Consider the following 54224-nt stretch of genomic DNA (forward strand, 5'->3'; position numbering starts at 1 on the left):
GCCCCCCAATTTATCGGGGGGTTGGGGGGATCAATAAGTGCCTAAAATCACAGCCAACCACTTTTCAAACAACCTCTAAACAAGAACTTAGGGAAAGTGAATTTAGATTTATGAAAAAGGTTTAACCCAACGAAGTTTAATAGCAATATTAAGAGCGATCGCAGCCAACGCAAACCACAATAAACTTTCTGCCGCCAACACCAAAAAAGGCCAAATTGTGCTATTAAAATTCCACCCAAGTTCTATCTGAGTTAATCCGCGCACCAAGCCAAAGGCTAACACGCCACCAGTTTTGAGTTGGGGATTTTGATCGGAGCGGATGATATAACGGTAGGTGACACCAAATAAAAAACCAGTAAAAGTTGCAACTGCACCACTTACTAACAAATGCCAGTTAAGATCGCTTTGCAGACATACGAGTATCTGAAAATACTTTGCCAATACTAAAGTATTCAACAGACTGGCGATCGCCGAAGCAAAACACACAGATAATCCCCCAATTATTCCAGCTTTTAGGGATTCTAGGCGTTCTGCCATCAGTTGAGGATCTAAAGTTACGTTCACTCTATATAGAAATTAGGGATTGGATATTGGGAAAATTTTTCCCTAGTCTTCAGTATGATAAATGCTAGAGTGGTTTTCTAATTAATTCAATACTGCTCTTAAGTGGGAATTTTGATGATAAACTCGGTTCCCATACCTGGTTGAGAATTCACATCTAATACACCTTTGTGTTTTTCTACAACTATTTCATAGGCGATCGACAAACCAAGCCCAGTGCCTTTTCCCACGGTTTTTGTGGTAAATAACGGCTCAAACAAGCGTTGTTTTAGGCGTTCAGGAATACCAAGCCCATTGTCAGCAATGCAAATTACGACTAATTGTTCAGAATTTATTTCTGTTGTAATTTTAATCTGAGGCATTAGATTGTTAATTTTGCCTTGGGTTATAGCTTCATCAAGAGCATCAATTGCATTTGCCAAAATGTTCATAAATACTTGATTCATCTGCCCTAGATAGCAGTTTACCTCAGGTAATATTCCATAATTTTTAATAACTTCAATGCCGGGACGATCGCCATTAGCCTTGAGGCGATGTTGCAAAATCATCAGTGTACTATCTAGTCCTTGGTGCAAATCAGCAAGTATTTTTGTATCACTATCCGAGCGAGAGAAGTTGCGGAGTGAATTAGAAAGGTTTTGAATTCGTTCGCTTCCTAGCTGGAGTGAGTTCAAAATTTTTCCTATATCTTCGAGAACGAAGTTCAAATCCAATTCCTTAATAGCAGTGGTAATTTTGGTTGTTGGGTTTGGATACTCTTGTTCATACAGTAGAAGCAACTTGGTTACTCCTGCAATATATTCTTCTAAGGGGGGAATATTGCTAGAAATAAAGTTGATGGGGTTGTTGATTTCATGGCCAATACCAGCAATTAACTCTCCGAGTGTTGATAGTTTCTCTTGCTGCACTAGTTTGACTTGGGCTTGTTGCAAAGCTTTAGTGCGATCGCTAACTTTTTGTTCCAAAGATTCAGTCAATTGTTTGAGTTGTAAATGCACACGCACTCTAGCAATGACTTCCTCTTGTGCAAACGGTTTAGGGATATAATCTACTGCACCAAGGGAGAATCCCTTAGTTTTGCTTTCCGTATCCGCTAAGGCAGTGGTGAAAATAATCGGAATGTTTTGGGTAACAGGATTGGCTTTAAGGCGGCGACAAGTTTCAAATCCGTCAATACCGGGCATTTGTACATCGAGCAAAATCAACTCTGGTTGATTGCGTTCAGCTTGAGCGATCGCAGTTTCTCCATCGACTGCAACACGGAAACGAAAACCCTCACTATTGAGCGCTTCACACAGGACAGATAAGTTTGTCGGATTATCATCCACAATCAAAATAAATCCGTTATTTGCAGTTTTACCCATGATGAATTTTAAATTGAAAATTAACTTAAATTAATTGATGTATTGTTGAATAAAAGAATTCAAGAGTCAGAATGGGCTAAACGCCCCGCTCCCGCTAACAGAATATAATTAGCATAGCTAGTTAGTAACTAGTCTTGAAATGCTTTTATAAGTTGTCTCATTTATTTTGACTCCTGAACACTTACAATAAAACTTTCCAAACGTTTGATTTGGAAATTACTAGCAAGCTGGACAATTTGCTGGGAAAAAGTGCTTAATTTTTCATCAGATTTGGAAAGTTCCTCGGCAAGTTCTAAAACTTTTTGAATGTCGCCGTCTTGCGTCAGTTCGAGTAATTCTTGCAAAACCTCTTTTGCAGGATAAATCATCTCATTTGGTTGTTCCCAACTAACTGCATAGGTTTTTTTGATTGCGTCTACCTTAAGGTCAAAAATCCATTCCAGTTTCAAAAATTGTCGGAGGATGTCTAGTAGCGTTTCAGCTTCTACAGGCTTTGGTAGAAATGCATCTGCACCTACATCAATACTTTTGTGCTGGTCGATTGCAAACACACTCGCTGACGAAGCGATGATCGCAATCTCTTTAAATGGCTCAGACTGACGCAAACGTTCAATCAAATCAAATCCATTCAATATAGGCATTACTAGGTCAGTGATAATTATATCTGGTTTGTAGAGTAGAGCCTGTTCCCATGCTTCCTGACCATGACTAGCTTCTACAACAGTAAACCCAACAGGCTCTAGTAAATTTACAATTACTGATCTGTTTTCCCACTTGTCATCCGCAATCAAAATGGTGCGCCTTTCTCCTTGATAACCAATAATGGTTCCCTGCTCAATCACTCTAGAAACCTTGGCCCAGTCTTTAGATTCTGAGAATTTTGCCTCAAACCAGAAAGTGCTACCTTTCCCAAATTTACTTTCCACCTGAATTTGACCACCCATCAACAAAACAATTTTTTGGCTAATTGCTAACCCCAAGCCTGTACCTTCAGATTGTCGTTTCTGATTTCCCACTTGCTCAAAGGGCTGAAAGATTTTCTCGGCTTGTTCAGAGATTATACCCGTGCCGGTATCTATTACCTGAAAGCGAATTTTATAGTTAGTTTTTCCATTGGCGTTTGATTCTTGACCAATCACTTGAACTTTGAAGGTGACACTACCTTGATTAGTAAATTTGATCGCATTACTAAGCAAGTTAATCAGTACTTGTCGCAAGCGTTTTTCATCAGCATGAAGGCCGATTGGCAAATCAGGATCGAGTTCGACATGAAATGCAATGACCTTTTGTTCTGCCCGGATACGGCAAATTTCAACCACGCTATCTATAAAAGCAGGCAAGTAGAAATCAACAGGATACAATTCTAGTTTTCGGGCTTCGATTTTGGAGAGATCCAGGACATCATTAATTAGGGTTAAAAGATGAGAACCACATTGATAAATGATACTGACTCCTTTGCGTCCTTTCTCACTCAAAGATTCTGTGCGTTGGAGGATTTGTGTATACCCCAGAATCCCATTCAGAGGTGTGCGTAACTCATGACTCATATTGGCAAGAAATTCACTCTTGGCTTGGCTGGAGTTTTGAGTGACTTCCTGTGCTTGGCGTAGTTCTTTTTCGATGCGTTTACGCTCTACAATTTCCGTTGAAAGCGCTCGATTCATAACTTCTAGCTGGGCTGGGCTGGGTAGTGTTAGAGCTTGAGGCATGAGACAAAATAGCGCAAATGCCGTATATATCGAAATAATGGCAGTTAGAGCTTTTAAACCACCTGCAATCCAATAGTCTGGATACCAAAGCGTCCAAATATCCATCAAATGTCCAGTACCGCAGGCAATGATAAAAGCACCAAATAACAAAAAGACTCCATTGAAAGGAACATCTTTGCGCTTGGAGATAAAGTAAATCAGTAGGAAGGGGATAGAATAATAGGCGATCGCGATTGTGGCATCAGAAATAATGTGGAGCCAAACTAAACCAGTTTGCCAGAGATAACAATGTCCGTGGGGAATAAAACCATTAGAGTGGAAAGGATAGTTGAAAAATGTCGGCATGATACTAGGGGTTGGTAAATTGTAAATCTTTACGCATAACCCTAGTATTCCCAAAGCATCAAGTGGACAAGCGCGATCGCTACTTTTTTACATTCGTCTTTATCATTACTTAAAGTACTAGCGTAGCAATAAAATATGGTATCTTTTTGGCGACTGTCCACAAACTTACAATGTGATTGATAAAAAAATCTGAGCCTGCCCAATCCCTGTATGATAAATATTAGAAACCTTTTGTAATTATTTGAAAACTGGGACTATGGAGATTTTGACACTAGGTTGGGTATCGCTGTTAGTTGTGTTCACTTGGTCAATTGCAATGGTAGTGTGGGGACGTAACGGACTGTAGAGGCATTGTGGAAAGTCCATTTTTGAGTATTTTAACAATAGTAGCCGTAGTGCTGCTCGTAGTAGTCACTGGTGGTATTGGTTATTTGACCGTGGCAGATTGGCGCGATCGCCGTCGCCAAGAAGAAGAAAAACGCACCACCCGCAGCGCCACTCCTAAGCGGCGGTAATTTGCTTGTGGTTGAACAATCTTTTTGTAGGGACACGATACTATCGTGTCCCTACATTGTTTTTTTGGCATTCCCAGAAAATAACTGTTACCTTTGCGATTGCAACGGGAATCATGAAATAGAAGACTTTCAATATTTAAAGTCCCACTGGGAATGGAAAACTCCTTTACTACTCAACCCATAGAACCAAATTCAGAAAAGCAAGAATCTCATTTAGATGTGACATCCCCCTTACGTCAGAATGAGCAACAAAAAGCCTTATCTGGAGTTATTGCCCGCATTCGCCAGTCTCTAGACATAGACGCGATCTTCAAAATTACAGTCATTGAAGTACGTCAGCTTCTGAAAAGCGATCGGGTTGGCGTGTTTCGTTTCTATCCTGATTTGGCATGGGAAGGGGAATTTATTTATGAAGATGTAGCAACAGAATGGGATTCGGCACTAGCAGCCAAGTTGCGCGACCATTGCTTTGCTGAAGATTTTGCAGAACTTTATCAGCAAGGTCGGATTAAAGCAATAGCTGATATTTATCAAGTTAATGCTAGTGATTGCTACATCCAGATTTTAGAAAAATTCCAAGTACGTGCTAATATAACTGCCCCCTTGATCAAAGGTAAAGATTTATGGGGATTGCTGTGTATTCATCAGTGTAGTAGCCCTCGCGAATGGGAAGCATCAGAAATTGAGTTTGTGCAATTAATCGCTGAACATCTGGGAGTTGCCTTGCAGCAAGCAGATTACGTCGAACAAGTAAAACTACAATCAGCAGAACTAGCACAAGCAAAAGCCAGAGAAAAAGCAGCCCAATGGCAGAAAACCATCGCCATAACTATTGAGAAAATTCGTCAGTCTCTAGACTTGGAAAACATTTTCCACACAACCACCGCAGAACTTAGGCGGCTGCTAAATGCTGACCGCGTGGCTATTTATCGCTTCAATCCCGATTGGAGTGGTGAATTCGTGTTTGAATCAGTGACAGAGGGTTGGGTTTCCCTAATAGATGAACAGTCGCAACGGCCGGAATTGAAAGAGAACGTCAGCGAATGTAGCGCCAAAGATTTAGCTAAACCTCCAGTCGCTGATACCTACTTACAAGATACAGAGGGTGGTAGCTTCAGTCAGTGTGAAGTGTATCGTGTTTGTAATGATATTTACAATTCAGGCTTTAGCGATTGCTACATTAAAATCTTAGAGATATATCAGGCAAGAGCTTATGCGATCATTGCCATTTACCACGGTCAGAAGCTTTGGGGATTGCTAGCAGCTTACCAAAATGCTGGAATCCGTGATTGGCAGAAAGATGAGGTTTACTTGCTTACCCAAGTGGGTACTCAACTAGGCGTGGCTTTGCAACAAGCGGAATTTATCCAACAAATACAGATCCAAGCAGCAGATATCAGCAAAGCTGCTGAAAGGCAAAGGGCGTTGGCGAACACCGTAGAAAAAATTCGTCAGTCTCTGGAAATTGAAACCATATTTAAAACCACTACTCAAGAAGTCAGACGGCTATTAGAAGTGGAACGAGTAGCAATTTACCGTTTCTATCCTGATTGGAGTGGCGAATTTGTCGCTGATTCTATTGTTGATGGCTGGACACCAATGGTTAAACCGCAGCCAGTAACAGAACGCGTTCTTGTGCAAGGAAAGGAAGCGGGTAAGTATGCACGTAATGAAGTTTTTGTCCCCATTTCTCAGGGCGAGAAGCTGTGGGGATTGCTAGTAGCTTATCAAAATTCCCAGCCCCGTTATTGGCAAGATGAGGAAATCAACTTATTGGCACAAGTTGGCGTTCAATTGGGGGTAGCATTACAGCAAGCTGAGTCCTTGAAACAGATGCAAGTGCAAGCCCAAAAACTGGCTAAAGCCGCCGAACGAGAACGAAAAGCAGCCGAAAGGCAGAAGGCCTTAGCCGCAACAGTAGAGAAAATTCGCCAGTCTCTTGATATTGGCACCATCTTTGCCACTACTACAGAAGAAGTCCGGGGGCTATTGGAAGTTGAGAGAGTGACAATCTATCGATTTCGGACGGATTGGAGTGGCGAATTTGTTGCTGAGTCTTTAGCCCCAGGTTGGACACCAATAAGGGAAATTATACCTGTAGTTACAGATGATTACTTGCAACAAACCCAAGGGAAAAACTTTGCTAATGGTAAAAGTATTGTCATTAAAGATATTTACGGCGCTAATTATTCTATCTGTCATATTGCCTTGCTTGAGCTAATGCAGGCTAGGGCATATATAATCGTGCCAATTTTTCAGGGCGAGAAACTCTGGGGATTACTGGCAGCTTATCAAAATATCAAACCCCGTGATTGGCAAGAAGATGAAGTAGATTTGCTAATGCAGATTGGTACTCAGTTAGGGGTAGGGCTTCAGCAAGCAGAATTACTAGAACAAACTCAATGTCAAAAAGAAGAGCTGACCCAGACTCTTAAAGAATTACAAAACACTCAAAGCCAGTTGATTCAAAGTGAAAAAATGGCAGGCTTAGGGCAGTTAGTTGCTGGTGTAGCACATGAAATTAACAACCCGATTAGTTTCATTTACGGCAACATCACTTATGTTACAGAACATGCCGAAAATTTATTTAAATTATTGCGCCTTTATCAAAAACAGTATCCTAAGACAACAGACGAAATTAAAAAACAAGTAGCAGCATTGGATTTAGATTTCATTAGTGATGACTTGCCGAAAATTCTGACTTCAATGAAGATGGGAGCAGAGCGGATCTCGCAATTAGTCTTGTCATTGCGAACCTTTTCTCGGCTTGACGAAACAGGAATGAAGCCAGTAGATATTCATGAAGGCATCGACAGTACTTTGCTAATTCTACAACATCGACTGCAACCAGAGACTAATTCTTTTGCTGTTGAGGTACTTAAGCAATATGGTGAATTGCCCCCAGTAGTCTGCTATCCAGCGCAAATGAATCAGGTGTTTATGAATATTCTTAACAATGCGATCGATGCACTGGAAAACTCAACAACTAGTAGAAAAAAAATTGATAATCCTAAAATTTGGATTCGTACAGAAGTAACAGAAGAGAATAGTATTCTGATTTGGATTGCTGACAATGGTTGTGGGATTCCAGAGATGATGCGATCGCGCATTTTTGAACCTTTCTTTACCACCAAACAACCTGGCCAAGGTATTGGTTTGGGGTTATCAATTAGCTACCAAATTATTGTGAAAAAACACGGTGGTAATATCAAGTGTGTTTCTGAAGCTGGTAATGGCTGTGAGTTCTGGATAGAAATCCCGATAAAACTGACAATATAGGGGTTAGCGATGCCTTTTGTTGCATCCACTATGCGTAGCTTGTTTCTCCATAGGAATACCGCCTACGATATTTTAAATAACTTCTTGCAGAAGTCGGGAAAAGTGGTAAAGGTTTTCTACTTTACCCTTTTCTCACAAGAGTGTAATCTTGACAAGATGCTATGCCTACCCTACGCTTAGTGGAATAGATATCTTATTGCTGCCTATTGTGTTCCATAAAAATTTAATTGTCAAACACACAAATAATAATTAATTATTTCTCAGTAAAACGCCAAACTCCATCCCATTTATCTAAAATATTATCCGATTCTAAAAGATAATTCACTCTCACACGATATAAATCAGCAGTTTTATCAGCAGGATTGATCATTAAAACTTTTTCAAAAAAAACTTTAGCTTGTTCAAAATTTCCTTGACGATAATATTCTAATCCTTGCTCAAAATCAGGCTGAGATTTGAGCTTTGAGAATTTTATTTCATCAATTTCTGCATCCAGAATTTCATAAACAGAAATAGGCTCATTTCGCCCTTTTACAACTGCCCGATCTAAAAACCGAATTTGATATTTTGCCGAATTACTTAAATGCTCTAAAGTTTGCTCAGAAATGAGCAAAGATACACCATAAAACTTAGTTAATCCTTCTAGTCTAGCGGTTAAATTAACATTGTCAGAAAAAGCATCTCCCTGCATCCGGTTTTCTTCTCCTACCATCCCTAACATCATGTGTCCAACATGAATCCCAATACCAACTTGTAGAGGTAAGTAACCTTTTTCTAGACGTTGCTCGTTGTATTCATGAACCCGTTTTTGTTTAGCAACACCAGCCGCTACTGCATCATCAGCGCCTTCAGGAAAAACTGCCATCATTCCATCACCTAAGAATTTGACGATAATACCGTAATGAGAGCGAATTTCTGGGCTGACGCGCTTCAGATAGGCATTAACAAAGTTAAAATTATCTTGAGGAGTCATATTTTCAGAGATGGTTGTGAAAGAACGAATATCACTAAACATCACTGCCATAACTTTGCTAACATGGTCGCCTAACTGAACATCTGTAATTTTTTCTTTTCGTAAAAATCGTAAATATTCGTGAGGGACAAATCGCCCGTAAGCTTTGAGAAGAGATTCTAATTGAGTATTAGCAGTTATTAATTCTTTCTCCCGTGATTTAACGGTTTTAACCATATTAGTAAAAACTCGTGCTAGTTGTCCTAACTCGTCGCTACGTTTAGCAACTTCTGCTAATTTATCAGGTTGAAAGGCATCGCGTTCTACATCAGAAGCCGCAGATGTTACCCGATCTACCTCCTCAATATATGCTGCTTGACGCATAATTTCCTGCTTAAACAGAGCTTCTGCTTCCTGCCGTTTGAGAAAATTTATATACGCTTTGGAATGATAGCGAATACGGGCAATTAGCTCCATGCTGTTAGGCAACTTTACCAGATAGTCATTTGCCCCTAATTCAAATGCTTTCGCTTTGATGACTGGTTCTTCTTTACTGGATAGGACAATTAGCGGAATGTTGCATGTAGGTGAATCTTGGGAGCGGAAATAACGTACTAACAGTAATCCTTCCATTTGTGGCATCACAAGGTCTTGCAAAATAACGGTTGGATTACAATCTTTAGCTACCTTGAGAGCAAGTGTGGGGTCACTACAATAGTGAAATACAATATCTTGTTCGACAGCTAAAATTCGAGAAATGGCTTCACCGATTATTGATTGGTCGTCAATTAGTAAAACAGTTATTTTTTCGTCTATTGTAGATGTCATACAAGTTAGGGATTTCCCAGAAATAATTTATTTAAGAAAACGAACCATAGAGGCGCAGAGGTTACGGAGAAAGAAGAGATATGAGATTTTTGGATGTTTTTTAATTTGGAAGTCGCTTACATATCGGCGATGGAGAGAAATTTAAATTTTTTTCAGCAAGGTTGTAGCAATATCATTTAGTGGTAGTATCTCCATAGCAGCATCTAACTCAACAGCCGCTTTCGGCATACCATACACCACACAACTTGCTTTATCTTGGGCGATTGTCTGCCAACCTCGCAGTCGTAAAGCACTTAATCCCTCAGCACCATCTCGTCCCATACCAGTAAGCAAGATTGCTGTTCCCTGACGCTTCCAGTGTTGAGACACACTTTTGAAAAATACATCAACCGATGGACGGTAAGGATAGTCAACTGGGTCTTTAGTGTAAGCCAGAGTTAAGTCTGGCTTTAAATATAGATGATCGTTAGTACCTGCTACTATTACAGTTCCCGTTCTGAAGCGATCGCCCTTTTGGGCCAATCTGACCGATAATGGAGTTTGCTGGTCTAACCATTCCACAAAACCAGTCGAAAACTGGGCATCAACGTGTTGGACGATGGCGATCGCTGCATTAAAATTAGCAGGTAGCTTTGATAAAATAGTTGCTAGAGCTTTTGGCCCTCCCGTCGATGACCCAATAACTACTAAAGGAACTGTCAAAGATAAATCACTTTGTCGTTCATAATTCACAGATGGAGTCGGTAACTTTGTCTTTGTGCTGACGGGAGATTTTTTTAGCGTTTTGCCAATCCGAGCGATTTTAGCTAACAATTGACTCTCGCTCTGTGCTTTATCTGAGCCAGCTACAACAGGTGTATTCACTGCATCTACTGCGCCGTAACCCATTGCTTCATACACCTTGGCGACATTCTGCTCGGTATTAGCTGTGACTACAACAATGGCGCAGGGAGAATTTTGCATAATCTGTTTCGTTGCTTCTACCCCATCCATTACGGGCATCAACAAATCCATTAAGATTAAATCGGGTGTATCCTGAATGCATTTAGTAACCGCTTCTGCACCATTACGGGCAATCCAAACTACTTGATACTCAGGATGTGTCTGCAATACCTGGCGTAATGCTGTGACTGCAATTGTTAAGTCGTTAACGATCGCGATTCTCATAAATTAACGACCAATTAAATCGACTACAGCATCAAGCAAGGTCGAGTCATGAAAACTACTTTTTGTCAAGTAGTAATCAGCACCAGCTTCCAAACCCTGAATGCGGTCTTCGGTGCGATCGCGGTAGGAGACAATAATCACAGGCAGCGAGTGTAGGCGGGGATGACTTTTGATTTGCCGCACCAGTTCAATACCATTCATCCGGGGCATATCAATATCGCTAATCACTAAATCGTAGTGGTTGGTACGTACAGCGTTCCACCCCTCTACGCCATTGACAGCAATATCGACGTTGTAACCACGATTTTCCAACAGCTTACGTTCCATTTCCCGCACCGTAATTGAATCATCTACCACCAAAATTTTCTGACGCTTATCTAAAACTGCTGCTGCTGTTTCTACCCTAACTTTATTTAATTGTCCGATATTGAGAATGTTATCTATTGTCCTCACCATATCTGAGACATCTACAATTAAAACAGGTGAGCCATCTCCCAATAAAGATGTTGCACTAATATCTCGCACTTTACCTAAGCGGGAGTCAAGGGGTCTAACAACTAAATCGCGTTCACCGAGAAACTTGTCTACTACCAATCCATAGGTACTAGCTTGGTCACTAATTATAACTACTGAAAGCGAGCCAGAAGAATCTGGAAATTTGGGTAACTCTAATACCTGATGGGCAGCGATCAATCCAATATTTTGTTGATTCATTGTAAAATATTGACGATTTTCTACCTCCGCAATTTCCGATTGTTCGACTGTCACAATTTGCTCAATTCTGGCTAAGGGAACAGCGTAGGGGTTGCCAGAAATTTCTACCAACAGCGTTCGCACAACCGATAGCGTTAGCGGCAGTTGAAAGTGAAAACTCGTTCCTTTTCCAGCGTGGGATACAGCACGTACCGTTCCTCCTACCTCCTGCGCCATACTCTTAGCAATATCTAACCCGACACCTCGTCCAGAAATCTCTGTTACTTGCTTGGCAGTGGAAAAACCCGGTAAAAATAGAAACTCCATTAATTCTGCATCTGTAAATTGAGCCGCCATTTCTGAAGTTGCAAGGTTTTTATTAATAATTTTTTGACGTAAGTTTTCTAGATTAATACCTCGTCCATCATCAGATATAGTAATTGCTAGCATCCCTCCACGATGAAATGCCTCTAAGCGGATTGTGCCTTCAGACGGCTTTCCGACTGCTATTCGTTCTTGGGGTAACTCAATTCCGTGATCGGTAGCATTTCGCAAGATGTGCGTCAAAGGTGCTTCTAACTTCTTAAGAATGTCCCTGTCTACAGATGTTGCTTTGCCGACAATTTCTAACTTGACTTCCTTGTTTAACTTGCGTGCTAAATCACGAATCATCCGAGGAAAACCTTGGATACCATCTGCAAACGGACGCATATTGGAAGTAATCACTTCCCGGTAAAGACGGTCAGATAAATTTGCCGTTCGTTGAGCGTATAATTCTAATTCATTCAGGCGATCGCTCAACAAGTTAACACACTCCTCTTCTTTGTGCCTTGCTTCCTCTAGATACTGTTTTCCATCTTGTTCATAATTGCCCTGATCAAGAGTATTCTGTAATCTTTCTAAAGTTCTCGACAACTCTACCAAACGCCATTTTAAGGACATCATCGAGTCTGCATGGGGTTGTAACCAGTTAGCTTCGATTAAAGATTCTCCAGCTAAACCCATAATCCGGTTCAAGTTTTCTGCACTTACTCGGACTACCCGATCTTGTGCTGGGGTTTGTTCTGATGCAGATGTTGCTGATGATGGCAGATTCTTTTCCTGGGAAGAATATGATACCTGTTGATGATTAGAAAACTCTGTTGATGAAGGAGACTGATTTAAGGATGCAGCAGCTAATGGAATTAGTTCTGGAGTAACTTGGCTCAAACTTGGCAATACAAATGCAGATATTTCTGTTTTCGCCTCTTTCTGACTCACCTCGCCTGCTGGTAAAGGTGCAGCTTGCGGATTCAAAATTGCAGTCACTGCTAATTGTGTCTCCATAAAAACTGCATTCTGATTAGCCAACCAATTAGGCAACTCTGCATTACTTACTTGACTGATACCTTGTAATAAATCTACTCCTGACAAGAGAATATCAACGTGGTCAGAATTCAGCGTAATTTTTTTATTTTGGGCTGCAACAAAACAATCCTCCATAACGTGAGCTAAATTGACTACTGCATCAAGGGCAACAATTCTAGCAGACCCTTTTATTGAGTGAGCTGCTCGCATTAAAGTTTCTAATGCTTGGGCAGATTTAGGATTGTTTTCCAATGCCAGTAATCCCTGATTCATGAGATTAACCTGCGTCTCTAGTTCCAAGCGAAACAAATCCATCATGGAACCGTCATCGCTCACTCTAGTAGTTAACTTCTCGGATGCAGCAACAGTGATAGGAGCGATTTCTTGAGCCGAAGTGTTAGGGATAAATATACTCTGTGCTTCTTCCCAAGTATTAAGTGAAAAATTTATTTTCGGCTCCTCTGGCTCTTGCAGAGAACTAATAGATGATTGACTGACTGTCTCTGTTGCAATTGCTGCTAACTCCAAAGATGAGGAAGTGGCAGGAGATGATACAGGGGAGAGAATGCTTGTTATTCCCTCTTGATTTTCTGGCTTTTGGAAAGATATATTTGTTGTTCCAGATGCCAAAAAAATTGAGAGAGCTTTTTGAGTTGTTGAGAGTTCCCAAGAATGTTCTGACATCCAACGTGCAAATTCTACTTCTGCTGCTTTGCCAATACTCAAGAGTAAATGGCAGCTATGAAGTAAAAGATCAATTTGTTCATCACCGAGGGTAATAGTACTATTTTGTGCGGCAATAAAGCACTCCTTCATAATTTGTGCTAAATTAGCACCCGCTTCCCTTTCGACAAGCTTGGCACTTCCCCAAATAGAATGTACTGCTTGAGTTGCTTGTTCTAGATCAGTTAGGGAAGATGGTTGCGTTCTAAGTGCAGTTAGAGATTCTTTCAGGATAGATACCTGAGTCTCGATTTCTTGGCAAAATAAATCTAATAGATTGTAATTATTCATCTCATCTGCACCCACTACAAGATTTTACTATTGAGGGTGTAAAACAATAATTCCGAGTCAAGACAATTGACTTTCTTGCCTTGCCAGTTAATGATGCCTTGGGTGTAGGATTGAGCAGCTTTGGCTATGACAACAGGTGCATCTCGTAACTCGTTGAGGTGAAAGCGGTAAATCCCATAAACCTCATCAACTGGAAACACCCACTTATCATTTTGGTTTCCTGCTACCATCATTCGCTGGGTGTTTACAGATTTGGTAGTTGAGGAATTTTCTTCTGTTGATTCTAAGTCTAAGTTCAATAAATGGCTCAGGGATGCACAAAGCAAAGTTTCTCCCCGAATATTTACTAATCCCAAAAATAACTCGTTGCTCCGGTGGGGTAGAGGTTGAATGACACAGGGATGAGTAACTTCTTGCAAAACTTTAGCACTTAAAGCTAATTGCTCATTCCCCAGCCGAAAAATCATCACAGAAATAGCTTCTGCTGTCTTGATGATGGTTTCATTATTTTGGGTTTCTTCATCAATGGGTGTTTCTGCTAATACACTAATCCACTCGTCTACATAATTAACTGGTGGTTCGCGTTCTAACAAACTATCCCCAACCGCAGCAAAAACTTGACATTCATGACAATGAATGACATTTTTAAGCTCTGTACAGGAGCGATCGCCCATTACACCAATTTGATTCCAGCAATCATTTAAGACGGGACGATCAATTATTTGGCTCAAGCCAGCAGATGAATTATCTAAATCGTTACTCATTAGTCATTTGCTCTATTAATTCCTAGAGGAAATTGAATTCCGCAATCCTCTAGCAGCGTCATCTAATTGCTCTAAGGCGTTATTAGTCTCACGCAAAGCATCTACTGTTTGCTCGGAGGCTTGGCTCAATTGTCCCATTGCCTCACTAATTTGGTGTGCGCCCTCAGATTGCTCCTCTATACTATGGCTCACCTGCTCGAACCTGGGAGGTAGACTCTGTACTTTATTAATTACTTCGGCAACTTGATAACTAATCTTGCTGACGCGCTCAACACTATCGCTCACCGATTTGTTGAATTTATCCATTTCCATCACGCCCACTGTCACTGCTGATTGCATATCTTTAACAATTTGCTCAATTTCCAGTGTGGCGACAGCAGTCTGATTAGCCAACCGCCGAATTTCTCTAGCAACGACGGCAAAACCTGCGCCATACTCTCCGGCTTTTTCGGCTTCAATTGCGGCGTTTAACGACAGGATGCTAGTCTGATCCGCAACTTTGGTAATTGTTACCACCACATTGTTAATATTGCTGGCTTTATTATTCATCACACCAAGCTTGGAAGAGATGGAAATAGTAGCCTCAGTGAGTTGTCGCATCACGGTTTCCATCTTTCCTAATTCATCTTGGCTATGGTTTGCTGAAGTCGCTGTAGCTTTAGCCATTCCTGCCACCTGATCCATCGTTTTTACCAGTTCTTTAGAGGTGGCGGCAATTTCTAAAGCAGTCGCTGTGACTTCATTGGTGGAAGCAACCTGTTCTGCAACCGTAGCCTCTAATTCCTTACCGGATGCGGCAATCTGAGTGGTAGAGGTGGTAATTTGGACGACAGACCTTTGAATCTGGCGAATTAAAGATTTGCTAAGAAACTGTCCTAAGACAATGGCAACTGTAGGCCCTAGTAGCATTGCAACGATAGACCACAATTTTGACTGATTAACGTCTTGTTCTGCGTCTTTTTCAGCTTGGGTAGCAACATTTTCATTGATTTTTAAGTCTTCTAAGATTGAGCCAGTTGCAGCTTCAAATGTAACGCGATTTGTTTTGGCGCGATCGCGCAGTTGAGTTAAAGCATTTGCCGCTTTTTTAACAACCGCCATTTCTGGAGAAGCTGCTTGGTTCTGGCTCAGAAGTTCTACTTCCCTGCTAAATGGATGAAAAATTCCGTAACTCTCAAATTGCTGATTGAGTTTGAGAAGTTCTTCATGATCGTTTTTCCACCTACTCCAATTTTCTTGGAGTTTTTTATAGACTTTCTCTTCATCGGCACTTCGGGGAGCGGTATCGTATTGCTTAAATCCATCGTCAATTTGATCCCAAGCATTCTTAATTCGCGCTAATTCAGCTTGTCGTTCTTGTAGGCTCAATCCCGCGATTAATAAAGCCCGTTCTGAGGATTCAATTTGGGTTTGTCCTTCATTAACTTTCCACAACCCTATCATACTTGGCAAACTATTATTACTTAAAGTATCAATATTGCTACTCAAGCGAAAAGTCGCACCTAAACCAACTAGTGCCACAATCAGAACCAATGCCCCCATAAACAAAAAGGCAGTCATGATCCGACCTTGTAAGGAATGATCTTTAAACACGTTGTTCACCATCATTGTTTGTCTGTCTTGTCATTTTGATAGTTAAAAGTTTTACTGTAGCTTCTGAATTCGCTCTCTTAGGATGGATGCACCTACAAAATCGCCACGATGTTCTTTTAAAAGGGCAAGGTGCGTCAATGCTTCGTAATCACTGGGATTTAAATAAAGCGCTTTTCGGAAAAATTCTTCAGCTTGAACATAGTTAGTTTTTGCCTGATACAGTGTTCCCAGCAAGGTATAAGCTTGGGCATTAGTCGAAGATACGCATTCCAAATATTCATTACAATGTTTGATTGCAGCTTCTAGATGCCCTCCATCAGCCAATTGTTTAGCAAGTTCTAAACTTAAACTATTTTCTTGGATAGATTGAGTTTCTTTCAAAGAAGCTTCAGAAACAGAATCGCTGGGGATGGTTGCCAAAAATGAGGTATTTTCTAGCAGGTTTTCTGAGTAAGAAATAGAAGGAATAAAAAAACTTTCAGGTTGTACCTTTCTAGCTTGATTATTCTGTTGATTGCCTAATTCGATATTTTCAGCTTGGTAGTTTTCAATTGGTAAATGATACAAATTCTTACTGTTCATTCCTTCTGCCTTCTTCTTATAGACTGTGAAAGGTTGGCGAATCGAGGCAAAGAGATTACTAGGAACTTTTGCGGTTTCAGCAGCACCAACAAAGAGTAATCCATTTGGCAACAATAGACGATTCAGAGTCTTTAAGACCTCAGTACAGGCAGAATCTTCCAGATAAATCAACAAGTTACGGCAAAAGATTACATCATACTTTAGTTGCACATTAAAAAACGAATTTATCAGATTTCCCTGCTTAAAATTCACTGCATTTCGCACTGACAAGGAAATTTCATATTTTTCTGCTGTTTGCTGAAAATAGCGGTTTCGATCAACCAACACTTCACCCCGAAATGAATTTTTACTATAAACTCCTTGCTGTGCTTTAGCGATCGCCTGTTTGCTAATATCAATTGCATCAATACAAAACTGTGAGGTGGATAAACCCGTTTCCATGAGGGCGATCGCTATTGAATAAGGTTCTTCACCAGTGGAGCAAGGTACACTTAATATACGAAGCAAAGACTGATTGGATTTAGTTAACCACTGCGATCGCACAAAGTTTATCAGGTAATCAAATGATTTGCGATCGCGAAAAAAATATGTTTCTGGAACAACTATTAGTTCAACTAGTTCCGTAAATTCTTCTGGGGAAGTTTGTAAAAGCTGGAGATAAATTTTTAGGTCGCTTAAATTACAGACAGAGCATCGGCTCTCTACGGCTTTAGCAATTTTTCTCGAACCAATAATATTACAATCAACACCAATTTTTTTGCTTAACAATTTTTCAATATCTGTTAAGTACATCTGTACACTATACTCCAGATTCTAATAAATGAATTTGCCTCAAAATATTAAGGAGTTTCTCTAAGTTAATATGTTGAATCATCCCTTCTTCATCCATAATCATTTTGCCTAAATAGGGTGCTTCACTTGTTTGAATACCAGATTCTAAAAATTCGCCTGTTGATTTTTTTACTGTTTTAATGACTCGTTCCGCCATCAAACCAACATACTTAAATTTGTCAGATTCTTGAGCAGGATAACTAACAATAAAGACGCGTGTACTCAGATTGCCTTGGCTTGATTTTCCTTGAATTAACTGACAAAGGTCAATAACTGGAACAATTGCACCCCGATAATTAAATAACCCAGCTACATAATTTGGTACATGATGCACTTCTCTATACGTTACTCTCGGAATTACTTCTACTACATAAGAGCTTTCTATTGCATACACATTTTTGCCGATATAGAAAAGTAGCATTAACATAAGCAATTGGGAATTATTAATTTGTGGTTAGGAATTGTTAACTATATCTTATTGATTACTTTTAATCATCTCCCATTATCCATTTATCATTCTCTGTTACCCATTCCCCATTTCCAATTTCTAGTCCCAATTCCTCATTTCCTATGACCATTTCTAATTTAAAAAAATTAATTAACTCTTCTAAAGATGTATTTTCATCTGTAGGTGTGGTTAATTCAATTTCTTGAATTGTCTGAAAATTTAAATGTTGGAAAACTTCACAAGTCAAAATTGGAATTGCTTCTTTTGGAAGGTTGGCAATTTCTTGGGGATAACGCATGAGTCTAGATTTGGCAAAACTGACTTGAAAACGGGCGCGTTTTAAAAGGCGTTGTCGAATATTCTCATCAAGCTGTGGATCATTCACAGATGAAGTTGCAGTTATTTTATTTAAAATAACTGGTATGACGTCTGGATTTTCTTCTAAAAAAAGCAGGCTGCCTTCCTGGTTGTAAGCAGCAATTCCATCCATCCCTAATGAACCAATATCTGCAAGCGCAATGATACAAGCCACTACAGATAAATCTTTGTTTTGCTCATAAAGGACAGGTTGATAAATACCTTGGTCAGATAGATCATAGATGCAGATGGTAGCTTGAATAGCATTTTGAATCATCGATATATCTGCATCTGTAAACAGGATAGAATCATCAAGGCAATGCTCTTTTAACTGCTGATTTACTCCTTTTATGTAATTCAATAATTTTTCAAAGGTTAGATTTTCACTTACTCCTGGTTCACGCCGTCTGGAAGTATGAGGCTGGATTTCGGGAACAAAAATCTGAATCATGTCATGAGCAACAGCACACAGTTCTAGCAGTAGATTTATGCGTGTAATATACTCTGGTGAAACTTCCTTACCTAGTGACGCTTGCCAATAAGGACAGATTACCTGAAAAATAGCATTTGCTCGGCGCTGTACATTATTTAGATGTTCACGAGTATGGTAGTAAAGCTGATTTTGAATAACTTCGCGATCAAACTCTCCAAGTGTAAAGTTTTTGACTCTAGCAACCACTTCTGCAAAGCTGCTAGGAAGCCAAGCTGAGTTATCTTCTAAATCTTCTTGAAAGTACCTATTATTTTGGTTTAGTCGCTCACGTATAGACAATACTAACTCTCCTAATCCGTGTTATTTTGGAAACTTTGATGGCTGATAACAGATATTCTCAGTGATTCCCGAACTAAGCTGTTGCCTACTTTATTGTTCCCATATCTAATGCCAGTATCACAAACTCAATAAAAAAATTTTTTACATAAATTCCCTTTGTTCTCAGTGACATTTTGAAACTAAACAGCCTTATATATAGTGGAATCATTGTATAATTTTTGTAAATAGATGTCATATAAACTTACTTATTTCAGTAAATATACGTATAAAACAAATATATTTTGATTTTTAGTAGTATATATATAGTAATTTTTCGGTTGTTATTTAAGTGTTAGAGAACATAGCTTAGAAGCGTACAAAAACAGACTTTGGGATTTTGAAATAAATCCCAAAACTAGTTTGTATATTTGTAGAACATATAAATGATCTCATTCATAATCTAGCCAAGAAGTAGCTTGTTATGATTCGAGAAAAACAGATATCTTTTCTTGATGAAAAGCCTTATAGGAACAACTGTTCAAACCTTTGAATACAGTTTGGTGTCGGTATCGTCTAAACAATGCTGTAAATTATAAGCAAGTTACACAATTAGATCCCTCAACACCTTAAAAAGAGGTCTATAGACATTCTCCTATTTTATGGCTTGCTCAAAAGGATTAAGGTTTCAGACTCAGTGCGTAAATGGTAAATTAGACTATTTTTTTGAGATTGTATCTTGTAGAACAAAGTGCCATGAAAACAAATCTTTTAGATTTTCCTTTTTTCCGCGCTCTCAAAGAGGGTGATTTCGATTGGCTTGAATCAATTGGGCAAAATAAAACTTACCAACCAGAAACGGTATTGATTGAAGAAGGTAAGTCTACCTCATCTATATATATTTGTATCAGTGGTAATCTAGCAGTTACTTTATCTCCTTCAGCAACAAGTCAGGAACAACTCACGACGTTTTCTGCTGGTGAAGTAATTGGAGAAACACTGTTGCTAGACCAACAATTAGCACCTATAACAGTGAAGGTTGCTGAGACTTCAGAGCTTTTAGTTTTACCTAAACAAAAACTGACAGACCGATTAGAGAGTGATAAAGATTTTGCTGCCCGTTTTTACCATCTCCTGGCGATTAACTTATCTGAACGGTTACGTAAATTAACGAAATTAATGGCAACTCAAAATATTAAAGAAGGAGAACCATTAAGAAAAGTTTTGGTAGTGTTTGCAACTTTAAATGATAGTGATATTTCCTGGATGATTAGCAATGGAGTGTTAACAAAGGCAGGATTAGGAACAGTTTTAATTCAGCAGGAGCAAGCAGTTCCAGCCGTTTATCTACTGTTGGAAGGTATGCTCGGCATTTATGTCACTATTAATAACAATGGCTCAGGGCAAGAGAAAAAAGTAGCGCAGCGCGTTAAGGGTGAAATCTTAGGGGAAATGTCCTTCGTTGATGGGGGCGTTGCTTCAGCAAGTGTTAAAACAATGGAAAATGCTTTAGTTTTAGCATTACCACAAGCCGCCCTATCTGTAAAGTTTCAGGAAGATAGGGGATTTGCATGTCGTTTTTATCGCTCTCTTGCCTTGATTTTGTCTAATCGTTGCTTAGATTTACTCTCGCGAGGCAGTGCAGCTAACTTTAGCAACACCAGTCTGGAGTTGCTATCCGATGATATTGAAGCCGAAGACGAACTCGATATGGACTTACTGGAAGGAACAGCGATCGCAGGTAAACGTTTTGAATGGATGATTCAACAACTCCGGCACTAGAGAGATGGATTCTGGAGAAGTTCATAACTCACTTACTAATTACTACTAACAATAATGGTTTCCAATCAAGATAAAAGTAAAGAAAAAGAAGGTATCTTTCGCCAAGAGTCTGTAGAGCGTTTATCTTCTCCAGAGCGCTTGGATCAACTGATGCAGGTTGTTAATTCAAAAGATTGGCTGATACTGATGGTTTTTGGCGGCTTAACAACTATTGGCTTAATTTGGAGTATTTTTGGACGCATTCCCATCAACGTAGATGGGCGGGGTGTATTAATTCAACCCCGACAAGTTGTTGATTTTCAATCTTCTATTCCTGGACAATTGAAATCTTTGTACGTCAAAAGTGGGCAATGCGTCAAGAAAGATGAAGTATTGGCAATGATAGATCCAGTTGATCTGAAACAGCAATTACAACTAACAAAAGGAAAATTAGAACAGTTACAAATACAAGCTCAGGATTCATTGTCATTGTCTAATCAGCGAATGCAGTTAGAAAAAAATGCGATCGCAGCTTCCCGCACAACCCTAGAAAAACGTTTACAAGATTCTCGCTCACTTACTCCTGTACTGAAAACAAAAGGTTTAGATGCAATTCGAGAACAGCAAACAAATCTTGTGGAACGTTTAAAAGATACTCAAAGCCTTACCCCAATACTTAAAGATAAGGCATTAACAGCTCTGAAGCAACAACGAATTAGCATCAAACAACGTTTAAAAGATGCTCAAAGCCTAATTCCCATATTTCAAGAAAGATTCCAGAAGCGCCGTGAATTAGCGAAAATCGGAGCGATCGCCACAGATTCATTTTTGCAGGCAGAACAAGAGTATCAACAGGGACTTCAAACTGTAGCTCAATTAGAAGCAGAATTAAAACAACTCGATGTCAACGAAACGCAAACAGAACAAAGCTACTTACAAAACCTGCGGACAACAGGCGAAATTCAAGCGCAGTTGCGACAACTGGTTTTAGAAAATACCAAAACAGAGCGCGAATATTTAGACAATTTGGGTTCGATTAGTGATATTCAAGGTAAACTGCAAGAACTAGAAACCCAAGAAAAACGTCTAGCTCAAGAAAGTCTTGAAAGCAGAAATCAGCGCAATAAGGAAATTCAAGAAGTCAGCCGAGAAATTGTCAGACTTGAACAACAAATTACCCAAAATAGCCAAATTTTAAGTAGTCAAGACGGATGTGTTTTAGAATTAACTGCTACTCTTGGCCAAGTTGTTCAACCCGGCACTCGCTTAGGAACTCTCAGAACAGGAAGTGATAACGAGGCTCCTAGTATGACAGCTTATTTCCCGATTAAAGATGGTAAACAAATCCGTTCTGGAATGTCCATCTCCATTACTCCTGATACAGTGCAACGAGAACGATTTGGCGGTATTCTTGGCAAAATTGTTAATGTTTCTCCTTTTCCTGTAACCAAAGAAGGAGCAACTTCTTTAATTGGTAATCCAGAAGTAGTGATGAGCTTAATTGGTCAGAATGGTGCGGCTATTCAAGTCAATGCTGACTTAATTAGAGATTCCAGTACCATTAGCGGTTACAAGTGGTCATCATCTAAAGGCCCTGAGTCTGAAATCACTACAGGTACTACGACTTCCGTCCGTGTCACTATTGAACAAAGAGCGCCTATTACCTTTGTTCTCCCGATACTTCAAGAATTGGTAGGTATGAAGTAATTCACAATTCAAAATCTCCTGTCTTAATCCGCTTCACATCTAGAAAATTCAATATGAAAACAAGCTATTTAATTAACAACAATGCAATTACTTGAAAAAGTTGTCAAAAAACCTGATTCAAAAGAATCTAGTTCCGAACCATCAAGAGTGCGAAATATCCGTGTAAAAACGCCAACGCTTTTACAAATGGAAGCAGTGGAATGCGGTGCAGCAGCTTTGGGAATTATCTTACGTCACTATCATCTAATTTTACCTCTAGCAGAATTGCGTACTAGCTGTGGTGTTTCCCGGGATGGTTCTAAAGCCTCAAACATTTTGAAAGCAGCTCGTAATTATGGGATGCAGGCAAAAGGGTTTAAAAAAGAACTCACTCAACTAAAAGAATTTAAGCCACCGTACATCATTTTTTGGAATTTTAATCACTTTCTAGTGGTTGAGGGTTTTATCGGAGACAGGGTTTGGTTGAATGACCCAGCCACAGGCCCACGCAGTGTCACAATTCAGGAATTTGACGAAGCATATACTGGCGTGGTTCTAATTATGGAGCCAGGGCCAGAGTTTAAAAAAGGTGGTCACAAACCCAGTATCATCAGAGCCTTACTGACACGGTTACAAAAATCCTTTGATGAATTGTTGTTCTGTATTCTCGCTGGCTTTTTGCTCGTAATTCCCCAATTAACATTAGCTGCTTTCAACCAAGTATTTGTTGATGATATCCTGATGCAAAATCGGACAGATTGGTTGAAACCCCTTTTGTTGGGTATGGGGGTTGTAGTCATACTGCAAGCAGTGCTGACTTTCTTGCAACTGAGAAAGCTGAGATATTTGCAGCTTAAGCTATCTATCGGTATGACTGGTCAATTCTTATGGCATATTCTGCGTTTGCCTGTAGGTTTCTATGCTCAACGATTTGCTGGGGAAATTAGTAATCGTGTTAGGCTCAACACGAAAGTAGCTGAAGTTCTATCTGGGGAATTAGCGAGAACCTCCATAGATGCGGTGATGCTTATCTTCTATGGCATAGTAATGCTAGCGTATGATTGGGTACTAACTTTGATTGGTATTGTTGCCGTGATTATCAACGTTGCGGTGCTAGGTTGGGTTGCCCGTCGTCGAATTGATACTAATATGCGCCTAACTCAAGATTACGGTAAGATTGCCGGGGTGGAAATCGGTGCATTACAGAGTATTGAAACTATCAAGTCTGCTGCTTTAGAGTCTGATTTTTTTAGTCGTTGGGCTGGATATTATGCGAAAGCCACCAATGCCGAGCAGGAATTGGGCCAAACTGACCGACTAGTAGGACTAGTACCGCCTCTGTTGACTTCTTTGACTTCCATGTTGCTGCTAGTGATTGGCGGGTTGCGAGTGATTGATGGACACCTCACCATCGGGATGTTAGTAGCTTTTCAAACTTTGATGGAGAAATTCCAAGAACCAGTTAAGACCTTGGTTGGCTTGGGAAATAAAATTCAGGAACTAGATGGAGATTTAAATAGGTTGGATGATGTACTATCCAATCCCATCAACCCAGCATTGCAAGTACAAACAGAAAATGATAAATTACCAACTCAACACGCTGCGCCAAGTATTCCCTATCGCTTGCAAGGCCACATAGAGTTACGGAATATTACCTTCGGTTATAGTCGAGTTGATGAACCTTTAATTCAAAACTTTAGTTGTACTCTCAAACCAGGACAAAGGGTAGCTTTTGTTGGTGGTAGTGGTTCGGGTAAATCCACTCTTTCCAAACTGATTACTGGACTCTACCAACCTTGGGACGGAGAAATACTTTTTGATGGTATTCTCAAACAAAACATTCCTCGTCCAGTTATAACTAATTCTCTAGCCATAGTTGAACAGGAAATTTTCTTGTTTGGCGGTACAGTACGGGATAATTTAACTCTTTGGGATGAAACTATTACCAATACTCAATTAATTCAAGCCTGCCAAGATGCTGCGATTTTAGATGTTGTCATGGCTATGCCTGGAGGACTGGATGGAAAATTGCTCGAGAGTGCAGCAAATTTAAGCGGGGGACAGCGCCAGCGTCTAGAAATTGCCCGTGCTTTGGTAAATAACCCAGCCATTTTAGTGATGGATGAAGCGACTAGCGCCTTGGATACGGAGACTGAAAAGATTATTGATAGGAATATCCGCCGACGGGGTTCCACTTGTATTATTGTCGCCCACCGTCTTAGTACTATTCGCGACTGTGATGAAATTATTGTGTTGGAACGAGGGAAGGTGGCACAACGTGGTACTCACGAGGAGATGAAGAATACAGACGGTTATTATGCAAGGTTGATTCAGGCAGAGTAATTTTGAGTAATTATATCTGCATATAGCAATTCTATCTGATTTGTGAAAAATAATTTTTTATATAGATCCAGAGCGCCTTGCCGCAGTGATGCAGAGAAGGCAGAGAGATTAAAGAGAGATTTTCACGAATGATTTAGGATTGCTATATAACTAATAAATAAAATCTCCAATATAGGGCAATACAGTTCAGATAAGCCCAAAGCACCGTCAGATATAAAAGCGATAAATCGTATCTTGAAAGACCAATTATCTACACCAATAACCATTAACTTAACATTAACAGTTAACTATCACAACTATGCCTATTCTACTTAATCATCGCTCTCAATTTTTATCTGAATTGGGAGCAACGCCAGAAGAAATTACAGAACTTTTAGCTTACAACCAAAATAATTTTAATTCTACAAATCTACCCCTTAATAGCACCTTTCCTTTAGCATCAGAACCCCATATCATAGCCTGGAAACGCTATCATGCACAGGCAAAAGATGTGGGTACATTCACCGCTTTGCGTTCTGCATTAGTACAATTGCAATTTCCTATTCGTGCTGGAATTAGTGAAACTGAAAACTATCGTGCTACTACTCGTAAGGGAAATTCTGCCGATGGGATGCCAGAGGCAACTGGTTTAGAATTAGAAAAACCAGAATCACTGGAATTAATCATCCATCCTACTTTAGCAGGGGAAATTCCTATTTTAATTGCTGGATGTAGAGCAGATTTTATCGCCTTGGTACAGGCATTGACTAAACGTAATGAACCCGTCAGTATTCCTGACTCAATGGGAGCAACTGCTGTTGGTGGTTTCAATAATTGGGAACGTATTAGTCACTATCGACAAGAATGGGAAACCCAGCAAGAACAACCTGTAACGGAAACAAAGTGGAAAGCCGAATTTCAACGCTTGATACCTCAAAAGCATCTTTACCAAGACTTTTTTATCATTCTCAGTCAAGGCAATTATAGCGCCGTTTGTGCCGCAGAACTAGGACTAGATGAAGCAGAATGGTTGCGTTTATGTTTGACAATTCGTTTAGAACATGAATGCTGCCACTATTTTACTAAACGGGTTTTTGGTTCAATGCGAAATAATATGCTTGATGAATTAATTGCGGACTATCAAGGTATTATTGCTGCTAATGATAAACTTTATCGCGCAGATTGGTTTTTGCGGTTTGTTGGTTTAGAAGCGTTCCCCAATTATCGTCAAGGTGGAAGGTTAGAAAATTACTGCGGAAACCCACCTTTATCAAGTGGGGCGTTTAGGATCTTGCAAGTTTTACTAAAACAAGCTGCGGAGAATTTGGAGGAATTCAATATTAGTCATATTGAAGAATTAAAAACTGTTGAAAATCAAGCACGACTAATAATGATATTAACTTCTTGTACTTTAGAAGATTTAGCAGTAGAAAAAGGGACGATTTTGGAGGAAGTTTGGCAGAGCCACACCATATAATAACTTGATTTTTAAGATTGATATCACAGCTATATTCTATCTTTTCACAAGATATGAGAAAAAATAACTTATTCTTTAATCATGCTTATTATATCTGAATTAAGTATTGTTTTTCAAAAATCATTTTTAGCAATTAAAAAATACTGGTTTTCATTGCTAACTATTACTTTTATTACTGAGGGTATTGTTTTGTTTGCACAAGAGTTGCTAAAAAATCAAACTCTTGATTTTTTGGGTTTTTTAGCTTCTAATGGTAGAGTTTTTTTAGGATTTTTTTTGGTTAGCGTTTTGACTCCGCCTGGCAAAGCTGCTGTCGCTTACTTGATCAGTCGTGGTCAGGCACAAGCTAATTCAGGTTTAGTCGCTTATTTGGAGGTTATTAAAACTTTACCACTTGTTTTGATCGTGGGAGTACTTTGGTATATTGGTACTCTTATTGGTCTTGGATTATTACTTGTACCAGGAATTGGGTTCTTTTTCTACAGTCAGTTTGTGGCTCAGTCCTTGGTTGTAGAAAAGTTAGGTGTAGTTGCCGCTTTTCAAACAAGTTGGAATTTAGTCAAACAAAAATTTTGGACTGTGGTAGTTTTATTTTTTACTTTGGAAATAGGACAAGGTATAGTGGGGGGAATATTCAGTGCTATTATACTTGGGATAATTCCATCAGCAAAATCATATATCGTTGAATGGGTTGTGGCTACATTAGTCGCAGTTATTGTCTATGTTCCACTGGCTGTAATGTATTTAGAGCGGAGTCAAAAACGTCAAAGTTAATCAGCACAGCTTATAATATCAACTTCAGTTTTTATAGTAAATGCTAATCTGTTTATATAGTAATCCTATTTGATTTCTGAGAATTGCAATCCGCAGATACCCGGTTTCTTTAAAGAAGTCGGGTATCTTGTTTATCACGAATCATTTAGGATTGCTATATTCATCCTCTCTCAGAATAATATAATTTATTAAAAAAACATTTAGAGATAGGACTTACGCAAAAATCGCCAAAAAGCTTAATTTATTGAACCGCCAAGACGCCTTCTTTGCGAGAGGCTCCGCCAACGCGCAGCGTATCGTTAAAGAAGAACGCCAAGAATCGTAGAGTGTGCGTAAGTCTTGAGAGATAGAAGCGTCACATTGGTTTTTAGCGGTAAAGAGCAACCCTGATTTGTTGCAATCGATGATGTTCGTCTGATATGAAAAAGTTGTCGAGTTAAAGACTAACTTCCTGATGGGTAGAATAATTACTCTGTTTACTGAGTAAGGAATGCGTTACCCAACAATAGCCTTTCGCTTCAATTGCTCTCTCGGATTGATAGACTATTTTGATGTGATGCAATCCCCTCATAAAGACGTTTTCATGATTCTGCCCCAAGAACTGAGAAAGCTTTAACAAGTGAGATGGCCATTGATTTCGATGGTTTTTTTCGCGCACATATCCAGGGTATGTCAAGAGTGCATCTCGTTTCTGAGGCAGGCACAGCCCGACTTTGACCAAATAATCCAGGAAAGACATCCACCGAGGCTCGTATTTTGGCTGTAGAGTCAAATAGCACTCTAGACCAATTTTGGCCGCTACCCCAGCTTCACCAACATCCAAGTCGAGATCAATTCGTTCTACGTAGGTTGATAGTTCCTGTAACAGAGTTTTGAGAGCATCAGTTGATCCTGACCAACCTATCTGACTGAGGTAGTCTATAATTTTTCCTGGTGAAATACCGCGTAAGCAGATTCTTACCATATCTGACTGACGAGCTAACATCAGACCAACCTGAAACACATAGACACCAGTTGGTAATGCTTCCAAGCATCTAAAAAGTTGTTTCTCAACAGCAGATGAGAGGGAATGACCGCGCAATAATTGAATTGCGGTTTGAGTCACCCATGTATGCGGATAAGGAATAGTAGAGGATGCCGCATGAATGGTCTGGGAACCAAAAAAGCAGCTTGGTATTGGAGCCTGATCTAAGTGGCCATCAACATCAAACTCTAACCAGATGTTATCGACATTGGAGTGGAGAGGCGAGGTCTGATTCTGCCAACAGGTTGTAAAGTTACGAATTTGCTGCCATACAGGTTGTTTTAACAGACTATCTGAAAGAGCGGATTCGCTCGTTAATATCTTTTGACCTACTTCTGCTGCACCGATACAAAGCAAAAAATCAGCTTTTGCGGCTTCGGCTCCCAATCGACATTCAAAGCCAAAAAAATTGGTAAGTTGACTAGGTAATAAATTAGCGATCGCCTCAATATGAAACCAGCTTTCTGTATCAATCAGTTGAGAGGATACGTAGGGTTTCACTAAGGTTAAATATTCAGTTAGCGAATGCTCCTGAGTACAGATCATGATTCTGAAATAGGATGAGTGGATTACAGACAATACAACAATGGGTAATGATTCAGATACTTGGAGATAGAAAACCTTTAGGGTTTCTCTTTTACATAATTCTTCACCATTGCCCCTGAGAAAATCTCAAATTCGGCAATTGATTGTAACCGTTCTGGGTCTAAAGTGTACTGCTCACAAATTAAACTGATACGTGGTTGTGAACTCTGAACTGGATTGACTGAATGAAGCAAGTTACCAATGAAATAGAGCAGGGTGTTGAATTGAGGAGAAATTTGAGCGAGTTGGCAATCGTCTTTTTCTAAAACTAGCTCTCCGCCTTGTAAGTCTTCTGGAACCTGGACATAAAGAACACTTACTAGATTTGGGATCGTCCACACTTTCCCATAGGAGGAAAGACTACAATCAACATGAGTTTCCACGCGACCGCCACTTTCCATAACTAGAGAGTTGAGATAAAAAGCATTACAGGAAGACTTTAATGCCACCTGTAAGTAGGGTTGAAAATAGGGAAATTGTCTAACAACCTCAGAAATACCAGACCTTTTAAAGACTACTGAAAAGCCTTTGGTACTGGTGAAGCGATCGCTCAGTTGACTAGCAGCCAAATATGGAGATGACACAATAGCAGATTTTAGCTCGTCCAGATATTCCAACGGGAAAACATTGAGCTTCCTAGCATAACAACGAGTGGCAGGAGTTTGTACCGGTTGCATCAGTTCTATCAATGACTCTTTAAAGGTCATTGGCAGATTTGACTGTAAGGATGACTGGTTTACTTGGGGTATAGGTTTAACCATGAGATTTCACTAATACAAAATTCTGTTGCTTAATCCTGGAGTGCCGTTAATAATATATCCATCACCAATTTTCCAAGGAATCACTTGAGTTGAGCAACCTAATTTTTCAAGTTCAGCGATCGCATCTTTAATCAGAGATTCATCACTTCTACTGTATTGTCCTAGCTCTGCCCAGCTATGAGCATAGGGTAAGCAAGCTTTTGCACCGACAATCGCGCAGATTTCCGCAACACCTTTAGCCCCTAAAGTAGCTAGGTGAAATCCTTCCTTTTTATTAGTAACGGAAAAAATCTGTGGGTTGCTGAGTAAGTTACCAAGGATATCTGCTCCCCAACCAGAAAGATCAGTTCCAATTGAGTTGTACGATAGGGATAGGAAATTGCTTAATACTTGATCAACCCCACCAAATTTTTGTTTGACATACCCTGCAACATCCCTCATCGATCCCATTGGATCGTTACCAGCGTCAATCAAAAACCAAGAGGAGTAGTAGGGTGTACGTAGTAAATAAGTATTGCCCCAGTTTCGTAGATATGGATGTTTAGGTTCGTTGTACTCTGGAACTAAAGGTTGCTCTCCATAAAAGGGCAAGACATTAATCTCAATATCCCCGATGACAATAGGCTCGGCATACCAATCTACTGCTATTACATTCTGAAATCCTAGTCCTTCGAGACGGGCTTTCATATCTTCGCAGGTAATCGAAGCAAGAGGCACTTTCGGAACGATAATTGGGATTTCTGGTGCAAACTGCATCAGTGTAGGGAAGTTCCAATGGTCGTAGTGACTGTGGGAAATTAGAATAGCATCGACAAATCCCTCTAGCATGGCACGATTAATGTCTTGCTTGAGATTCGGTAGACCATAGTTGGAGTGTAACTGTGGATCGACAAGTATCCCGGTTGTCTTTGTGCGATAAAGTAATGCTGCATGTTGTAATCGAAAAACTCCCGGTGTTTCTACGGGAACCCCTATAGGCGGTTGCGGTTGTTCTTTAACAACCCACGACTTAATTAGCTTATCCAGCAGGATTACCATATCATCACTTACCTGTTGACAAATCTGGTTATAGGAAAATTTTGCTTGAGCGCACAGATAAAGTAACTGATGAATTTCTGGTAAAATTGACTGATTTTTGATCATCTCTGTCCAATCGGTTGACAGAAACGAAGATAGTCGCGTGTTATTAAAGGATAAGGATAGAACTGAATTTTGCTCAGGAAATAGAAAAGGTGCTTTGAGGGAAAAACTTTCAACGATATTGTTTGGGTCAATGTCAAAAAAGATTTCAGCTATTTTCGGGTAATTTTCAGATGCCTGAACAATAGACATTTTTAGATCGTCAGATTTAACAAACTGATCCAATATCTCTTGAATAAAGGGTTGAATAGTATAGCCACAATATTCAATGGCGGTTAAAGCTCGAAGTTGCGATCCTTTAGTAAAAGAAATAACCTGTTCCATCTAAATACCTTTATTTGTTATGAAAATTAGTTTTACTCTCTATCCGCTAAAAGAATAACTATTTTTTTAACTAACCGCAGAGGTGCAGAGAACTCAGAGTCAGAGAAATGATTACAATCTCGCAGGGGAAAGGGAGTAAGAAGTTTGTGCAGTATCATTATCGGGAGAATGACAAGCAACTCAAATTGGCTGACTTATTGCCAAAGTAAAACGGATGGTAGTTTGTTTGGATAGGCTAGTCTCAAAACTTCGTAGCCGATGCCAGACAAGCCGTGGAAGAATCCGGGATTCATCACTTTATAAGAATCGGAACCGTGAGTAAACAGGCTAAATTTACCCTGATTCCGGGCATTTTCCAGCACAACAGCTGTAGCTTTATGAGCAGCAGTCAGCAAATTGGGGCAGTTTAGAGTTTGAGCGGCGACTAACAACGTTTCAATTCGACCAAAATTGCCCCAGTTCAGAGAATCAATACCCCAAACCATAGACCTTTGGGTTGTTTCCAAAGCGATCGCAATTTCTTGACGAATCGCGTCTGTATCTAAAACCGATAGACTCCCCAACCTTGCCAATGCGATACCAGGCGCTCCATTTGCCCAATTCACCTGAAACTTAGCTGGCTTTGATCGCAAATCCATCCAGTTTTGGGCATCGGTAGAGAACATCGTTTGTTCGTAGGCGATCGCTTCTGTTGCAGCCTCTAGCCACCGAGAATCTTGAGTGACGGCAAATAGTCTCAACAGAGCATAAGCAATGCCAGCAGCGCCTTGAGAGAACCCTGTTAGTTGGCGATCGCGCCAAGTTTTCCAGGCTCTTGGTCTATCTTCAGACCCTGTTTGATGGTTAAGTAAATGTTGTCCGCAGGCGATCGCCTTTTCCAATATTGGAGAATGCGTCACATTCTCTTCACTTTCAAACAAGGTTAAAAGTCCAAGAATTGTACCAGCAGTTCCTCCCACCACATCAAATATCGGATCAGCCGTAATCAGTTCTGGGGTAATTAGGGTTGTAACTTGATTAGTTTCTTCTAATAACGAAGGTTCGTCAAGTAACTGACTAATGCGGACAAGTCCATAGATTAACGATCCCAGCCCTTCACCACCGCCAATTCCTAACTGGCTAACGAATTTGTGATTTGTATTAGCCGTTAGCTCTTGTAGCACATGACGTAGCGGATGTAGGCTTTTTAAAGCCAAATCGCGCCATTCTGAATCACCAGTAACCTGAGCTAAGGCTGCCAGAAACAAGCTAACCCCTACACAACCGTCATAGAGGTTTAATCCAACACCTTGAATATAAAAGCTCTGGCTACTATGTTTATATCCCATACCAAGCCAAGCCATACTATTGTCAGATATTGTAATTGCTTGCTGCTGCAATATTCGAGCAATGTTAATAGCTTCATCTAACAAAACATTTGATGTTATGCCATCTGCTGCGGTAGTAACAGAATGAGGGGAAGTTATGGATATTGAAGTTGGAGAACTTGGTGAATTGGACTGATTAGGCCAAGGTTCTTCTAGAAATCGTGAGCAAAGAGAAAGATAAATTACTTGGCTTTGAAAGATTAAGTCTGTCTCATCCAAAGATTGAATACGGAAGAGAACTTGCTCAAAGCTGGATTTTTCAAATAGATCAGGAATAATAGTTCCATTACCCAGATTAAGGTGCAAACTAGAAGTATTGGCCATCAGCATTGGAATGTCGAGTTGTTCCATATCCTGCTTTTCTGCCTCTAAGATTGGCCAAAAGTCAGGTTTATTTGAGGTTGTCAAAAACCCTCGGCTCAATACGTCTAATCCGACACTGCGAGCAATACCGACTTCCATCAAATCTGGTTGGCATGAGTTAGCCAAAATCGCATCATAGATTCTAGTATTGCGAAACAACAGACGACACTCTTGATCGGCAAATTGTATCAAAGGACTGTCTTTAGAAAGGAGTTGTTCTTGATGCAGCATCAGCCAGCGATACATCTGCTCAAATCCAGTGACAATTTCATCAATAAACTGTTTTGGTGCTACAGGAACTCCATTCAGAGTTGGTACATTGGCTTTAGGAATAAAACTGATTGCCTCATAGTCCATTGTCATACCATCAGTGTTGATGTCCTTCCAGATGAGACTAGGTACAGTTTGTTCTTCTAGTTTCCCCAAACCACTCATATCAATTGACAGGAAATTGTTGGCAACTAATATTTCCTTCATCGGTAACAGGGCAGTACTTAATACTGAGTCTGCCAGTTTTTGAGTAATTTGTGGAGAGGGATCTATTTGAATTGATTCTGAAGTTTTGATTTCTGGATGTAGTAAGGTTTCCATATCGATCAAAACTGGATATTCACCACTGGCAATTAGGTTTTCGTAGTGGCAATCCTTCCCTTTAAGAGCATGAATCAGGCACATTAACATTCCTGACCTCTGATAAAATCGGCGAATTTCATCCTCTGTGTTACAGGATAAAGACTCAATATATTCCGCCCAACCGTGGGTCGAGTAATTCAATACTTCAGGAAATTTTAAGGCTAGGTCAATTCCATGTTGATTACACCATTTTAATAGATTGCCAAAGGCGACCTCCAATCCAATACCTTTGGGTTTGTAAACCAGTTTCAATCCTGTATCAAAGGTGAGGATAGCTACTGTGCGGCCCCGCTTATGATTATCTGAAAGTCCTAGTGCAATATCTACAACTTTATTTAAGGGCTGATTTGGGGAAAAATGCTGTTGAATTGCTAACCAATCACTTACAAGTCGGTTGAGCAGTTCAGAAGTAGACTCAATCCAAAAATCAATAGTGGTTGCTACTAAACGCCCTAGAACGCTGTATTTCTCAAATAATGAGAGAAATCCATCTTGTAAATGAGTGTGGAGAAAAGTCTGATATTTATCGTGTTTAGAAGAGCCTTGAACTGAAATGGTAAGAAAATCTCGTAAGGCATTCCCTGATGTCCGAAATTCTCCAAACTCGCGCATTAAAGTAGGAGCAAAAATATGGAGAAAAGATTCTAGTAATTTACGTTCCAGAATGGTTTGAGCTTTAGTTGTTAAAATACTGTCGTAATTATAAAACTGCTCTTTAAGTCTATCTTTAAGCCGATTTTTAGCAACTTGTAAACAGGGAATATAAAAATCTTCAAATGCAATAGAACGTTCAGGGTTTAATGGGGGTTGAGCTTTCCCTAAAGGTTCGCACTGAAAATTTTTTACCGTCTCAATAACTTCTTCTAAGGTGTCTATCCAGGCAGGTAAGATAACTGGCTCGATGTGAGCCGATTTACTCACAAGGAGACGAACTATTTTATTGCTTAATCCATCCCATTCCAAGCGTTGTTGGAACTTTTTCCAATCTCCTTTGGCAACAACCTGACACCAAAATTCCAGTCTCATTTCGATCTCTAGTGGATCATCTTCAGTCAAATCATTGTCACTAAAATCATGAGCAGACAAAGTATTTAAACACTCTGACAATGAACTGGCTTTGATAGCGATCGCTTTAAGAATATCAGTTAATGGATGAGCCAAAAGCATAGGGATTGCAGGAGAATAAACAACAAAGAAAAATCAACATTAATAGATAGCGTTGGGTAAAAACAAGGAAATATCGCCGAAACACTAGTTTGATCTAGGCTCCGACGATAATTTAACATCGCTGAAATGCTTTAATTGGTTGAATTTCAGAGATTTTTGAAGCCTATTCCGCAGCAAATCTAATAGATTTCATCGGACAGTTTTATCTCTTACCACTTGATTTTAGAAACACCGATACCCGTAGTAAGTCCGCCCACACCAGCTGCAACTGTAATACCAGTAATGATAACTGTCGGTGTAACACCACCAGCTACTGCTTCTAATTCTTCATCAGAAAGTTCTCCAACTTCTTCCTTATGACTGAATTCTGCTTGACGTTTTTGAATCTCAGCCCAAAGTTCATCTGATGAAAACTCATACCCTCTAGACTTAGCTAGTGCAGTCACCGCTTCACGATCATTGTCCGATTCCAAAGCCGCAGCTACTTCCCCTTGAAGAGATGGATCGTCTGCGATCGTATTTAAAAATTCCTCAACTTTTGGATTAGACATAAACTCAAATTCTCCTTAATTTTGATGGAATATTGATGATGAGAGGCTGATTACAAGAGCAATGATTACCACTTAATTTTGGCGCCAAGACCGCCACCAACGGCATAACTAGCGCTGAATATAGTAGCCGCAGCACTAGCAATAGCAACTGTGGTGGGTGTTAAGCCTCCTGCCACTTGTTCGAGTTCTGCATCCGAGAGTTCTCCAGCTGTTTCTTTAGCGCTGAATTCTGCTTGACGCTTTTGAATCTCAGCCCAAAGTTCATCTGATGAGAACTCATAGCCCTTAGACTTAGCTAAAGCTGTGACAGCTTCGCGATCGTTGTCTGATTCCAAAGCCTGAGCCAATTCGCTTTGGAGAGATTGATCTTCTGCAATCTTGTTAAGAAATTCCTGAACTGTAATAGACATAAACTTCAAATTCTCCTTAGTGTTAGTAATGATGATCTGAAAGAGTAATTACCACTTTCCGCACTTGATTATGGGCATGGTAGTGAAATTAACTATGCCACTAGTAAGCACAGCTTGAGCATTAATACCACCAGCCACCGCTTCCAGTTCTGCATCTGACAGCTCGCCAGCTGCTTCTGTAGAGCTAAATTCTGCTTGACGCTTCTGAATCTCAGCCCAAAGTTCGTCTGATGAAAACTCATAGCCTTTAGACTTAGCTAGTGCTGTGACAGCTTCGCGATCGTTGTCTGATTCCAAAGCCTGAGCCAATTGGGTTTGCAGAGCTTGATCTTCTTCAACCTTGGTGAGAAAATCTTGAACTGTATTGGACATAAATTCCCAAACCTTCTTTCGTTATTGTTACAACAAAATTTTCTTTCTCTGTAACAATAACTTTATTTTATACTGCATATATAAAAAATAAATCAGTGTAATTACTTAATAAGATCAGAAGTTTCCATGACTGAAGAATTTATTGGTACTAATCCCACAAACCCACTATCTCAAATAGGAATGAAATTAGTAAAAGTACAGAAAGTTACGCTAAGACTGAAACACTTGCTACTGTCAGTTGCTTATTTTATAACTTGTTCATTTTTTGTTTCTATTTTTTGCGCTTAATCCAAAGATTACCTAAACACATCATGGAAGCCTCATCTTCAAATTGAGATATATTCTGACTGGATGAAACACATTTAGCTAGTTCCTGATAAACATTATTATTAGCAATATAATCAGAAGGAAACTGAAGTTGGATAGGATCGACGATGGTTGTTGTTTCCGCAGAATTAATTTCCTCCTTACTTATGGAATAGATTTTGTGAAACGTTCTATAGTCTCCACTACAAATCAAGTAGTCCCAATCGCGTTTCTTGTAAATCAAACTAGAGAAGGTTGATGCTGTGATATAAGAAAACCAATTAGCTAATGGATTACGTCCCTGTTTTACCTGAATACTTTCTTCTGAGAAATCAATATTCCATGTTTTAGCACCATCTGGAAAAATAATTTCTAATTGATAAATGATCTGCCATTGGCAATGTTCTGTAAATAGGGAATTTAGGTTATCGATAATGAATTGAGGTAAATCTAGACAAATTTTATCTTCGATCAGTTGTCTCATATCTTCTAGACTATAGTTTTCAGGATTGGAATCAATTAGTGTATTTCCAAGCATGACCGGAGTAAAATCTAGAGATTCACGATTATCTATTACCATTTGAGCATAGTCAGATTTACCCCTCATGTAATGATATTCACCGCGATTAAACGTTAATATATCGCCTGGGTCGATTTGAAATATATTTTCTGTAAGTTCGGGAAAAGCTGTTTTGAGATCATGACAAAATCGCTCGCGACTTACAGGAAAGACAACTTGATTTTGCCAAGCAGATTGACCAATATATTTGAATCCTTGAGCGCCGGGAGCAATAGCTTTCGGCTGAATTAAACTAATTAAATTAAACAGATAACCATATAATTCAAATGGAAAGGAAATACTCTGGTTATATTGAAATTTTCCTTCCATACTGATGTGCCAAGTTGTCAGCAGAAAATCAATTTCTGGAAAAGATGCCCGGACTGTTTGAATGGTTTCAGGAGCAAAATATGTATCGACCGTATTCCAGAAGACCCCAGAATCATCTGCAAAGACCATACCAAATTCAGGGACTCGCACCTCTGAACGAGTTGTCATCAGGGTAGTTGATCCCGATCGGACTTTTGTAAACTCAGCCAATGGATAAATATGAGAATATCCTAGCTGACGTAAACAATCTTCGATGAGTTTATCTCGTGGAATCAAAACATCAACTGTTTTGGGCAAATAAGCCAGAGAACGGATATCAAAATGATCGAGATGCTGGTGAGAAATCACCAAAAAGTCAAAGTTAGATAATTTTTCAGCCATGACCTCCCGCTTGGGACAGGATTCATTTAGCCCTTCACAAAACGGGTCCCACAGAATAGGGTCCATGAGAATTTTGCAATCTTGTGTTTCGATGAAAAGAGTGGCATGGCCAATCATGTCAATTTGCATTGCTCTTTCCCCAGTTTAGTTATAGCGATAAATAACTTTGCCAAATCTGTCTTTGGCGTTGTAAGTTCGGTCAAAAAAGTCTTTAATTTTATTACCTTTAAATACAGAATCAACTACTACAGAAAATTGACCACTGGCACAGTCTTTAATTGCTTGTTGCAAATCTTCCGTTGTTCCTACACAATTCCCGATGAGATGGATATTATTCACCATCATGGTTACTAATATCTGGTTGAATGGCAATCCATAATATTGAAAGTTTTTACCTGTAAAATTAGAGTATTGGTCATAGAATCCACAGGTAATATACTTACCTCCAGTACGTGGAACAAATAGGGATATAATCTTGCCAATGTGTAGATCGAAAAAAGGGTCAACAATATAGTTAAAGCCACCTATTTCGTGATAAACCTTTCGCATCTCTTTCGATGTAAGCCAATCATCATCCTCTTGATTTACCTGAATTAACTGTTTTACTCCCATCTCTTTCAGTTCTTGTTCAAAGCGCCCAGATGTGGATGTGGCATAAAGGTTAACATTATGCTGTTTCAGGGCATTGATCACAAATAAAGAGGTATTAGATTTAGCTGCTGTCACCAAGATATTTGCGCCTGGTTTAATCTCCAATTTCCGGATCATACTGTATGCAGTTTGTCCACCAATACCAAAAGCTGCTGCTGATTCGTCTGACATCTCAGGGGGAATTTTCAAGAGTTTAGCTTGATGAAAGCTTTGATACTCTTTTGAAGCATTATTAGTCGGAACGCCAGGTAACAAACCAGCTACACCTGAATCAGGATAACTATTATTTCCAATCACGCGATCGCCTACTTTAAATTCACTAACCTCTGCACCGATCGCCACGACTTCCCCAACAAAATCAGACCCTACTGTATAAAAGCGATCTTCTGGAGCATTAACGGCTGTTTTGAGAATCAGATTTTTGTCCCGATAGTTACAGGAAAAAGCCCGTTTTTTAACAAGAACTTTCCAAATATTTTCTGGTGCATTGCCATCAAATTCAGGATCTTCAGTATGAATTAGCCCACAAAATACATTAACTCCTTCAATTTCCATTGCCTGAACAATGTTAGGGAAAGGCATTGAGTATTGGAGTTTACTGCCACAAATAGATACATTTTTCATAAGTTGAGGTCGGAAAATTACAAACTATAGAGTATGGATGCGTTCACCGAAGGTGGGGCGTAGCCCATCGCCTACGATCTACAACCTACTATGCGATCGCCTGTGTATCTTAAACGCTTACCAACGCCTCCGTAGTTAAGTAAGGAGGAAGAGCAAACTTAGCGATGTATTCACAGTGGTTATCGCAACGATAACGAGGGTGAACATCTTGCTGTTTATTAGGTAAATCCTGTTGAGTAGGGGAACAGGGTTCTGATAAAGCTAGAAATGCCAGAGATGTGGAAATACAACGATGGACATCCCAATAAAGAGAAATACCGTGGTACTGATTTTGAATACTTCTAACCTGTCGCTGCTGCTGAATCAAGGTTTTTGGGGCAAAGGCATTAATCATCGATAACTCAAGCAAGTCTTTGGTAGAAATATCAGGATCTAGACGCAGGCTGGAATAGAAAGGAATGGTTACAGGCCAGCGCCCATCAGTATCTATAAACTCTAGTAAACGGATTTGTGCTGCCCGCATTGTTCGGCCTCTAAATCCTAAAGCTGCCATGATCAAAATCCCCAATGCTGTGGAGAGGGCAATGTCATACTTACCAAAGGAATAGTCTTCGTTTAAGCTAGCTAGAACCTCCGATAGAAGTTGTTGCTGCAAAAGTGTGGGTGATGGATCATGGCAAATAGCACGAGCTAGAACCCAATCTACCAAATAAGGATTAGCAAAATATAACCCACTGCGATTTGCCATACCAACAGCTAAATAATCTGTTGGAGTTTTAGCTTCTAATTTCGCCTCTTGCCTGAGTGCTTTAACCATGCAAGTTGTAGCATAGTCGCTTTGACACCAGTGACGACAGCTTTGGTCTAATAGCATCTTTCCGTGCTGCTCATCTGGAGACCACAATTGAGGATAGTACCCACCCTTGCCATCAGCAAAACGTTCTAAAGCCTCTACAGCATCTGGATCATTGAATCCTTGCAAGACTAAGGCAGAGTCAGTTGCTGTAACTAACCGATTGGAGTGAAAGGCCCAGAGATGATCTTGACGCTGATGTAGTAAGAACTGACTCAATGCCTGACGCGCATCTAAAGTTGATTGAGCAACTGAGGCATCAAGGGTTTCATTCAGATTGCTTGCTGTGTTTAAAGCATTCAACAAAAAGCCAAGGGGAACTAAATCACCATAGGGAAAACGTGGATTTGGGGGTGGTGATTGACAAACCATTGCTAGCGATCGCTGGCAAGCCTCTTGTGCTAGCTTGGTCAAAGCTTTGATACTAAGATTTCTTGCCCAAGTGATCCGACCTTCTGCTGCCTTGAGTAAACCATTTTCTAAGGGTGGATCGATAGTGCCGTGCTGGAGAAAAAAGAGGTTGCAGTGAGCAGTACGACTAAAGTGGGACAATATTCCAGCATGGATATGAACAGGCAGACGATTTTGGAATTTAGCTAAATAATAATCCTCTTTAAATTCGCCTCCCAAAAACTTGACCCCGACAGCCTGAAGCAATTCGTAATGTTCTCTAGATGGTTCTCGCTCAAAGATAGCTTGAGCTTGGCCAATTCCCTCTTGGATTTTAATATGCAGTAAAACTGGAGCGTAAGAATCTAATTCCCCTAATCCGATACAATCAGCTTCGTCAACAGGAAATAATGCTAATTGCTTGGCAAAGCGATCAAAAAGAGAATGGCGAATGCGATCGCGAGACCAACCTTTACCCGAAATAGCCTCCACCAGTTTAGATTGGTCAGCCGATGCTAAAAATCGCCCAGAATTGGCTAACACCACATGGCTGTAAGCAGTTAAATCGATCTCCATTGGCAAATGGTACATCGCCTTAATGGTGTCATCATTCACCAAATGACGAATGGGTGAAAGGTTAAACAAAACCATCCATTCTAACGGAGCAGGTAAGGTGTGAAGAATTTCTGAGACTAACATGTGATTTTAAATAAGTAGAACGAGTAAGAAAAACCAAATTATGTAAAGAAAAATGAAATAGGCTTAAACCCTCTTTCCTTCTGCCTTCTGCCTCCTGCCTCCTGCCTTATCCTGACGATAAATATTCACCACGACTTACTTAAAGTATGAATTTGCGTCTGGACGAATTATTAAGTACTTAATATCGCCATGAGATTTTTCACGAACCGTCTTTACTATTTGATTTAGCAAGAGAGGCAGGAGGAATACTGCTCTCTGCTTTCTTCACGCTACTTGCCGCGCCATAAGTTCAGCAAACATACCCTCTTGCGCCATCAATTGCTCATAATTGCCCTGTTGTAATACCTGTCCCGCAGCAATTACATAAATGCAGTCCGCCTTGCGAATGGTGCTGAGACGGTGAGCAATCACAATACGAGTCACCTTCAATTGTTCCAAACTTTCACTGACAATTGCTTGAGTGCGGTTATCTAAAGCACTTGTCGCCTCATCAAAAATCAAAATTTTCGGTTTTAATACCAAAGCACGAGCAATTAACAACCGTTGACGCTGACCACCAGAAATGTTTGTACCACCTTCTGAAATTACCGTGTGCATACCCATCGGCATCTGTTGCACATCTTCAGCAAAGCCGGCCATTCGCGCCGCTTCCCAAGCTTCATCTATTGTTACTAACGCCCCACTGGAAATATTTTCAAATATGGATGCACTGTTTATCCGACCATTTTGCAAAACCACACCCAACTGTCGGCGCACCGCAGAAATATCTAAACCTGAAACATCTTGACCATCGTAATAAATCGTGCCTTCTTCTGGTTGCTCGAAACCTAACAGCAACCGCACAGTAGTTGATTTGCCGCTACCAGAAGGGCCAACTAAAGCAATAAATGCTCCTGGTTCTGCTTCAATAGTCACTCTATCCAATGTCAGAGGAATATCTTGGCGGTAGCGAAAACTTACCCGATCTAACTTCACCCTTCCAGCTAGCCGACCTGGATCTGTTTTATCACCATCAACTTCAGGAGGTTCTTCTAAAATTGGTTTGGCGCGTTCCCATAATACTGAAACTTCCAAAACTTGAATAAGTGTATTACTCAAACTGGTTGCACCTGAAACAAATGTACCAAAAGCTGCATTAAAGGCGAGGAAAGTACCAGCAGAAAATCCTCTACCTCCTTCTGCTTCAGCTTTAGCAATTAAGGTGACAACCATAGCATAAATTACAATTGAACTAACAGTAGGTAAAAGTGTATTAAAGAAACTGACAGCATTTTCTATAGCTTCTTTACTGAGGATTAACTGTAGTTCTCGACTGAATCTTTTAGACCAGTAAGCAAATGCTCGTTGTTCAGCACCGGCAACGTATAACTTAGATACTCCGCCAATTAGCTCTACTGTTAGACCAAATACCTCACCTTGTATTTCTTCCAAAGGTTGCATTTTTTTCCGATTCAGGATACCTGCAACATTGGTGACAATAATGTTAACGATCGCAACTCCTACAGCTATTAATGCCAACTGAGCGTTATAGAAAAATAACAACCCCAAATTCAAGAGAGCGAAGAAAGCATTAAAAATTGTTCTGAGAACTGTACCGCTAAGTATGTGGTGAATTTGGCTGATTGCAGAAACGCGAGACTGAAGATCACCTGTTGAGTATTTGCGAAAGAAAGAAACTCGCAGTTTGAGTAAACGATCCCAAACTGCTGTTTGGGTTTGAATATTAGCAATAGTTTGTAGTCGTGAGGTGGCAATACTTTCAATTAATTCAAATGAAGTACTAGCAGCTGTCACAGTTAGCAAACCCAGACCAATTTGAAACATTAAGCCCCGATTAGCATCAGGAATAGCACTATCAATCAGGATACCTGTAGCTTGAGGAATGAGCATCCCCAGTAGTGAAGTTAAAATACCCATCAATAGAAGGGTAATGATGTCTTTTATTCTCCCCTTGACAGCAAACTTGAGGATATCTAATGTTTTGAGTGCCTGTTCCGGGAACGGGCAATAAAACATAAAGGCCACTGGGGAGATGAGCCTAGCTGTGTCTGCATTAAGAGGAATGCGGCGGCGCTGTTCAGGATCAAAGATTTCGTACCCATTAGTGATCAATGGCAACAAAGCTATAGGTCTTTCACCCTCGGCGGTATAAGCTAACAAAGGCCCATTGTCTGAGTGCCACCAATTATCACTTAAAATTACCCGTCGAGTCCGAATACGAGATGCTCGTGCTATGGCCGCTAAGGGGTCTTTGACACGCTTAGGATCTTCCGAACGCGCAGGAGGACGGATCTCAATTCCCATAACTCTACCTACTGCTCCAGCAGCCATTAATAGTGCTGTTCCTTCTTGCAGAGATCCTATTGCTTTGGGTCGAAAAATAGAGGTGAGATTACTAATTGAGCGTTCGCTAACTTGTTGGTTTAGTTGTAGGCGATCGCGAAACTGCGTTGCTCTTAATTCCTGTTCCTGTTGATTGAGTTCAGATAAACAATCTATAAAGTTAGCTTGCAATTGATACAGATGCTCAACTAACGATGGTGATGTATTGAGTTTGTGGCTATCAATGCCATCAATAACAATCTCAGTATCCTGAAAAACATCTACGAGGCGATCGCTCCACTGCTGCATCAAATCTGGAATCTGAGTCAAAGTATTAATATTGGTAGAATTTACCTGTTCTATCCAATCTTCAAGACTAGATGCTACTAGATGAGTTTCTTCATAAGCAACGGCAATCAGCTCGTAAGACTGTCCTTCTAGAGTTGGAAAAACACCGAATAAGGCTTCGCCAGCATTTACATCAAACAAATAACGACGTGATCCTTGAGTAATACCATCTATAGTAGTGACTGCAAACACCGCCATTGCTCCTGATGATACTAGCCAGACAGTACCAGCAATATTCAGAGCCAAGTAACTGTTGCCTTTCAAAATACGTTCAGAAGCGCCAGTTTGATTTAGCACATTGGTCATTATGTCTACTCTCACGTCTATGATTAAGTGGTATTAATAGTTTCAGTACTCAAATAAAAGTTATGGTGCTTGCTGGGTGTTGTTGCACACTTGCTGCATCGCTTTACTGTTCTCAGTGCCTTGTCTTAAAGTTCATTCAAGGTTACTCAGTACTTATTAAATAGCAACATAGTTTGTTACAAGTTGGTGTATCGTATTACCAGGAAAGTAACAGTCACTTATCCTGCTTGTCCACCGAAAATTTACGTAGAAACTTAGCTCTGCTTTACCCGGATTTCTCACAAAGACTGAGAGAATCGGATCAAAAACTGCCAGAATCTCTAACACATAAGTATTACAGCAGTTTAAGGCATGACCCAAAATCAACAAATGTTGAATATTAATAAAAGTCAAAAAATAGCCCAAAATATGCTGAATTCGAGCTATTAAACCAAAAAATATTTAACGTCTGCGATCGCAACAAGAGAATTTGCAGTCTAAGTTGAAGTCTTAAATCGTGCCATTGAAACAGCGATGCCTTCTCTACGAGACGCTACGCGAACGCTAACGCTAGTCTTAATGAATCACAGAGGCGCAGAGGACACAGAGAAAGGAGAGAACAGGCGATCGCTTTTTTAACGAACCACAGAGGCACAAAGTAAGAAGAAAAAGGGTGATCGGACGTTGGCGGGTGAGTGACGATTGCTTTTTTAACGAACCAGAGAGATGCAGATAAATGAGTGAGGTTAAGTAATTGTCGTCTTAGTTTACTACTCTTTACGTCCAACACGATACGCAACATCAGAACTTATTTTTGGCTTACCAATAGTTTGAAACTTTTCAAAATATATTTCTAAGTCATTTTTTTCTTCATGAGGAGGTAAAGATATTGTCCCAGTTTTCTTGCTGATAGTACTAATACTATTGTCTTTAGACAGTTTATCAAACCAATCGTAAAACTTGGGGTTATTATTATCAACAAATAAGAATAATGATCCAGGTTTAGCTTGACTAAATAAATTAGCAAAATATTCATTTGCTAGACTTTGCAATGTATATACTTCAGACATGAAATAAATCATTGTAAACAGGTCTGATTGAAAATACTTATTATGTGCCTGCCAATCATCTGGCTTAGTTATATCTAATGGTAAATAAGAAGTTGATATGCGAAAAATAGGATCTACTTTCTCATCTACATCATACCAAGAATCTGCCCATGTTTTCTCTTTATCACAAAGTTGGAATTTAACTGTAGGTGATTTTTGATTAGTCATCAGATACTTCAATATTCCTAAAAAGTCACTTCCTGGCCCTCCTCCGATACAAGCTACATTGACTTTTGAATTGTTAAATAATTTGCCTAAGTTATCATCTTTTTCGATAAGAGTACAGACTAAGTTAGCATGAGATGTTACATAAATATAAATATAGGCAAATCTAGTAATAGGGTCACTATAAGTAATATTGTTTCTAGTTAATAAATTTCTATATTCTTCCCGCAAATATTGTATTGCTTCTTTAATATCATTATCTTTGTTTACTTCATCTCCAGGTATTTGACTATACGCTTCATCTAGAACAGACTTAATAAGTTGAAAACAGTTCATAAGAATACTCAACATTATAAGTGATAACAACTACCATATAATATTTTTTGGAGTAATTCAATACTCAGTACTTATCTTAAGATTGTTTTAATTTTTATAGCAATCCTAGTTTATTTTCAGAATTTATAGTAATTTTGTACTATATTTGAATAGCAGGTTATATTGAAATTATTTCATGTTTAATCAATTATCGATCTGGGAAGAGGAAAATGATAAGAGTAACCATCAGAGTGAAAAGTTACCTATGCAAAATGCTGAAGTAATCTATTACCAAAATTTCTTTGATGGTAACGAAAGTAACCAATTATTTGTTGAATTATATGAAACTACTTCTTGGAATCAAGAATCTACAATAGTCTTTGGTAAACAAGTTAAGTTACCAAGGCTTACAGCTTGGTATGGAGATCCGGGTAAATCTTATTCTTACTCTAAAATCACAATGCAACCTTTTTTATGGACTCCTGTATTAATCAATATAAAATCCAAAATTGAATCTTTATCTAAAATTAAATTCAATAGTGTGTTACTCAATTTATATCGTGATGGTAAAGACAGCGTAGCTTGGCATAGTGATGATGAATTAGAACTTGGAGAAAACCCTGTAATTGCTTCTGTAAGTTTCGGATCTAATCGTCGTTTTATATTTAGACATAAAATACAAAAAGATTTAAAGTACGAAATTCAACTTACTCATGGAAGTTTACTAATGATGAAGGGAACTACACAGCACTTTTGGCAACATCAAATACCTAAAACAAACAAACTTACACAATCAAGAATAAATCTTACTTTTAGACAAATTAAATAACTGTTTTTTATATAAAAATAGGATAAATTAATCGTGATAAAATACACAAAAAAACTTGCCTCAGAAGCATCATACTCCCAAAGCAAGAAAACTCTCTATATTCTTTCTTTACTTCGCGCTCTTTGCGGTTCGTTAAAGTTGCTTCACCTCCGAAACCAACTTCGCCACCATATCCTTCGCACTACCAAAAAGCATCGTAGTTTTATCCTTGTAGAACAATTCATTATCTACACCGGCAAAACCCGTACTCATCCCGCGCTTAATTACAATCGTCTGCTTCGCCCGATCTACTTCTAAAATCGGCATACCATAAATCGGGCTATTTTTATCACTCCGCGCCGCCGGATTTACCACATCATTTGCCCCAATTATTAAAGCCACATCTGCTTGCTCAAACTGGGGATTAATATCATCCATGTCGTATAACTGGGTATAAGGCACATTTGCCTCCGCCAGCAACACATTCATGTGACCCGGCATTCTACCAGCAACGGGGTGAATGGCATACTTGACATCAACGCCCATCCGTTCTAACTGATCTGACAATTCCCGGACGCTATGTTGCGCTTGGGCAACTGCCATACCATAACCAGGCACAATTACCACAGAACGGGCATAACCCAACATCATCGCCCCTTCTTCAGGATCGATACTGCGGACAGTTTGATCGATCGCACCACCACTAGCAGCACCACCACCAGAACTAGAACCTGTACCAAAAGCGCTGAACAGCACACTAAATAAGGAGCGGTTCATCGCCTTACACATAATTTCGGTGAGGATTAAGCCAGATGCTCCTACCAAAGCACCAGCGATGATTAACATATTGTTCATCACCACGAACCCAGCAGCAGCAGCCGCCACACCTGACAACGAGTTCAACAGCGAAATTACCACCGGCATATCGCCGCCACCAATGGGGATGACGAACATCACACCCAGCACTAAGGAAACAGCTACCACTCCCAAAAATATGGGTAAGCTATCTGGTGTGATGATTAAATAGGCACTACCTACTAGATAAGCACCCAGAAGCAAGAGGTTAAATGGTTGCTGGAAGGGAAATGTAATCGGGGAACCGCTAATTAAACCTTGCAATTTGGCAAAGGCCAAAAAACTACCTGTGAAGGTAACACCACCGATTAACACGTCCAATAGCATGGAAATGTTCACATCTAGAGGTATCGGCTGAGAGCTATCTAATAATCGCCAAAATTCAGCAACGGCTACTAGTGCTGAAGCCGCACCGCCTAAACCGTTGAGTAAACCTACCATTTGGGGCATTTCGGTCATTTGGACTTTGTAGGCAACGATCGCACCAATTCCCGATCCAATCGCCAAGCCCAACAATATCATCTCGTAGTTCAATACATTTTGATCCAGCATTGTCGCCACGATCGCCAGTAGCATCCCTACAGCCGCCACAATATTACCGTTTCTCGCTGTAGCGGGCGATCCCAGCTTTTTCAAGCCCAGAATGAATAACGATGCAGCGACTAAGTACGTCAGCTGAATGCCAGTTGGTAAAAAGTCGCTCACGCTTTAATCTCCTTCTTCTTGAACATTTGCAACATTCTGTCTGTTACTAAAAAACCACCTACAACGTTGACTGTTGCCAATACCACAGCAATCAAACCAAGAATTACTGATATACTTGTGTCTCTCGCACCAGCAGCAACTATTGCTCCCAGTACCGCAATGCCCGAAATCGCGTTTGAGCCTGACATTAAGGGCGTGTGTAGAGTCGGTGGGATTTTGTTGATGACTTCAAAGCCGATAAAAGATGCCAACACAAATACAAACAAAGCAGCAAGTAATGCCTCTGTCATGCTTAAAAATCTCCTTATGTTAATTTGGGCTACTAACCTGCTCCAACGCCGCTCAAGGCTTGTAGCGCATCCCGCACCCGTTGATTGCGAATTTCACCAGCGTGGGTAACGCAAGCTGCATCAACGATGTCATCGCCAAAGTCAACCTGCAAAGCTTTGTCTTTAATTAGCAGTTGAATCAACGATGTTACGTTCTTGGCATACAATTGGCTGGCATGAATTGGCATCGATGATGGGAGATTGATGGGGCCGATAATTGTTACACCGTTCCAGACAATATCTTTACCTGGTTCGGTACAAGCGCAGTTACCACCCTGTTCAGCAGCCAAATCCACAATCACTGAACCTGGTTTCATTTGTGCCACCATTTCTTCTGTAACTAGCCGTGGTGCTTGTCTTCCAGGAACTTGGGCGGTGGTAATCACCACATCAGAATTTTTAACGTGTTCGGCGACAACTTCTTGAGTGCGTTGTTTGCTAGCCTCAGAAATTTCTTTGGCGTAACCACCGGCGGCGACGGTTTCTTCTTCTAATTTGACTTCAACGAATTTTGCGCCTAAGCTTTGCACTTCTTCTTTGACGGCGGGACGGATATCAAAGGCTTCTACCACTGCTCCCAAACGTCTAGCGGTGGCGATCGCTTGCAATCCGGCTACACCAGCGCCCATAATAAATACTTTCGCTGGAGCGATCGTCCCTGCGGCTGTGGTTAACATCGGGAAATATTTTGGTAATGCAGCTGCGGCAATTAATACAGCCTTGTAACCTGCTAATGAAGCTTGCGAGGACAAAGCATCCATACTTTGCGCCCTGGTAGTACGGGGAATCATTTCCATACTCAAGGCTGTGACTTTCCGATTTGCTAGTTGCTGTGCTACAACTGGATTTCCCAAAGGATTGAGGAAACTGACTAATACAGCCCCTTCCTTTAACAAATCAACTTCTGAGCGTCCATCTTCTCGTTCTTGTGGTGGACTAACTTTTAAAAGAATATCTGTTTCGCCCCATAATTTGGCAGTATCGCTGATTATTGTGGCTCCTGCGGCTTCATAGTCAGAATCGCCAAAAAATGATCGTTCTCCTGCACCTGTTTCTACCCAAACTTCCAAACCTTGTTTTACCAATCGAGCAACGGTGTCAGGAATTAATGCCACACGACGTTCACAAACTTCAATTTCTTTAGCAACTGCTATTCTCATGAAATCTCCTGAAGATAAATACCTAAATTTCTGCCAAGTAAGCGATGTCTAAATTAGGGATATCCCGTATTCATAGTACTTAGGCAGGAACATCAGCCATGACTTTTACTTGTAGATTGAACCTTGAAACTTTCCTCTCCCAATCTTAGCTGTCTTAGCAAAGCCTGACTTTGCCGTTCGCAGATGTCATATTCTCAGATAGTTGCAAACAGGGTTACGTATTGCACATCCTAAATTGATTCCCAAATTTTGCATCTTTATCTTCAGCTTATTTTCGGGATTGAGAAATTTTGGTATTCCTTTCTTATAGAGTAATATTGACCAAATTTTGAAAGCTTTATAATTTCCAAATCAAATTTTAATAATTACGACTCTGATTCCAACTTATTTTAATCAATTTAGCCCGACTTAACAGGCGATCGCTGATGGCACGCCTCAATTTTTATAACAATATTATCAAATTTAGATACACTTATACATATTTAGAAACACAATCCAATCCCGACTGTGTTTATATTTAGTTCAAAATTTGACCAACCTAGTCATCAAATCATCACTCTGTAAGGGTAATGAAGTCAAGTAAGTACATAGTAAAATTATCACTAAGTAATTTTTAGTCGCCCAAACCTCAGTGAGGATGACACTTTTTTTGTTATTGAACGTCAATTGTCAGGAAGTCAGTAGTAAAGTTTAGTAACGAATACTAACACACAGTTATTTTAGATAACAGATTTATATTTTGGTAGAGGAAGCCTGATTATGCGACGTTTACTTTCTGCTTTAGCCGTAACTAGCTTTCTGGTTGCTGGATTACCTGCCTTGACTTGGGCACAAAGCTTACCTGGATTTACCCTATTTAGCGGCGTCAAAGCCGAAAATCAGCTGCCCTTTAGGTTAGATTTTGGTGGACAAGCCAATGGTTGGGATCGATACATATTAAGGATTCCAGCCAAAAGGATGAAACTGGCAGTTGGTCAATTTGCCATTACCTACCCTGATTATTACAAAGGAACTTTTGACCAGAAAAAAATTGAAGTCCGAGTCAAAGGCAAAGCAGTTCCGCTTTCTGAGGTGAAGTGGGATAAAGAAGGTAAGCTGATTAATATTTTTCCACAAGATCCGGTGCCAGCAGGTAGCGCAGTTGAGGTAGTTTTATCTAACGTAAAAAATCCATCTTTCGGCGGAGTTTACTATTTTAACTGTCAAGTGCTTTCCCCTGGTGATGTGCCGCTACTGCGCTATATGGGAACATGGATTTTGAGCATTAATTAACAGTGGAGACTGGCAAAGAAAGAATAACTAATGCCCAATGCTCTATTCCCAATTCTCTAATAAAGTGATACGATTAGAGATTGTGAGTTTTTATAAAAATCACCTAAAAGGAGAAGAGTATGAAAAGAACACTGGGCGGTACTAGCCGTAAGAGAAAAAGAACCTCTGGTTTTCGCGCCAGGATGCGGACACCAGACGGCAGAAACGTGATTAGTGCTAGGAGAAAAAAGGGGCGTCACCGTCTGAGTGTTTAGGGCAGGCATATTAAGCTAAATAGAGTATCTGTGGCTTTGCCCAAAACAAATCGGCTAAAATCCCGCAAGGATTTCCAGGCAGTTTTCCGGGAAGGGATTCGGCGTCATGGCTCTTATTTAACATTAAGAGCCTTAAAGCCTTTATATTCAACGAAACCTTCTTTGGACACTGCGACCCAGACTACGCAGGCAGCTGACTTAAAGCTTCTAGCTAGCACACGGATTGGTATTTCCATAAGCACAAAAGTCAGCAAAAGGGCAGTGGTTCGCAACCGAATCAAACGGCAAATTACTGCTGCTTTACATGATTTGCTACCAAAATTATCACCAGGATGGCGGCTAGTATTTATTGTCAAACCTACAGCAGCAGAATCTAAGTGCGTAAGCCGACAATTTCTGCAAGAATTAGAGCAGTTGTTGGCACAAGCTGAGGTGTTCGATGGGAATTCGTGAAGATGTTTATTATGAAGGTGGCCCCCATGTTGGGGATTTAATTGTCAACCTGCTGATTGGGCTAACCATTGTCGGACTACCATTAGCAGTCGGGGCAATTGTCAGGGCATTGTGGCTGCGTTTCCGCATCACCGATCGCCGAATTACTGTGATCGGAGGTTGGCAGGGGCGCGATCGCACTGACGTAATTTACTCAGAAATTGTCAAAATCGTCAAAGTCCCTCGTGGCATTGGCTTTTGGGGAGATATGGCAATCACCCTAAAAAACGGTAGTCGTCTGGAATTGCGTGCAATTCCCAAGTTTCGGGAAGTTTATGACTACATCAATGAAAGAATTGCTGCAAAAAATCCCGAATTTAGTGCGACTGCCAACAAGTGATGAGCAGAGGGAGCAGGGGAAGCAGGGGAGGCAGGGGGAGCAGGGGAAAAGGTTATGGTTCGGCAAGCTCACCAACCAAGTTAAAGGGAAAAGGAATAAATTTAATCTTTCCCCTTTTCCCCTTACCCCTTTCCCTTTCCCCATGCCCAATGCCCAATGCCCAATCCCCAATGCCCCATTTATAATGTGCGGCTATCCGTAGCGAAAGATAGTCGCCGACAAATCATGATTTAGATAAATTAGATTCAGTTTACAGTACCTCAGGTTGAATTCAGAATAATGGATTTTGGTATCGGCTTTCTCTCGAACAACGTGATGCTGCCAATCATAGATTTTTTCTATGGTATAGTGCCTAGCTACGGATTAGCGATCGTTGCTTTGACCTTGATAGTCCGCTTCGCGCTCTATCCCCTGAGTGCTGGCTCAATTCGCAACATGCGGAAAATGCGAATTGTACAACCTCTGATGCAGAAGCGGATGGCAGAAATCAAAGAGCGCTATAAGGATGATCCGCAAAAGCAGCAGGAGGAAATGGTCAATGTCCAAAAAGAATTTGGCAACCCTTTGGCAGGCTGTTTTCCATTACTAGTGCAAATGCCAGTTTTATTAGCGCTGTTTGCCACCTTGCGGGGTTCGCCTTTTGCAAGTGCAAACTACAGCGTTAACCTGCAAATTCTTCCCGCAGAACAAATCGAGCAAATTCAACCGCAAGCCTTTGCTACTGCCCCTCAAAATATTTACGTTGCAGATGGGGAACACGTTAAAGTAGCTGCTATCCTTCCCAGTGGTAACAAACTAGCGGTGGGAGAACAAACCAAAATACAGTATCAGACTGTTGATGGTAAACCATTTCAGGTGCTTTTAACAGAACACCCAGAAAATAAGCTGATTCCTGATTGGAAAGTTACCAAAGGTGAAGATCGGATAAAAATTGATGCCCAAGGCAATGTAGAAGCCTTGCAACCAGGAGAAGTTACCATTCAAGGAACAATTCCGGGACTAGCAGCAGAAAAAGGCTTTCTATTTATTGATGCCTTAGGCAGAGTTGGCGCACAAGATCCAGATGGCACAATCCACTGGGATATCGTCGCCATGATCGTCTTCTTTGGGATCAGCCTGTATGTTAGCCAAATGCTTTCTGGGCAAAATTCTAGTGGTGGCAATCCACAGCAAGATACAGTTAACAAAATCACCCCCGTCATCTTTTCTGGGATGTTTTTGTTCTTCCCCCTACCAGCTGGGGTGCTGATGTATATGGTGATTGGTAATATTTTCCAAACCGCACAAACTTATCTTCTCTCGCGCGAACCTCTACCAGAAGAACTGCAAAAAATTGTAGAAACTCAGGAGAAAGAAGCAGCAGTCACAGAACAAAAGGCATTGCCCTTTGAACCAAAGAGCGCTAAGAAAAAGGCGACAGGGGGATCATGAGCAACATTCCGATGCAGCGAGGTCAGCAGTGGTTAAAAACACTGCTGGAACTCACTGGAATACCTGCTGAGATTCAGGGTCATTTAGAAACTGCCCAATCTCAAGAGGGCGATTCCCCAGAACCGGATAACTACTGGTTGACAATTGACCAAACCAATTTGACATCAGAACAAATCCAGGTACTAATTGGTGCTGATGGTTCTGTGTTAGATGCGATTCAATATCTAGCAAATTCGGTTCTAAATCTCAGCCAACCCCCTGAAGAACAAGCTTCTTACACTATTGAGTTGAATGGCTACCGCGTCAAAAGAGAAGCCGAAATTCGCGCATTAGCAGAAGCAGCAGCCGATGAAGTGCGCTTTTCTGGTAGAGAGGTGGAAATTAAATCTCTTAGTTCTGCTGAAAGGCGTCAAGTCCATACCTTCTTGAAAGAATTTGGAGATTTGGAAACCTTCAGTCGCGGTAAAGAGCCGCATCGTCATCTGGTTGTCCGTCCAGCTTCGTTGGAAGGAGTTGGGAGTTAGGAGTCATTCAATTTTAGATTTTGAATTTTGGATTATAAGGAAAATCTAAAATCTAAAATCTGAAATTGACAAAGTTAGGAGTTAATTGAAAACTCATAACTATGATAATTTCAAAATTCTTCTTGTTTCCTAAAATAAAGATGTAGTATCAGTATTATTGCTGGTCATGAAGATAAATTCTTAGTGAGGATGTCTCACAAATCCTATGGACGCAATTTTTATTCCGCAGCTAACTAAAGCCCCGGAGCGGACAGAGGAAGTTCAGGTTCAGGAATTTCTGCCTGGTCTGGAAACGCTGACGCCAGTTCGCGGTCATGTGCGCGTGGAGCATCATGGCAATTACCTGGAAGTGTCCGGTAAGGCAGAAACAATTATAACTTGTACCTGCAATCGCTGTTTGCAGCAATATAATCGGCGTTTAGGGCTTGATACGAAGGAAATCATCTGGTTAGACGAAACTGCAAATCAGCCAAATGATTTGCCCTTAGAAAGGGAAGTAGTTATGGAGGATTTACTGGAAACCCTACCGCCCGATGGTTATTTTTATCCGAACGAGTGGCTGTATGAGCAGATGTGTTTGGCAATACCCCAGCGCCAATTATGCGATCGCAATTGTCCAGGTATTCCTGTAAGTACTACTGTTGATAGTTCTGATAGTTCTGATAGTCCTGAAACTCCAGTTGATAACCGTTGGGCTTCTTTGGAAGCACTGAAAAAGCAACTTCCGGGGTAATAATTTAGTAATTTCGTCAGACTTAAGTCTGCACCTAGACGAACTAAGCCTGTCTACACAGGCTTATTGTTTTATATTAGACATCTCCGAACAAGAACAGGACTTACGCAACTGTCACAAGCAATGGCGCGGTGTAGCCGCGCCGCGCGCCAAGCAACTACACGATAAAC

42 protein-coding genes are annotated in these 54224 nt (G+C 40.2%); 16 read left to right on the plus strand and 26 right to left on the minus strand.

The window, feature by feature from the left end; genetic code table 11:
• Nucleotides 1-108: 108 nt before the first annotated feature.
• The 3 genes from RMX98_RS27690 to RMX98_RS27700 form a co-directional block, all read right to left on the minus strand.
• Nucleotides 109-537 (minus strand): hypothetical protein, encoded by a 429-nt coding sequence (locus tag RMX98_RS27690; protein WP_322679626.1) that lies wholly within the window; start codon nt 535-537, stop codon nt 109-111.
• Nucleotides 538-662: 125 nt separating this feature from the next.
• Complete coding sequence (locus RMX98_RS27695; protein WP_322679588.1) at nt 663-1925, minus strand: sensor histidine kinase; 1263 nt, start codon at nt 1923-1925, stop codon at nt 663-665.
• A 161-nt stretch (nt 1926-2086) separates the two neighbouring features.
• Entirely contained in the window at nt 2087-3979 is a 1893-nt protein-coding gene (locus RMX98_RS27700) for an ATP-binding protein (protein WP_322679589.1), read from the minus strand.
• Nucleotides 3980-4235: 256 nt separating this feature from the next.
• Between RMX98_RS27700 and petN the strand changes: the two genes are divergently transcribed.
• From petN to RMX98_RS27715, 3 genes are all read left to right on the plus strand, one after another.
• Nucleotides 4236-4325 (plus strand): cytochrome b6-f complex subunit PetN, encoded by a 90-nt coding sequence (gene petN, locus RMX98_RS27705; protein WP_012408302.1) that lies wholly within the window; start codon nt 4236-4238, stop codon nt 4323-4325.
• 22 nt (nt 4326-4347) lie between these two features.
• Nucleotides 4348-4494, plus strand: a complete 147-nt coding sequence (locus RMX98_RS27710) for a hypothetical protein (protein ID WP_409881617.1) — start codon at nt 4348-4350, stop codon at nt 4492-4494.
• Nucleotides 4495-4647: 153 nt separating this feature from the next.
• The gene (locus RMX98_RS27715) at nt 4648-7773 is read left to right on the plus strand and encodes a GAF domain-containing protein (RefSeq protein ID WP_322679591.1); all 3126 of its coding nucleotides are present in this window, start codon (nt 4648-4650) and stop codon (nt 7771-7773) included.
• Nucleotides 7774-8026: 253 nt separating this feature from the next.
• Here the strand turns inward: RMX98_RS27715 and RMX98_RS27720 are convergent, their stop codons facing one another.
• The 8 genes from RMX98_RS27720 to RMX98_RS27755 form a co-directional block, all read right to left on the minus strand.
• Nucleotides 8027-9553: an adenylate/guanylate cyclase domain-containing protein gene (locus RMX98_RS27720; protein WP_322679592.1), complete on the minus strand. Its 1527-nt coding sequence runs from the start codon at nt 9551-9553 to the stop codon at nt 8027-8029.
• Nucleotides 9554-9694: 141 nt separating this feature from the next.
• Nucleotides 9695-10720, minus strand: a complete 1026-nt coding sequence (locus RMX98_RS27725) for a chemotaxis response regulator protein-glutamate methylesterase (RefSeq protein ID WP_322679593.1) — start codon at nt 10718-10720, stop codon at nt 9695-9697.
• Nucleotides 10721-10723: 3 nt separating this feature from the next.
• Complete coding sequence (locus RMX98_RS27730; RefSeq protein WP_322679594.1) at nt 10724-13774, minus strand: hybrid sensor histidine kinase/response regulator; 3051 nt, start codon at nt 13772-13774, stop codon at nt 10724-10726.
• A gap of 14 nt (nt 13775-13788) precedes the next feature.
• Entirely contained in the window at nt 13789-14538 is a 750-nt protein-coding gene (locus tag RMX98_RS27735; RefSeq protein WP_322679595.1) for a chemotaxis protein CheW, read from the minus strand.
• Nucleotides 14539-14553: 15 nt separating this feature from the next.
• The gene (locus tag RMX98_RS27740) at nt 14554-16143 is read right to left on the minus strand and encodes a methyl-accepting chemotaxis protein (protein WP_322679627.1); all 1590 of its coding nucleotides are present in this window, start codon (nt 16141-16143) and stop codon (nt 14554-14556) included.
• Between the two features lie 39 nt (nt 16144-16182).
• A complete protein-coding gene (locus RMX98_RS27745) occupies nt 16183-17505 on the minus strand; it encodes a CheR family methyltransferase (protein ID WP_322679596.1) in 1323 nt (440 codons plus the stop codon).
• A gap of 7 nt (nt 17506-17512) precedes the next feature.
• Nucleotides 17513-17965, minus strand: a complete 453-nt coding sequence (locus tag RMX98_RS27750; protein ID WP_409881615.1) for a chemotaxis protein CheW — start codon at nt 17963-17965, stop codon at nt 17513-17515.
• Between the two features lie 67 nt (nt 17966-18032).
• Nucleotides 18033-19121 carry a hypothetical protein gene (locus RMX98_RS27755; RefSeq protein ID WP_322679598.1) on the minus strand — a complete coding sequence of 363 codons (1089 nt, stop codon included), beginning with the start codon at nt 19119-19121 and terminating at the stop codon, nt 18033-18035.
• Between the two features lie 732 nt (nt 19122-19853).
• Here RMX98_RS27755 and RMX98_RS27760 point away from each other — a divergent pair.
• The 5 genes from RMX98_RS27760 (at nt 19854) to RMX98_RS27780 (ending at nt 27117) form a co-directional block, all read left to right on the plus strand.
• Nucleotides 19854-20879, plus strand: a complete 1026-nt coding sequence (locus tag RMX98_RS27760) for a cyclic nucleotide-binding domain-containing protein (protein ID WP_322679599.1) — start codon at nt 19854-19856, stop codon at nt 20877-20879.
• A 54-nt stretch (nt 20880-20933) separates the two neighbouring features.
• Nucleotides 20934-22565: an NHLP bacteriocin system secretion protein gene (locus RMX98_RS27765; protein ID WP_322679600.1), complete on the plus strand. Its 1632-nt coding sequence runs from the start codon at nt 20934-20936 to the stop codon at nt 22563-22565.
• An 81-nt stretch (nt 22566-22646) separates the two neighbouring features.
• Nucleotides 22647-24887: an NHLP family bacteriocin export ABC transporter peptidase/permease/ATPase subunit gene (locus RMX98_RS27770; RefSeq protein ID WP_322679601.1), complete on the plus strand. Its 2241-nt coding sequence runs from the start codon at nt 22647-22649 to the stop codon at nt 24885-24887.
• A gap of 298 nt (nt 24888-25185) precedes the next feature.
• Nucleotides 25186-26343 carry a DUF7005 family protein gene (locus RMX98_RS27775; RefSeq protein WP_322679602.1) on the plus strand — a complete coding sequence of 386 codons (1158 nt, stop codon included), beginning with the start codon at nt 25186-25188 and terminating at the stop codon, nt 26341-26343.
• Between the two features lie 81 nt (nt 26344-26424).
• Complete coding sequence (locus tag RMX98_RS27780) at nt 26425-27117, plus strand: hypothetical protein (protein ID WP_322679603.1); 693 nt, start codon at nt 26425-26427, stop codon at nt 27115-27117.
• A 436-nt stretch (nt 27118-27553) separates the two neighbouring features.
• Here RMX98_RS27780 and RMX98_RS27785 read toward each other — a convergent pair whose 3' ends face one another.
• From RMX98_RS27785 to RMX98_RS27840, 12 genes are all read right to left on the minus strand, one after another.
• Nucleotides 27554-28687, minus strand: a complete 1134-nt coding sequence (locus RMX98_RS27785) for a hypothetical protein (protein WP_322679604.1) — start codon at nt 28685-28687, stop codon at nt 27554-27556.
• Between the two features lie 77 nt (nt 28688-28764).
• Complete coding sequence (locus RMX98_RS27790) at nt 28765-29487, minus strand: 2OG-Fe(II) oxygenase (RefSeq protein ID WP_322679605.1); 723 nt, start codon at nt 29485-29487, stop codon at nt 28765-28767.
• A gap of 9 nt (nt 29488-29496) precedes the next feature.
• Nucleotides 29497-30951, minus strand: coding sequence for an MBL fold metallo-hydrolase (locus RMX98_RS27795; RefSeq protein WP_322679606.1), 1455 nt, complete (start codon nt 30949-30951; stop codon nt 29497-29499).
• A 194-nt stretch (nt 30952-31145) separates the two neighbouring features.
• Nucleotides 31146-34481, minus strand: coding sequence for a type 2 lanthipeptide synthetase LanM family protein (locus RMX98_RS27800; RefSeq protein WP_322679607.1), 3336 nt, complete (start codon nt 34479-34481; stop codon nt 31146-31148).
• Between the two features lie 209 nt (nt 34482-34690).
• A complete protein-coding gene (locus RMX98_RS27805) occupies nt 34691-35032 on the minus strand; it encodes a Nif11-like leader peptide family natural product precursor (protein ID WP_322679608.1) in 342 nt (113 codons plus the stop codon).
• A gap of 65 nt (nt 35033-35097) precedes the next feature.
• Nucleotides 35098-35442: a Nif11-like leader peptide family RiPP precursor gene (locus tag RMX98_RS27810; RefSeq protein WP_322679609.1), complete on the minus strand. Its 345-nt coding sequence runs from the start codon at nt 35440-35442 to the stop codon at nt 35098-35100.
• Between the two features lie 48 nt (nt 35443-35490).
• Nucleotides 35491-35814, minus strand: a complete 324-nt coding sequence (locus tag RMX98_RS27815) for a Nif11-like leader peptide family natural product precursor (protein WP_322679610.1) — start codon at nt 35812-35814, stop codon at nt 35491-35493.
• Nucleotides 35815-36085: 271 nt separating this feature from the next.
• Nucleotides 36086-37519: an MBL fold metallo-hydrolase gene (locus RMX98_RS27820; RefSeq protein WP_322679611.1), complete on the minus strand. Its 1434-nt coding sequence runs from the start codon at nt 37517-37519 to the stop codon at nt 36086-36088.
• 15 nt (nt 37520-37534) lie between these two features.
• Entirely contained in the window at nt 37535-38665 is a 1131-nt protein-coding gene (locus RMX98_RS27825; RefSeq protein WP_322679612.1) for a zinc-binding alcohol dehydrogenase family protein, read from the minus strand.
• A 109-nt stretch (nt 38666-38774) separates the two neighbouring features.
• The gene (locus RMX98_RS27830) at nt 38775-40607 is read right to left on the minus strand and encodes a hypothetical protein (RefSeq protein ID WP_322679613.1); all 1833 of its coding nucleotides are present in this window, start codon (nt 40605-40607) and stop codon (nt 38775-38777) included.
• 264 nt (nt 40608-40871) lie between these two features.
• Nucleotides 40872-43583 (minus strand): NHLP bacteriocin export ABC transporter permease/ATPase subunit, encoded by a 2712-nt coding sequence (locus RMX98_RS27835; protein WP_322679614.1) that lies wholly within the window; start codon nt 43581-43583, stop codon nt 40872-40874.
• A gap of 749 nt (nt 43584-44332) precedes the next feature.
• Nucleotides 44333-45172 carry a hypothetical protein gene (locus RMX98_RS27840; RefSeq protein ID WP_322679615.1) on the minus strand — a complete coding sequence of 280 codons (840 nt, stop codon included), beginning with the start codon at nt 45170-45172 and terminating at the stop codon, nt 44333-44335.
• Nucleotides 45173-45347: 175 nt separating this feature from the next.
• Between RMX98_RS27840 and RMX98_RS27845 the strand changes: the two genes are divergently transcribed.
• Nucleotides 45348-45980: an alpha-ketoglutarate-dependent dioxygenase AlkB family protein gene (locus RMX98_RS27845; protein WP_322679616.1), complete on the plus strand. Its 633-nt coding sequence runs from the start codon at nt 45348-45350 to the stop codon at nt 45978-45980.
• Between the two features lie 132 nt (nt 45981-46112).
• On the opposite strand, the gene RMX98_RS27850 is transcribed toward RMX98_RS27845, so the two are convergent.
• From RMX98_RS27850 to RMX98_RS27860, 3 genes are read right to left on the minus strand one after another with little or no spacing between them, the layout of a single operon-like run.
• On the minus strand, nt 46113-47519 hold the full coding sequence (locus RMX98_RS27850) for an NAD(P)(+) transhydrogenase (Re/Si-specific) subunit beta (protein ID WP_322679617.1): 1407 nt from the start codon (nt 47517-47519) through the stop codon (nt 46113-46115).
• Entirely contained in the window at nt 47516-47809 is a 294-nt protein-coding gene (locus tag RMX98_RS27855; RefSeq protein WP_322679618.1) for an NAD(P) transhydrogenase subunit alpha, read from the minus strand. The genes RMX98_RS27850 and RMX98_RS27855 overlap by 4 nt, the downstream gene beginning before the upstream one ends.
• 32 nt (nt 47810-47841) lie before the next feature.
• On the minus strand, nt 47842-49008 hold the full coding sequence (locus RMX98_RS27860) for a Re/Si-specific NAD(P)(+) transhydrogenase subunit alpha (protein ID WP_322679619.1): 1167 nt from the start codon (nt 49006-49008) through the stop codon (nt 47842-47844).
• Nucleotides 49009-49767: 759 nt separating this feature from the next.
• Between RMX98_RS27860 and RMX98_RS27865 the strand changes: the two genes are divergently transcribed.
• The 7 genes from RMX98_RS27865 to RMX98_RS27895 all read left to right on the plus strand — a co-directional run bounded on the left by RMX98_RS27865 (nt 49768) and on the right by RMX98_RS27895 (nt 54054).
• On the plus strand, nt 49768-50280 hold the full coding sequence (locus RMX98_RS27865) for a DUF2808 domain-containing protein (RefSeq protein WP_322679620.1): 513 nt from the start codon (nt 49768-49770) through the stop codon (nt 50278-50280).
• Between the two features lie 119 nt (nt 50281-50399).
• The gene (gene rpmH, locus RMX98_RS27870) at nt 50400-50534 is read left to right on the plus strand and encodes a 50S ribosomal protein L34 (RefSeq protein ID WP_099102484.1); all 135 of its coding nucleotides are present in this window, start codon (nt 50400-50402) and stop codon (nt 50532-50534) included.
• Between the two features lie 30 nt (nt 50535-50564).
• On the plus strand, nt 50565-50987 hold the full coding sequence (gene rnpA, locus RMX98_RS27875; protein ID WP_322679621.1) for a ribonuclease P protein component: 423 nt from the start codon (nt 50565-50567) through the stop codon (nt 50985-50987).
• Nucleotides 50974-51366 carry a PH domain-containing protein gene (locus RMX98_RS27880; protein WP_322679622.1) on the plus strand — a complete coding sequence of 131 codons (393 nt, stop codon included), beginning with the start codon at nt 50974-50976 and terminating at the stop codon, nt 51364-51366. The genes rnpA and RMX98_RS27880 overlap by 14 nt, the downstream gene beginning before the upstream one ends.
• Before the next feature lie 279 nt (nt 51367-51645).
• Nucleotides 51646-52797 carry a membrane protein insertase YidC gene (gene yidC / locus RMX98_RS27885; RefSeq protein WP_322679623.1) on the plus strand — a complete coding sequence of 384 codons (1152 nt, stop codon included), beginning with the start codon at nt 51646-51648 and terminating at the stop codon, nt 52795-52797.
• Nucleotides 52794-53321: a protein jag gene (locus tag RMX98_RS27890; RefSeq protein ID WP_322679624.1), complete on the plus strand. Its 528-nt coding sequence runs from the start codon at nt 52794-52796 to the stop codon at nt 53319-53321. Before yidC ends, RMX98_RS27890 begins: the two co-directional genes overlap by 4 nt.
• A 205-nt stretch (nt 53322-53526) precedes the next feature.
• Entirely contained in the window at nt 53527-54054 is a 528-nt protein-coding gene (locus RMX98_RS27895; RefSeq protein WP_322679625.1) for a YceD family protein, read from the plus strand.
• Nucleotides 54055-54224 lie beyond the last annotated feature (170 nt).

This window comes from Nostoc sp. DedQUE02 (genome assembly GCF_034531035.1).
Classification (GTDB): domain Bacteria; phylum Cyanobacteriota; class Cyanobacteriia; order Cyanobacteriales; family Nostocaceae; genus Nostoc.

What these genes read in the sequence shown, in the direction of transcription:
- RMX98_RS27690 (WP_322679626.1), bottom strand. Translation starts at nt 537, where the DNA reads ATGGCAGAACGCCTAGAATCCCTAAAAGCTGGAATAATTGGGGGATTA.
- RMX98_RS27695 (WP_322679588.1), bottom strand. Translation starts at nt 1,925, where the DNA reads ATGGGTAAAACTGCAAATAACGGATTTATTTTGATTGTGGATGATAAT.
- RMX98_RS27700 (WP_322679589.1), bottom strand. Translation starts at nt 3,979, where the DNA reads ATGCCGACATTTTTCAACTATCCTTTCCACTCTAATGGTTTTATTCCC.
- petN (WP_012408302.1), top strand. Translation starts at nt 4,236, where the DNA reads ATGGAGATTTTGACACTAGGTTGGGTATCGCTGTTAGTTGTGTTCACT.
- RMX98_RS27715 (WP_322679591.1), top strand. Translation starts at nt 4,648, where the DNA reads ATGGAAAACTCCTTTACTACTCAACCCATAGAACCAAATTCAGAAAAG.
- RMX98_RS27720 (WP_322679592.1), bottom strand. Translation starts at nt 9,553, where the DNA reads ATGACATCTACAATAGACGAAAAAATAACTGTTTTACTAATTGACGAC.
- RMX98_RS27725 (WP_322679593.1), bottom strand. Translation starts at nt 10,720, where the DNA reads ATGAGAATCGCGATCGTTAACGACTTAACAATTGCAGTCACAGCATTA.
- RMX98_RS27730 (WP_322679594.1), bottom strand. Translation starts at nt 13,774, where the DNA reads ATGAATAATTACAATCTATTAGATTTATTTTGCCAAGAAATCGAGACT.
- RMX98_RS27735 (WP_322679595.1), bottom strand. Translation starts at nt 14,538, where the DNA reads ATGAGTAACGATTTAGATAATTCATCTGCTGGCTTGAGCCAAATAATT.
- RMX98_RS27740 (WP_322679627.1), bottom strand. Translation starts at nt 16,143, where the DNA reads ATGGTGAACAACGTGTTTAAAGATCATTCCTTACAAGGTCGGATCATG.
- RMX98_RS27745 (WP_322679596.1), bottom strand. Translation starts at nt 17,505, where the DNA reads ATGTACTTAACAGATATTGAAAAATTGTTAAGCAAAAAAATTGGTGTT.
- RMX98_RS27750 (WP_409881615.1), bottom strand. Translation starts at nt 17,965, where the DNA reads ATGCTACTTTTCTATATCGGCAAAAATGTGTATGCAATAGAAAGCTCT.
- RMX98_RS27760 (WP_322679599.1), top strand. Translation starts at nt 19,854, where the DNA reads ATGAAAACAAATCTTTTAGATTTTCCTTTTTTCCGCGCTCTCAAAGAG.
- RMX98_RS27765 (WP_322679600.1), top strand. Translation starts at nt 20,934, where the DNA reads ATGGTTTCCAATCAAGATAAAAGTAAAGAAAAAGAAGGTATCTTTCGC.
- RMX98_RS27770 (WP_322679601.1), top strand. Translation starts at nt 22,647, where the DNA reads ATGCAATTACTTGAAAAAGTTGTCAAAAAACCTGATTCAAAAGAATCT.
- RMX98_RS27775 (WP_322679602.1), top strand. Translation starts at nt 25,186, where the DNA reads ATGCCTATTCTACTTAATCATCGCTCTCAATTTTTATCTGAATTGGGA.
- RMX98_RS27780 (WP_322679603.1), top strand. Translation starts at nt 26,425, where the DNA reads ATGCTTATTATATCTGAATTAAGTATTGTTTTTCAAAAATCATTTTTA.
- RMX98_RS27785 (WP_322679604.1), bottom strand. Translation starts at nt 28,687, where the DNA reads ATGATCTGTACTCAGGAGCATTCGCTAACTGAATATTTAACCTTAGTG.
- RMX98_RS27790 (WP_322679605.1), bottom strand. Translation starts at nt 29,487, where the DNA reads ATGGTTAAACCTATACCCCAAGTAAACCAGTCATCCTTACAGTCAAAT.
- RMX98_RS27795 (WP_322679606.1), bottom strand. Translation starts at nt 30,951, where the DNA reads ATGGAACAGGTTATTTCTTTTACTAAAGGATCGCAACTTCGAGCTTTA.
- RMX98_RS27800 (WP_322679607.1), bottom strand. Translation starts at nt 34,481, where the DNA reads ATGCTTTTGGCTCATCCATTAACTGATATTCTTAAAGCGATCGCTATC.
- RMX98_RS27805 (WP_322679608.1), bottom strand. Translation starts at nt 35,032, where the DNA reads ATGTCTAATCCAAAAGTTGAGGAATTTTTAAATACGATCGCAGACGAT.
- RMX98_RS27810 (WP_322679609.1), bottom strand. Translation starts at nt 35,442, where the DNA reads ATGTCTATTACAGTTCAGGAATTTCTTAACAAGATTGCAGAAGATCAA.
- RMX98_RS27815 (WP_322679610.1), bottom strand. Translation starts at nt 35,814, where the DNA reads ATGTCCAATACAGTTCAAGATTTTCTCACCAAGGTTGAAGAAGATCAA.
- RMX98_RS27820 (WP_322679611.1), bottom strand. Translation starts at nt 37,519, where the DNA reads ATGCAAATTGACATGATTGGCCATGCCACTCTTTTCATCGAAACACAA.
- RMX98_RS27825 (WP_322679612.1), bottom strand. Translation starts at nt 38,665, where the DNA reads ATGAAAAATGTATCTATTTGTGGCAGTAAACTCCAATACTCAATGCCT.
- RMX98_RS27830 (WP_322679613.1), bottom strand. Translation starts at nt 40,607, where the DNA reads ATGTTAGTCTCAGAAATTCTTCACACCTTACCTGCTCCGTTAGAATGG.
- RMX98_RS27835 (WP_322679614.1), bottom strand. Translation starts at nt 43,583, where the DNA reads ATGACCAATGTGCTAAATCAAACTGGCGCTTCTGAACGTATTTTGAAA.
- RMX98_RS27840 (WP_322679615.1), bottom strand. Translation starts at nt 45,172, where the DNA reads ATGAACTGTTTTCAACTTATTAAGTCTGTTCTAGATGAAGCGTATAGT.
- RMX98_RS27845 (WP_322679616.1), top strand. Translation starts at nt 45,348, where the DNA reads ATGTTTAATCAATTATCGATCTGGGAAGAGGAAAATGATAAGAGTAAC.
- RMX98_RS27855 (WP_322679618.1), bottom strand. Translation starts at nt 47,809, where the DNA reads ATGACAGAGGCATTACTTGCTGCTTTGTTTGTATTTGTGTTGGCATCT.
- RMX98_RS27860 (WP_322679619.1), bottom strand. Translation starts at nt 49,008, where the DNA reads ATGAGAATAGCAGTTGCTAAAGAAATTGAAGTTTGTGAACGTCGTGTG.
- RMX98_RS27865 (WP_322679620.1), top strand. Translation starts at nt 49,768, where the DNA reads ATGCGACGTTTACTTTCTGCTTTAGCCGTAACTAGCTTTCTGGTTGCT.
- rpmH (WP_099102484.1), top strand. Translation starts at nt 50,400, where the DNA reads ATGAAAAGAACACTGGGCGGTACTAGCCGTAAGAGAAAAAGAACCTCT.
- RMX98_RS27880 (WP_322679622.1), top strand. Translation starts at nt 50,974, where the DNA reads ATGGGAATTCGTGAAGATGTTTATTATGAAGGTGGCCCCCATGTTGGG.
- yidC (WP_322679623.1), top strand. Translation starts at nt 51,646, where the DNA reads ATGGATTTTGGTATCGGCTTTCTCTCGAACAACGTGATGCTGCCAATC.
- RMX98_RS27890 (WP_322679624.1), top strand. Translation starts at nt 52,794, where the DNA reads ATGAGCAACATTCCGATGCAGCGAGGTCAGCAGTGGTTAAAAACACTG.
- RMX98_RS27895 (WP_322679625.1), top strand. Translation starts at nt 53,527, where the DNA reads ATGGACGCAATTTTTATTCCGCAGCTAACTAAAGCCCCGGAGCGGACA.